Genomic DNA, 56918 nt, shown 5'->3' on the forward strand with positions numbered 1-56918 from the left:
CCGGATGCCGGTTCGGTCAAATGGACCGAAAGCGCGGAACTGGGCTACTACGCTCAGGACCATGCCCACGATTTCGAAGACGACGTCACCCTGTTCGACTGGATGGGCCAGTGGACCCAAGGCGAGCAGATGATCCGTGGCACCCTGGGCCGCATGCTGTTCTCCAACGATGAAATCCAGAAGTCGGTGAAGGTGATTTCCGGTGGTGAGCAAGGCCGCATGCTGTTCGGCAAGCTGATTCTGCAAAAGCCAAACGTACTGGTGATGGACGAACCGACCAACCACCTGGACATGGAATCCATCGAAGCGTTGAACCTGGCGCTGGAAAACTACCCGGGCACGCTGATCTTCGTCAGCCACGACCGCGAGTTCGTGTCCTCGCTGGCCACGCGCATCATCGAACTGAGCGCGAACGGTGTGACCGACTTCAGCGGCACCTATGATGACTACCTGCGTAGCCAGGGCGTGGTGTTTTAATCACGCTGTTTTTCAGTAGCTCCCCGCTTCAAAACCTGTGGGAGTGAGCTTGCTCACGATGGCGTTTTGTCAGTCACTATCAATGTGACTGCGCTTCAGCAATCGTGAGCAAGCTCACTCCCACAATGTTCCTCATGCATCAGCCGGGACGGGACCACCCATGCGTTCCTTGCCAAGTTTAAATCGTTAGCCTGCTTTCTTTTCAATTTGCCTCAGGCGATGATGACGCACTCCCACCGCTCCAGCGAAGAGTCCTCATGTCTGCCGCCCTGCCGCCCCATACGCCTGCCCAGAACGTCAGTTCGATGGCGATCACCCTGCAAATCGTCTCCATCGTTTTCTATACGTTTGTCGCCTTCCTGTGCATCGGCTTGCCGATTGCGGTCATGCCCGGCTACGTGCACAACCAGTTGGGGTTCAGCGCGGTAGTCGCGGGACTGGTGATCGGCTCGCAATACCTCGCAACGCTGATGAGCCGCCCGGTGGCGGGCCGGATCTGCGACACGATTGGCACCAAACGCGCCATCGTCTACGGGCTGCTGGGCATCGCGCTCAGTGGTGTGCTGACGATCGCGGCGGTGCTGCTGGAGCGGTCTGCGGGCGCCAGCCTGGTGATTCTGGTGATCGCGCGCCTGATCCTGGGCGGCTCTCAGGGCTTGATCGGTGTGGGCACCATCAGTTGGTGCATTGGTCAGGTGGGCGCAGAGCACACGGCACGCTCGATTTCCTGGAACGGCATTGCGTCCTACGGCGCCATCGCCATCGGCGCGCCGCTGGGGGTGTTGATGGTCAATGCACTGGGCTTCGTCAGCCTCGGACTGGTACTCACGGCGCTCGCCTGCGGCGCCTTGTTGCTGATCCGCAACAAGCCACCCGTTCCCGTGGTGAAGGGAGAGCGCATGGCCTTCTGGTCGGTGTTCGGCCGGGTTGCGCCTTACGGGCTGGGCCTGACCCTGTCGTCGATCGGCTACGGCACCCTGACCACCTTCATCACCCTGTATTACGTCAACCGCGGCTGGGAAGGCGCAGCGTGGTGCCTGACGGTGTTTGGCGTCTGCTTCATCGTGGCGCGGCTGTTCTTTATCAGCGCGATCACCCGCTTTGGCGGTTTCCGCTCGGCCATCACCTGCATGTCGGTGGAAACCGTCGGCCTGATCATGCTGTGGCTGTCGCCGAACACGACCGTGGCCTTGATCGGCGCGGGCCTGACCGGTTTCGGTCTGTCGCTGGTGTACCCGGCCATCGGCGTCGAAGCGATCAAACAGGTCCCCAACAGTAGCCGTGGCGCGGGGCTTGGGGCTTATGCGGTGTTCTTCGATCTGGCGCTGGCCATCGCAGGCCCCTTGATGGGCGCCATTGCGCTGGGCATGGGCTACGGCTGGATTTTCTTCTTCGCCGCGCTGCTGTCCGTCCTCGCCCTGGGCCTGACGTTGCTGCTGTCACGCCGTCCGGCTGTCGACACCCGGGTCTGAGCCGACGCTAGTCAGCGGCGAGCAGAAAAAGCTGAACTGCGGTCAGGCAGACCGGTCGGAACTAGCACATTCCCTCGCAACAGGAGCGAGCGCGTGACTTCCGAATCCGCTGGCGCAAGCTTTCCCCCCTCGGACATGGCCGGGGCTCGCGATGTCCACCGGCTGCGTGTACTCACGGTCAACACCCACAAGGGGTTCACGGCGCTGAACCGGCGTTTCATTCTGCCGGAACTGCGTGAAGCCGTGCGCAGTACGGGGGCGGATCTGGTGTTCTTGCAAGAAGTGCTGGGCGGCCACGACCGTCATGCCGAGCGTTACCACAACTGGCCAGTGACCTCTCAATACGAATTTCTCGCCGACAGCATGTGGAGCGATTTTGCCTATGGGCGCAACGCGGTGTACCCGGATGGCCACCATGGCAATGCCCTGCTGTCCAAGTACCCGATCTTGCAATACCGCAATCTTGACGTCTCCATCACCGGCCCCGAACGCCGTGGGCTGCTGCATTGCGTCCTGCAAGTACCCGGCCACGATGAGGTGCATGCGATTTGTGTCCATCTGAGCTTGCTGGAAAGCCACCGTCAGTTGCAGTTGGACTTGCTTTGCGCCTTGCTCGACTCGTTGCCTGAACGGGCGCCAGTGGTGATCGCGGGAGACTTCAACGACTGGCAGTTACAGGGCAACAAACGTCTGGCGCGCTGCACCTATTTGCATGAAGCGTTCGAACGTAGTCACGGACGGCTGGCCAAGACCTACCCGGCGCGGTTTCCGCTGTTGCGTCTGGACCGGGTTTATCTGCGCAATGCCACCAGTCACAACCCGAAGATTCTTGGGACTCGGCCCTGGACGCACCTGTCGGACCATTTGCCGTTGGCAGTTGAAGTGCATATGTAAAGGCGCGCTTTGTTAAACACGTACACCGTTGCAGCACCGCTCGCTGACGGTAGTATCCTGGGCACCGTTGCCAGCGGCAGGCCAAATTGCAGAAAAGGAATCTGCGTACGCCGAAAGGCGCTTTGCTACTATCTCCGTCTGTCCGGTAATGCCCGGATTGTTTAAACCAAGCGCCGCTTGATCCATCCGATTAAGGGCGAGCCACATGACTCGCTTTTCTCATAACAAGAGGTAAGTAATCATGGCTAATACCGGAAAATCGAACCCTGGCAATTTCGCCAACGATCGCCAGAAAGCCAGCGACGCAGGCAAAAAAGGCGGCCAGGCTTCGGGTGGCAGCAACGTCGCCAACGACCGGCAGAAAGCAACCGACGCCAACCGCGCAGACGCCAACAAAAAAGGAGGCTCGATGCCACAAGGCGGCGCAGGGCGTAAATCCTGATCAATGGCTGATCAGTGCAATGAGCGAGGGCGCAAGCTCTCGCTCTTTTTTATCGTCAAGAAATGAACCCGTTCACTCGTCCGGATCGATCAGCGGCACCGTAGCATCGCGGTCGAACTGAGAACCGGGGTCTTCGTTGCCGGGATCGTTGTCGACGTCCACTTCCACGTCTTCGTCGTCCAACGGCTGCGGTGGGGTGTGCAGTGGGCTGTGCATGGCAGGTTCCTTATACAGTGGGCAGATTCAGCTGCCGCTGACCGTCCAGTGGACGGCGTGTTCGTCGAACCTCAATTGCTCGACACGGTGGGCGATGCCACAGGCAATCGAGTCTTCGGCGCGAATCACTTTTTCTTCCGATGACAGGCAGCGGCCGATGTCCAGCGGCTGCGACGCCCCCTCGGTTTCACTCAGGTAAATGTTCACGTAGCGTTGCAGGTCGTTGTCCAGGCTGCGCAGGTATTCGCGGATGCGTGAGTGATCCACCGAACTCTGGTTGAAGTACCAGCTCATCGGGTGAATCAGGAATCGCGAATGCGGACAGACGATTCGCTCCTGGGCCGCCAGGTACATGACGATGCCCATGGACTCGATGTTGCCGCTGTTCAGCGCGCGAATCGGCACGTGCAACGACTTGAGAAAATTGTAGAGGGTAAAGCCCAACGCCGTGCTGCCCCCAGCCGTCGACAGGTTGAGCAAAAGACCCGTCGCGCCCTTGCCGATGGCCTCCAGGCAGCGGTCGCGAAAGTGCTCGGTACTGGTCTGATCGACCCCACAGTGGAAATGGACGATGTGCTCGCTCATCGACTTCCCTCCCTTTCCGGTTGATTGAAGCGCTCTGAAAAATTGGAAGCCACGCGTTCGGGAAAAGTTGCATCGCCCAGGTTGAGTCGAACTCCTGCTTCACTGAACGATCTCTACCCCATGCCGGACAGCTCCATTGCCGGTTTTCCATGACGCCAGACAGGACACTTTCATGAGTCTGCACGACAAGATCATTGGCCGCCTCGGCTTCGGCGCCGCGCCACTGGGCAACATGTTCCGCGACATCAGCGAAGAGGAAGCCATCGCTACCGTGCAATCGGCTTGGAATCAGGGCATTCGCTACTTCGACACCGCGCCGCTGTATGGCTCAGGCCTGTCCGAGCAACGACTGGGCAAGGCGTTGGCTCATGTACCACGGGACCAGTACACCCTCAGCACCAAGATCGGACGGCTGGTCTCCGATGAACTGGACTCCCAACCCCGCAGCGGCCCGTTCACCGATGGCCTGAAGAACAAGATCCTCACCGACTATTCCGCCGATGCAACGCTACGTTCCATCGCGGCCAGCCTTGAGCGCCTGAACACCGATCGGCTGGACCTCGTATTCGTTCATGACATCGCGCAGGACGCTCACGGTGACGAGTGGATCGAACATTTCAACGTCGCGCGCAAAGGTGCATTTCGCACCCTCACTCGTTTGCGCGAAGAAGGCGTGATCAAGGCCTGGGGCCTGGGCGTCAACCGTGTCGAGCCTTGCGAATTGACGCTGGATTTGAGTGAAGCACAACCCGACGGCTTTCTCTTGGCCGGGCGCTATTCATTGCTCGATCACGATCAGCCGTTGCAGCGTTTGTTCAACAAAGCCCGTGAGCACGATGCTGAATTCGTCGTCGGTGGGCCGTACAGCTCGGGGGTGTTGGTGGGCGGCAAGCACTTCGAATATCAGGAAGCGCCCCAGGCGATGCTGGACAAGGTCGCACACATTCAGGAAATCGCCCGGCAGTATCAGGTCGACATCAAGGCCGCTGCATTGCAATTCGTGCTGGCCAACCCGTTGGTGGCGGCGGTGATACCAGGGGCCAGCCGTCCGTCGCGAATTGCCGAAGACGTTGCAGCGCTCAATGCATCGGTACCGGTTGGCTTCTGGCAGGCCATGCGTGATCAGGGGTTCATTGCGGCGCAGGCACCGGTGCCCGTAAAAGCTTGACCTGCCTCGGCCCGGTTTCTGCCCGGAGGGCGAGCGTGGCTTGGTCTGGGCTTCATCTGTCACCCAAACATTGACTCAACTGTCATTTCCGATAGTCTTGCCGCTGCACTGTATACAAAAACAAATACAAATAGCGCCGGAGATTGTTGAACATGCCAGTTGACAACACCCTCGATCCAGACCTCGCTGTCCGTGCCTCCACCGCTGAATATCCCGCACTCAGCCCCCGTCTGTACAACGATGACCTGGCGCCAAGCAGGCGCGAAGGCCGCACTTGGGGTGGATACAGTATCTTCGCCTTATGGACCAATGATGTACACAATCTCGCCAACTACTCCTTCGCCATCGGCCTCTATGCCTTGGGCCTCGGCGGTTGGCAGATCATGTTGTCCTTGGCCATCGGCGCCGCGCTGGTGTATCTGTGCATGAACCTGACCGGCGACATGGGCCAGAAGACCGGGGTGCCATTTCCGGTGATCAGCCGGGTCAGCTTCGGGATTTTCGGCGCGCAGATTCCGGCGTTGATTCGCGCGGTGATCGCCATCGCCTGGTTCGGCATTCAAACTTACCTGGCCTCAGTCGTCCTGCGGGTGTTGCTCACCGCACTGGAACCGGCGCTGGACAATTACGACCATGATTCATGGCTGGGCCTGTCGACCTTGGGCTGGTTGTGTTTCGTCGCCATCTGGCTGGTGCAGTTCATGATTCTGGCCTATGGCATGGAGATGGTCCGCCGCTATGAAGCGTTTGCGGGTCCTGTGATTCTGGGGACCGTGGCCAGCCTTGCCGCATGGATGTTCATTCAGTCCCATGGACAGATTGCCTGGTCGATAAAGTCGCCGCTGGAGGGCGCGTCCATGTGGCGCAGCATCTTCGCGGGCAGCGCGTTGTGGCTGGCGATCTACGGCACGTTGATTCTCAATTTCTGTGATTTTTCTCGCTCGGCGCCGTGTAAAAAGACCATCCGCAAGGGCAATTTCTGGGGCCTGCCGGTCAACGTGCTGCTGTTCGCCTTCATCACCGTGGTCATCTGCGGCGCGCAGTTCTCGATCAACGGCCAGGTCATCGAAAGCCCGACCGATATCATCAAAACCATCCCCAATACCTTCTTTCTGGTGCTGGGTTGCCTGGCCTTTCTGATCGTCACGGTGGCGGTGAACATCATGGCCAACTTCGTCGCCCCAGCCTTCGTACTCAGCAGCGTGGCGCCGCGCTACCTGACCTTCCGCCGTGCCGGGATGCTCAGCGCCACCGTCGCGGTCCTGATCCTGCCGTGGAACCTCTACAACAGCCCGGTGGTGATCGTGTATTTTCTGTCAGGCCTGGGTGCCCTGCTCGGCCCGCTGTATGGCGTGATCACCGCTGACTACTGGCTGCTGCGCAAGGGCCGGGTCAACGTGCCGCAGTTGTACAGCGAAGACCCTGAAGGCGCCTATCACTACTGGCGTGGTGTGAACCCGCGGGCCGTCGGCGCGTTCATTCCGGCGGCGATGATTTCCACGGTCACGGCCCTGGCACCGGCCTTCGAGTCGGTATCGCCGTTTTCCTGGCTGATGGGTGCAGCCATCGGTGCCGCCTTGCACCTGCTGCTGGCCGACCGCCGCCAAACCTTCAAAGACGTCAGTGGCGAGGCCATTGCCGTCAACACCGTTCAGCATTGATCGCAAGCGAGAGACCGTCACCCATGCGAATTTTGATCGTCAACGTCAACACCACCCAATCGATGACCCAGACCATCGCCGAGCAGGCGCGCAGTGTCGCGTCGCCTGGCACTGAAATCGTCGGCCTGACCCCGCGTTTCGGTGCCGAGTCGGTGGAAGGCAACTTCGAAAGCTATCTGGCGGCGATTGCCGTGATGGACCGGGTGCTGTCCTACGATCAGCCCTATGACGCGGTGATTCAGGCCGGTTACGGCGAGCATGGCCGCGAAGGTTTGCAAGAGTTGCTGGACGTGCCGGTGGTGGACATCACCGAAGCGGCAGCCAGCCTGGCGATGTTGCTCGGCCACAAATATTCGGTGGTGACGACGCTGGACCGCGCCGTGCCATTGATTGAAGACCGGCTGAAGCTGGCGGGCGTGTACGAGCGTTGTGCATCGGTGCGGGCCAGCGGCATGAGCGTGCTGGAACTGGAGGAAATGCCGGACCGCGCGCTGGAGGCGATTGCCGGTCAGGCCGTCGAGGCGGTCAAGCACGACAAGGCCGAAGTGATTTGCCTGGGCTGCGGCGGCATGGCGGGGTTGGACCAGTTGATTCGTGATCGCGCCGGGGTGCCGGTGGTCGATGGCGTGACCGCGGCGGTGGCGCTGGCCGAATCGCTGGTGCGCCTGGGGTTGAAGACCTCCAAAGTGCGCACATACGCGACCCCGCGCTCTAAAAAGGTGGTGGGTTGGCCGTTCAAGCTCTGACCCACGCTGCCCCTGATCACGCGTAGCCACGCTCGGTCTGTAGCAGTCCGGCTTGCCGGCGGTGGCGTCCTTGAAATCGTCGCCGCCGGCAAGCCGGACTGCTACAGGTCATGCGGCGGGCAATGAGCACCCGGCGGCGACATAGCGATGTGCGATCTTGCGCCAATCGTTTACTATCCCCGCCGCCGGTTTCCACACGGAATTAATAGGGAATCCGAAGGCCCGTCCACCGGGCCGAAACGGAACTGTCCCCGCAACTGTAGGCGCTGAGCCCTGCTTCCCGTTTGCCACTGGGTCACCCCGGGAAGGCCGAAGCAGGACGACGATGCGCCAGTCAGGAGACCTGCCGGCAAGCGTCAATCATTCACCGGCGGGGTGTCCGGGGGAGGACTCCCGAGTGCGCCTCGCGCCGCTTTCGCTCGTCTGCCAGCGATTCGGGATGTACTTTCCACTGCCTGCGCCGGTCATCAGGTTCATTGGAGAAGCCCTCGATGTCGCTGCGCCGCCTTGCCTCATTGTTCACCGGTCTGACGCTGTCCAGCGCAGCCTTCGTGTCCACCGCCATCGCGGCGCCGACCCACTATCCCCTGACCGTCGACAACTGTGGCGTGCCGCTGACGTTCACCCACGCCCCGCAAAAAACCGTGACCATTGGCCAGGCGGCCACCGAGATGCTATATGCGCTGGGCCTGAGCCAGCAGGTGGTGGGCACCTCATTGTGGTTCAACGAGACCCTGCCACAGTTCAAGGCTGAGAATGCCACCATCGAGCGCCTGGCCGACAATACGCCCAGCTTCGAATCGGTGATCGGCAAACGCCCGGACTTCGTGCCCGTGCAATTCGAATGGATGGTCGGCCCCCAAGGCGCGGTCGGCACGCGCCAGCAGTTTCAGGACTTGAAGATTCCCACCTACATCCTGCCCTCGGACTGCGAGGGCAAGAACAACCTGGTCGGCGCCGACGGCACGCGCACCGAGGCGTTTCGCATCGACACGCTGTACAAGAGCATCGCGCAACAGGCAGAGATCTTCGACGTGCAGGATCGCGGCCAGCAGTTGATCGACGGCTATAAGGCTCGCCTGGCCCACGCCATCGATCAGGCAAAGCAGCATGACGCCCGCAACGTCTCGGCGGTGTTCTGGTTCTCAAGCCCCGACATCAACACCGACCCTTATGTGGCCGGGCGCAAAGGCATTCCCAACTTCATGCTCGACACCCTGGGCATGCGCAATATCATCACCTCTGACGAGGAATGGCCCACCGTGGGCTGGGAAACCATCGCCAAGGCCAACCCGACGATTCTGGTGATTGCACGCATGGATCGCCGCCGATTCCCGGCGGACGATCACGAGAAGAAACTGGCCTTTCTCAAATCCGATCCGGTGACCCGCAACATGGACGCGGTGAAGAACAACCGCATCGTGATCATGGACGCCAGTGCCATGGAATCCGGTATTCGCCTGTTCGACGGCATCGAGCAACTGGCCAAGGCCACTGAGACGCCATGAACACCTTGAGCGTCGCCCGATGGCTGGGCCACGGGGTATGGGTCAGTGCGTTGCTGCTGGTGGCGATTGTCGCAGGCGTGGCCATTGGCGAAACGTCCATCAGTCTGTCGGCCATCGCTCAGGTGCTGGCCAACAAGCTGTGGGCTGCAGGTTTCCCGGTGGACCCGATCGACGAGGGCATCGTCTGGAACTACCGCTTGACCCGTGCCATCGTCGCGGCGGCCTGTGGCGCCGGACTGGCGATTTCGGGTGTGGTGCTGCAATCGCTGCTGCGCAATGCCCTGGCCGATCCGTACTTGCTGGGAATTTCGGCAGGGGCATCGACCGGCGCCGTGCTGGTGGCCATCGTCGGCCTGGGTGCCGGGGCCATTTCCCTGTCCACCGGCGCGTTCGTGGGTGCTGTCGCTGCGTTCGCCATGGTCGCCCTGCTCGCCCGCTCGTCCCGCACCAGGAGCGGTCCCCATGCAACGGGCCAGATCATTCTCGCGGGTATCGCCGGGTCGCAGCTGTTCAACGCCCTGACCTCGTTTCTGATCACCAAATCGGCCAACGCCGAACAGGCCCGGGGCATTCTGTTCTGGCTGCTGGGTAATCTGAGTGGCGTGCGCTGGAACTCCGTGGTCCTGGCGGTGCCAGTGGTGCTGCTGGGGCTGGGTGTATGCCTGTGGTATCGACGCTCGCTGGATGCCTTCACCTTTGGCACCGACTCGGCGGCGTCACTGGGGATCCCCGTACGTCAGGTGCAAATCGTATTGATCGCCACCACTGCATTGGTCACGGCAGTGATGGTCTCCATCGTCGGTTCGATCGGTTTCGTCGGGCTGGTGATCCCCCACGCCGTGCGCATGATGGCCGGGGTGCGCCACTCGCGACTGCTGCCATTGAGTGCCTTGAGCGGCGCGCTGTTTCTGATCGCGGCGGACGTCGTTTCGCGCGTCCTCATCAAGGGTCAGGTCTTGCCCATCGGGGTCATTACCGCGTTGGTGGGGGCGCCGGTGTTCGCGCTGATTCTGATCCGGGGGAACCGCAGTCGATGAATGCTTGCGTGGAACAAGCCTGCAGCGCACTCGCAGGGGTCAATCTGAGTTACAGCGTCAAGGGCGCGGTACTGCTGCGGGACGTCAGTCTGGCGATTCGTCCGGGGGAAAACCTGGGGATTGTCGGCCCCAACGGTTCGGGCAAGTCGACCCTGATCCGGCTGCTCGCCGGGATTGTGATGCCGTCGGCGGGCGAGGTGTCATTGTCTGGCCAACGTCTGACGTCCCTGCGTCGACGCGACATCGCGCAGCGTCTGGCGGTGGTCGAACAGCAGGCCGAAACGGACGATGCCATCAGCCTGCTGCAAGCCGTGGAGTTGGGGCGCACGCCTTGGCTGTCGGCGTTGGCGCCGTGGAGCGAGGAAGACACGCGCATTGTCGATCAGGCAATGGCCGACGTCAGTCTGCATTCCCTGCGTCATCGGGCTTGGCATACGCTGTCCGGTGGCGAACGCCAGCGCGCGCACATCGCCCGGGCACTGGCGCAGCGACCGCAGATTCTGTTGCTGGACGAGCCGACCAATCATCTGGACATTCAGCAGCAACTGTCGATTCTCAAGCTGGTGCATCAATTACCGGTGACCACCGTGATTGCGCTGCACGATCTGAATCAGGCGCTGGCCTGTGACCGTCTGGCGGTGATGGAGCATGGACGGCTGGTGGCGTTGGGATCGCCCTTCGAGGTGCTGACGCCGGAGCGCTTGCACAGCACCTTTGGCGTTCACGGACACTGGCTGACCGATCCATTCGATGGCGCGCGGATCCTGCGCTTGCGATAGCAAAGGCAAATCCCCCATCCCCGCACACCCGTTACCCATGTCCCCGGTCCATACATCTTGGCGAATGGGTGAAACCGCTTCGCTCCTCGCTTGGCTCTGACTGACGCCAGAGTCCCTTCTCTCTGGCGCCGCTCCGTGAGCACGCAAGTCGCGGTCGGCGGTGTCTGGGCCATTGCGTTTAAAGAGCGACAGCACGAGCGCGGTTACGCTAGACCACCGCTGGCAAGGTAAATACGAACGTCGCGCCGCCATACCGCGCAGGCATTGCGTAGAGCCTGCCGCCATGGGCGTGGATGATGGTTCGACAGATCGCCAGCCCCATGCCCATGCCTTTGTCCTTGGTGGTAAAGAAGGCGTTGAACACCTTGTCCAGATGCTCCGGATCGACACCCGGCCCGGTGTCTTCAACACTGACGACCAGATACTCGCTGCCCACCGCCTCGCTGGTAATCGACAGCCTGCGCAGCACCTGATCGCCGGGACTCATGGCATCCAGCGCATTGAGAATCAGGTTCAGCACCACTTGTTGCAACTGCACGCTGGACCCATTCACCTGAAGCGGCGAACGGGTCAAGTGGGTGGTCATGAGCACACGCTGCTGCTCGACTTCAGCCAGTGTCAACGCGACCACATGCCGTATCACATCGTTGATCAACAACCGACGTCGCTGTTGAGCGCCCTGTCGCGCCAGCGATTGCAAGGCATTGACGATGTCTCCGGCGCGTTTGCCGTCCTGTACGATGTCGCGCAAACCGGACAGCGCCTCATCGACGCGCGGCACATCGCGGTTCAGCCAACGCAGGCTGGCGGCCGCATTGGACACCATGGACGCCAATGGCTGGTTGATTTCGTGAGCAATCGAGGCCGCCAACTCCCCCATGACCGTCACCTGCGAAACCTGCGCCAGCTTGGCCCGAGCCGTGTGAAGCGCAGTTTCGATGTCAAGACGCCGGGCGTTTTCTTCCATCAGTTCATGGTGCAGGCGAGCGGTTTCCAGCGACACCGCCGCCTGAGTGGCCAACAGTTCCAGCACGCTGGTGCCCCGTGCCGTGAACACGCCGGGCATGAGGTTGTTCTCCAGATACAGCACGCCGATTACCTGGCGCTGCTTGAGCATCGGCAGGCACAGCACCGAGCGCACGGGGTGGTCCTTGAGGTAGGCATCGTCTCCGAAATACGGGTCCACGCTGACGTCGTCGAAAATCAGTCGGTGCCGCGTGCGCATCACCCGGTACAGGATCGACACCGGCATCAGGCGCACACTGGGCACCTCGTCCGTCAGTTCCACGCGCAAGTCTTCGTCGTCGGCGTAGCCGAGCGCACACACCAGCGGCGCGTCATTCTTGACCAGCATCAGCAAACCACGCTGCGCCCCGGCATGCATCATGGTGGTGCTCATCAGGATCTCGATGAGGCGGTCCTGATCCGTTTCCTCGCTCAGGGCCTGGGCAGTTCTCATGATCGACGACAGGTCCAGTGTGTCCTGCCCGCCGGGAATGGCGATCGAGGTGCGGGAGGCCAGCAGCGCATCCCGTGATTCAGCCTGCGCCATCAACGCCTGGCGGTAGGCGGCATTTGGCGCTTGCGGCTGGCTCAGCGGCGGATTCGGGATGTCGTACAGGTGTTGCCACTGACACTGGCAAGAGCGCAGGTCGGCCAGCAAACTCGTCGCGGTCTGGTAGCGTTCGTCCGGGTTCTTCGCGATCAGCGTGTGAACCAGTTGCGCCAGCGCCGGGGGGATGTCGCCACGGGCCAGATTCAAGGCAGGCGGCTGCCGGGCGACGTGGCTGTAGACCCAGCCTACCGGGTCCTGGGCCTCGAACGGCAGATGACCGGCCAGCCATTCGTAGAAGGTCATGCCCAGTGAATACAGGTCGCTGCGTTGATCGGCATGCCGCTCGACCCGTCGCGCCTGCTCCGGCGCCATGTACGCCAGCGTGCCGCAGATCGTGTCGCCCACCGAGACATGCCCGCCGGGATGTGCTTCAACGCTCACCCCGAAACCGCTCAACCGCACCACGCCGTCGTCGCCCTCCAGCAGGTGACAGGGTTTGATGTCGCGGTGCAGCAAGCCGTGGGCATGGACTTGGGCCAGCGCGCCAGCAGCGCCCGTGGCCAGGTGCAGGAAACGCTCGAGGGTGAAAGGCTGATCGTCCAATTCGTGCAGCGGGTGCCCGCCGGGATCGCTCAGCACCAGCAGCGGCCCGTCGTCGGAGGACAACAGCGCCAGCGGCTGCAAGGCCCAGTTCGGCGACAGGCGCCCGGCCAGAGAAAACTCATGGGCCAGCCTGCGGGTGATGCTCTCTCCAGCCCGATGCCCGGCCCTGACCACCCGCCACTGCCCTTCACGCCCATCGGCAAAACGCACCCGGTAATGATTCAGTTCGCCGTCTGTCAGCAGCAATGTCCAGGTGAGCCGATCCAGCCACCCGGGTCCGAAAGCCGGTGCAGCGTCAGCCGATCCGTTCGATGTGTGAGAGACATTACTCATGAAGGCCCTTGCCAACGATGACCGCGAGTGTCGTCAAATCACGCTGTCGCCGTGGCGGTGAAAGCAGATTAATCCCTGCGAAAAATCAGACCACCCCAACAGCGGCGCTCCGAATCATAGGCCGAACTTTAGCGCTGTCAAAGTTGACCTTATTGACATGTCAAGCGCCATACCCAGTTCAATTTCCGCCCTATGAATAAATGTGCGGTTATTCATTCGAGCACTTCACCCAGGCGCTCGTGCATCTTCAAAAGTTCGATGACATTGCGCGCATTCATTTTTGTCATCACGTGCTTCTTGTGAACTTTTGCCGTAACTTCACTGGTGCCCAGTTCCGAGGCGATCTGTTTGTTCATCTTGCCGGTGATCAATAACGCCATCACTTCCTTTTCCCGAGGCGTCAGTTGATTGAAGCGTTCCCGGGCATCGCACACTAACCGACGCTCGCTGAGATTGAGAGCGTCGGCGGCCAGCGCTTCGCGCACCAGATCCAGCAAGTGCTCCGGCTCGAAGGGTTTGGTGAGAAATTCATGGGCACCGGCCTTGATGGCCTTCACCGACATGGCAATGGTGCCGTAACCGGTCATGAAAATGATGGGGAAATGCTGGCCGCGGGATTGCAGTTCATCCTGCAGATCGAACCCGGTGCCCTGGGCCAGATTGACGTCCAGCAACAGGCAGGTGGGCGCTTCGTCCAGCGTTTGCGCAAGAAACGCCTCTGCGCTGTCGAACGCGTTGCAGGCGATGTCTTCCGAGCTCAACAACCGTTGCAGCGCGGTGCGGATGGCAGCGTCGTCATCGACGACATACACCCTGGGGGTCACTCTCATACACTCTTCCGTCGTTCAGCGGCTGACCGCCAGTGCTCTCTGATGACGGCCATGATACCCGTCAGCACTGGCGGGCACAGCCTTGAACGCAGAAACGGGCGCCGCCGGGCTGCTGTAACGCGGGTCGAGCTTGAGGGTTTCGCCGCTGATTTCCTGGGACTGAACCAGTCGCAGGCAGGCACGGGTCGCGGCCAGCATGCGATAGAAACGGAATGGCCCCTGCGCCGTCACCGTCAGCAGGGATTTGGTGGCCAGCCTGACCATGCAGTCCATGATGCAGGCTCGCGCCAGGGTTGCGCACTGCAAGGCATGACAGGCCTGCTCCAGCGTGAACGGCCCTTCCAGATCCGCCAGCAAACGCAGCACCGCGCGTTCGTCCTGGCTCAACAGGCGATAGCTCCAGGCCAACGAGGCGTGCAACGTCTGCTGACGGGCCGGTGCCGTACGCAAGCTCGCAGCCAGCAGGTGAACGCTTTCGTCCAGGCTTTCCACCAGTTGATACAAGCCCAGCGCACAGGCGCGGGCGGCCGCCATTTCCAGCGCCAGGGGAATGCCGTCCAGACGTCGACACACCTCACCGACCAGCTCGATGCTGTAATCGTCCAGCTCGACGTCCAGGGTATTGGCCATGTGGCAATCCAGCGCCCGCCAATGACGCAAGAACAGTTGCGCTGAACCGGCCCCCAGAATCGTCTGGCGCGTCGCGTCGGCATCAGGCACCGTCAACGGCGGCACTTGCAGGCTGCGCTCCCCCACGATGCGCAACGGCTCACGGCTGGTGGCCAGAATTTTCGTGCCCGGCGCGCCTTGCACCAGTTGCTCGGCGAGTGCCGCCACGGGGTCGATCAGGTGTTCACAGTTGTCGAGAATGATCAGGCCGGGGTGTTCAGCCAGATACGCAACGAGGGAATCGACGCTGCTCCCTGCGCCCAATGCGCAGGCCAGCGCTTCGGGCAGACGATCAACGCTCTGCACATGGGCCAGCGCCACGAAATAGACCGGCGCCTGATCACGTTCCAACCACTGTTGCCCCAACGCCACCGCCAGGCTGGTTTTGCCCACACCGCCGGGGCCAATCAGGGTGATCAGGGCATGGGCATCCAGCAATGCCGAATCCACCTCGGTCAGCAGCGATTCGCGCCCCACCAGCTCGATCGCGGGCGGCAAGCGATGGCCGCCACTGCTGCGCAGCAGGTGAAGGGCACGGGCATCGTCGTGGGGCACGCCGTCAACGGCAGGTTCCTCGCTGCCCAGCAGCATGTAACCGCGCCCGGGAATCGTGCGAATCAGGTCGCGGTCGCTGCCCAATGCCTTGCGCAACGCCGAAATGTGCACTTGCAAGTTGTTTTCTTCGACGACCGTGTCTGGCCAGACACGCTGAAGGATCTGCTCCTTGCTCACCAGTTGTCCCTGATGGCGGATCAGCAGTTCGAGAATATCGAATGCACGAGTGCCGATACGCAGGGCAACGCCGTCTTTGAAAACATCCCTGAGGTCCAGGGACACGGTAGCCTGACCGAGACTTATCATCGTATTCACGCAGTCCTTAGAGTGGATTCGCACGCCCTGATGTCATCGAGCGTGCTCACAGGTATTCCCCTCGCGAGCGCGATCGATGCAGCTGACCCATTTTTAATCAGCCTTCATCTAATCACTAAAAAGCACACGTCGATATTATCTGTTGGGGTAGTTACCTGTTCGTAACTTGATGAGATGAACAGTCTTGGCGGCTATTGATCCACGTCGAAGTTAGAACTGCCATTAGTTCAATGCACGAAAAACATCGTGCCGTTCTGGCGTTTGCGCCAGACGCTGGGGGTCTCCCCGACCATTCGGGTGAACACCCGTGTGAGATGGGGCTGATCGGCGAACCCGCACTCCTGCGCAATTTGTGCCATCGGCATCAGTGGCAACGCCCGCAACAACGTCTGCGCCCGCTCCACCCGCATCTGCAACAGCCAGGCGTGAGGCGCCATCCCCGTGGCCTGCTTGAAGGCGCGAGAAAAGTGGCTGCGGGTCAGCGAACATTCCTGAGCGATACGCTCCACCGACAATTCGCCATCCAGGTGATGGGCGATGAGTTCTTTGGCAATCGCCAGTTGCGCCGGCGTCAGGCTGGCGTGGAGCTTGCCGGACGGCGGAACGATTCGGCCATAACGCTCGATCGCGTGGCTGGAGATGGCCAGCAGCAGATGATCCAGATACAGCCGATTGGCGGTCTCCGGGCGTTGCAGGGCCGGTAACAGCGCTTGAGCCAGGTGATACAGAATCGGGTCTTCGACGCCGCCCGCTGCGTAACGGAACACGCCGATGCGCTTGCTGCCCTGTTCGGACTGCAATGCGTCGAGCATCTGGCGCGACAGGGTCAGGCGCAAGTTGTCGTAACCGGAACGGTGCTGACAGCGCAACTGATCGCCCATGAACGGCAGCGACACACAGCCTTGCCGATAACCGCCCGAATAGCTGAGGCGACGGCCACGCCACAGGCGATGCGCTTCGAAATCCTGCAATTGGACAATGATCGAAAACGCATCCGCGCATGGCATCTCGATGACGGCGTCCGGATCCGGCGAGGTATGGCGGATGCGGACGGCGGAGAATGCCTCGCCGTTCAACTGGGTGATCTGGGGTGCGCTCACGGTCCGGTCCTGTGTGATGGACGATCATGGGCGCACTTTCCCCGAAGTGGGGCGACTTGCGCAATGGTCAATGATCGCCTTGCTTCACACCGTCAATGTCCCGCACGCGCCGGATGCGCCCCGCTGCCCCGTGTCAGGCGTGGTCACCGGTCGCCTGTTGACGGGCGCTGCGCCCCCACCACCAGCCGATCGCCAGCACACATACGGCGCCCACCGCACTGCCCGCCCAATGCAGCCAGCCTGCCGCAGGCAGATACCCGGAGAGCACCTGGTCTTCTACCGCCATACCGCCCGCAATCCAGCCGATCAACGCGCCACCGGCGGGGATCAGCCACGGCAGACGATGCAATGCCGCGAGCACCAACCGGCTGCCCAGCACGATGATCGGAATACTGATCAACACCCCGGCCGCCACCAGGTAGACGTTGCCATCGCCCGCCGCAGCAACGGCCAGCACGTTGTCCAGCGACATCACCACGTCAGCGATGACGATGGTGCGGATCGCGGTCCACAGGCGTGTGCCACCGTCGATGGCTTCGTCGCCGTCTTCCTGATTGGCCACCAGCTTGATGCCGATCCACAGCAGCAAGACCGCACCTACCAGTTTAAGGAATGGCAACGCCAACAGGTGCACCGCGCAGAACAGCAGGATGATGCGCAAAAGAATGGCGCCGATCATGCCGCCGTAAATCGCTTTGGTCTGCAATTCACGGGGCAGGCGGCGACAGGCCATGGCGATGACCACGGCGTTATCGCCCCCCAGCAGCAGGTCAATGGCGATGATTTGCGCCAGAGCGCTCCACAGTGAGGGGTCGTAAAGCCAGGTCATGGGGCAACCTTATCGAACAAAAAGAGGAAAGATCCCCGTCAGCAGCGACACCGCCAACAGGATGAAGCAGTTGATGACCGACCATTTCATCGTGAACCGCTGATTCTCGGCGTAATCGAGTTTCAGCATGCTCACCACCAGGTAGGTCGACGCCACCAAGGGACTCAAAATGTGCACCGGCTGGCCGATCAACGACGCCCGGGCCATTTCGATCGCCGTAATGCCATGGTGTTGCGCGGTCTCGGCGAGGATCGGGAGGATACCGAAATAAAACACATCGTTGGAGACCAACCACGTCACTGGAATGCTCAGCAAGGCCGTGATGACGGCCATGTACGGCCCGAAACTGGCCGGAATCACCTGCAACAGACCGGTTGCCACCGCATTGGCCATACCGGTGCCGGATAACACGCCCGTGAACACGCCCGCGGCGAAGATCAGACTCGACACCGCCAGAATCGGCGGCGCGTGCAAGGCCAGTTGTTCCTGTTGATCCTTCAGCGACGGGAAGTTCACCACCAGCGCCAGGCACGCGGCGATCATGAACAGGTAGCTCAGCGGGAACACTTCCAGGCACAGCCCCAGAATCAACGCCCCGGTGAGCACCCAGTTGAAGTAGAAGCGCCAGCCTTCGCCGCGATGCTCACGGTGTTCGGCAAAATCGCCATTGAGGTCGATGGTGCCACCCAGCCGCGCACGTTCACGACGGCCGAACAGCCAGGCCAGCACAAAGGTCCAGATCGCGCAGGCGATCATGGCGGGCAGCATCGGCACGAACATCTCGCCCACATCCACGTGCATCGCCGTGGCCGCTCGTGCGGTCGGTCCGCCCCATGGCACCATGTTGCCCAGCCCGGAGACCTGCAACAGCAGGCAGCAGACCATCGGCAGCGACAGGCCCAGGCGCTTGTAGATCGGCAGAAACGCCGAGAGCACGATCATGTAGATGGTCGCGCCGTCGCCATCCAGCGCAACGATGAACGCCAGGAGCACGGTGCCGACGAAAATCCTCACCGGATCGCCGCGCACGGCTTTGACGATCTTGCTCACCAGCGGGTCGAACATCCCCGCTTCGGTCATGGTCAGGAAATACAGCATGGCGAAAATCATCAGCACGCCGTTGGGCGCGACCATTTTCAGGCCATCGATCACGTATTTGCCCAAGTTGGCCTCGAAGCCGCCGATCAGGGCAAACGCGGTAGGAATCAGTATCAGCGCCGTCAGGGCCGACAGGCGCTTGCTCATCAGGAAATAGATGAAGCAGGCCAACATCAAGCAGCTCAGTAGCATCAGCATGGCGAATCCTGTTTTTTATAGTTGTACAGGCGTGCCGCGCCCAACCGAGAGGGCTGAGCGCGTCTCATCGGTCAGATCAAACCGGCAAACCTTTCGCTCGTAACAGCGCGTTAAACCGTTCCGGGTCAGCCGTCCCCTTCTCGTTGGTCTCGCGAATCCCCGCCTCGCGGTCCAGGTGCGCGAGGGTCTTGGGCAACAGCGCTTCGACGTCGGCAGCCGGAATCGCGATCACCCCGTCGGCATCGCCCAATACCAGGTCCCCCGGCAGCACGCACAGCCCGGCACAGGCGATCGGCACGTTGATTTCCCCCGGGCCGTCTTTGCTTGGCCCACGATGGGTATGGCCGGCGGCGAACACCGGGACGATGCCCTCGGCCAGTTCTTCGAGGTCGCGTACGGCGCCGTCGATGACGATGCCGCCCAGTTTCACCCGCAGGGCCGTTGTGCGCACCAGCCCGCCGATCACGGCCTGGCTGACGTCCCCACCGCCGTCGATGACCAGCACGTCACCGGGCTGAACCATCATCAGCGCCTTGTGCACCATCAAGTTGTCCCCCGGGCGGACGCGGACGGTGAATGCTGGGCCACACAGTTTCAGTGACACATCGCCGTGGTAAATCTTCAGGCCACGGGCACCAATGCTACGGCCCATACAATCCCCTGCCACCGCGACAGGAATCGCGCGGAACGCTTCGATCAATTCGGCGGACACACCTTCGACGCGCGGGTTGATGCGATAGCCCACAGGCCAGGTTTGAGTGCTGCTCATGGAGGTCTCCTGATCAGTTGTGGAAAACATGGGGATTGACGCAAGCACTGGCCGACACCGGCGTGCCATTGAGGTAGCCGAGCACGTTGCGCGCCGCGCCTGCGGCCATGCCAGCCAATGCCGCCGGGGTCGAACCGCCGACGTGGGGGGTCAGTACGACGTTGTCCAGCCCCAGCAATTCGCTGTCGGCGGGCAAGGGTTCGACGGCCATGGTGTCCAGGCCTGCGGCGTACACACGACGCTCGCGCAGGGCCTGGATCAAGGCGCGCTCATCGACCACCTCACCCCGCGCGGTGTTGATCAACAACGCGTCCTTGGGCAGCAGCGCCAGTTGCTCGGCGCCGATGAAGCCGCGGGTCTCGGCGGTCAACGGAACGTGCAGGCTCAGCACTTGGCTGCGTGGTAACAGAGCGTCCAGCGAGTCCACGCGTTCGGCGCCTTGCAGGTCGCTGTCAACGGGCAACAGCGGATCGAATACCCGCACCGACATGCCAATGGCCTGGCAAGCGACCGAAACACGCCGTGCCACCTGACCGAAACCGACCAACCCCAACGTGCGTCCGCTCAGTTCAAGGCCATCTTGTGCGCGGGACCAACGGCCACTGCGGATTTCCCGGTCCATCCAGCTCACCCGGCGGGCGGCGGCGAACATCAGGGCCAGGGTCATTTCGGTGACCGATTGCGCGTTGGCCCCCGGCGTCACGTACACCGGAATTCCCCGCGCAGTGGCGGCCTCGACATCGATGTTGCTGACACCGACGCCGTGCTTGGAGATGACTTTCAGTGTCGGGCAGGAGGCGATGGCCTTGGCTGTCAGGTCCAGCGTGCGTGAGATCACCGCATCAACCGGCTCACTGGCCAGAATCCGTTCGATGTCTTCGGCCCCCCGCTCCGCCGCGATGAACAGCACGCGACAGTCTTCGGCGTTGAGCAGGTCCAGGCCTGCGCTCGCAAGCTTCGGCGCAGTGACGAGAATGGTGTGGGGCATGGGTCAAGCCTTCAGCTGTGGGGTGATGACGAAGCACAGCAGCGCCGCAACGGCGGTCGCTGCGAAGGCTTCGAGTCAGGTAACAGAATTCAAAAAAGCGTCGGTCACGCCGCTGTGTTCACAGGGTGGGGGGACAGTTTCAGAGGGGTGCGCGGCAGCAGGGAACATGACGTGATCTCCGGCTTTTTATTGTGATGCCTCCCGGTTTCGGGAGTGCGCCGTCAGTATCACTACAGGGATTGTTTGAATCTAATGGTGAAAATTCAACGAATGATTCCTGCAAGGAAAGAGTCAGACACCCTGCGCTTGCAGGATTTCGATGAAACGCCGGGTGGCCGGAGACAGGTAAGCGTCGGCGCGATGCACGATGCCAAAGCGTCGGGGCATGGTGGTGGCGGCGTTGCGCACTTCCACAAGGCCGGTGCCGCTGGCCAGGTTGCGTCGGGACATGAAGCTCAGCAACCCGGTTTCGTTGATCAGGTTGCGCATCGACGCCAGCGAACTGGAGACAATCGCCACGTTCGGCGCAGGCAGGCCCTGATTTCTGAACGCGGACTCCAGCCATTGCCGCGTGGCCACCGAGGGCGGCGACAGAATCCAGCGCTGTTCACACAGTGCCTGCATCGACACCTCACGCCCGGCCAACGGATGATCGGCACTGGCCGCGACCACCACTTCGTCGTCCATGATCGGCAGTTCGGTCAACTCCTCATCCCGCGTCCCCAACGGGCCGACCACGATGTCCAGCGTGCCTTTGCGCAGGGAGTCGTGAAGCACGTCGTTCATGCCGATCTGCATGTCCAGCAACACGGCGGGCGCCTGCTCCTGCAACACGCGGCAGGCTGCGGGCAACATGAACTCTGCCGTGGTAGCCGCCGCGCCGATGCGGATGATCCCGGCCAGGCCCTTGCCCATGGACGAGGTCTGGCGCATCGTTTCATCCAGCACCCGTTCCACCTGCTGCGAGCGTTCACAGAGCAATTGCCCGGCGCTGGTCAGGCGAATGCCGCGCCCTGCCCGTTCGAACAGCTCGGCGCCGTAAGCCTCTTCCAGACGGTCGATGCACTTGGACAGGGCGGACTGCGAGATGTGCAGCGCTTCCGATGCCCGCCCCAAGTGGCCGAGTTCAGCGATTTTCATGAAGTAGGCAAGGTCGCGAATCTGCAGATTGATACTCATGAACACAGGCTCCGTTGCCCTTGCGAAAAAAAGTGCGGCACAGGGTAGCAATCGGGCTTGTGAAGCACCATCTGAGAGACATTGCGCGCGGTGCGAGAGCCGGCGCCCTCACTCAACCAGAGGAAACACTGAACCATGACCACTCGAACCGAAACCGCGCTGCTGGCTGGCGGCTGCTTCTGGGGCATGCAAGACCTGCTGCGCCGCTACCCCGGTGTGATCTCTACCCGCGTCGGGTACTCCGGCGGTGACGTGGAAAATGCCACCTATCGCAATCACGGTACTCATGCCGAGGCGATCGAAATCGTGTTTGATCCTGAGCTGATCACCTACCGCAAGATTCTGGAGTTTTTCTTCCAGATCCACGACCCGTCCACGGCCAATCGTCAGGGCAACGATATCGGCCTGAGTTATCGGTCTGCGATTTTCTATCTGAGCGAGGAGCAGAAAGCGATTGCCGAAGACACGGTGAAAGATGTCGATGCGTCAGGGCTGTGGCCTGGCAAGGTGGTGACCGAGATCAGCCCGGCGGGCGCGTTCTGGGAAGCCGAGCCGGAGCACCAGGACTACCTGGAACGCATTCCGAATGGCTACACCTGTCATTTCATTCGCAAGGATTGGGTATTGCCGAAGCGGTAGCGTCGGTCTGCACTTCGCAGTTTTGCCACTGCCGTTGATCTTGATCTTGGGACGCGCCCTCACAGACACCGCCAATCGCGACTTGGGTGCAGGCCGCGTGCAGGCGACGCGGAGTGGGTTCAGCCGCAGGATGCGGCGATAGCGCCGAGACAGGGACGTCCCTGTCCCGGCTTTCTACGTGGGAATGAATCGGATGATCAGTGACACACCAACCCGTCGCTGATCTTCATGCTGTCCACCAGAAACGCATTGCTGTGCAGGTCCCAGGCCTTGGTCTGCCCGCCTTCGGCCTGCCATTCCCGCAACCCGGCTTGCAGCAGGCGCAGGCTCTGTGGATCAGGCTGAGCCAGGTAAACCCGCACGCCGCTGTCCGCCTCAAGGGTCTGCGGCAGCAGACGATAGAAACGCCAGTCAGGCGTCTGCAACAGGCTGGTGAGCACAGTACGTTCGTCGGCCAGCAACTGACAGTCACCCGCCATGAAGGCTGTCGCGGCGCGGATACCGGACACATAGGTCTGAAGCTGCGCACCCTGAAGCTGCAACGTATGAATCCAGGGACTGCCATTGGCCACGCAGACGGTCTGGCCTTTGATCGGCCCCTGCGCAGCGTTGCGCAAACTCAGTAACGCGCCCTGATCATAGGCTCGCGGTACGTCACTGAGTGCAGCCCGCTGGCGCTCCAGACCAGGAAGGTCCAGACTGCCCGCAATCACCACGTCCACCTCGTCCTTGCGCAAAAAGCCCCCAACGTCCTGTGCGGGGATGGCCGTCAGTTCCACCTTGACGCCCAGGTAGCGGCCCAAGGCAGTGGCCAGCTCGCTGTCCATTTCATCCGGCTCCGAGACCAGCGCCTCGGTGCTGTATGTGGGCCGTGGATAGCTGCGAATCCCCACTCGCAACACCTGCCGGGCCTGCACCTTCGCCAATACCGGCCCCGGCACCGGCTCGGCGCCGTCGATCATCGGCATCAACCACAGCGCACACACCGCGGTCGCGCCAATCACCCCGGCCAGACTCCAACGAATCCAGCCGCCTGTGAACGCTGCCGCCAATTCATGCCTCATGCCGAACCTGCATGTTTCAATCCACGCCGCCAGCGGGTGAAGCGTCGCTCCAGCAAGGCAAGCAGGAAGTTCAGCAACAATCCCACCACCGCCAGCAACAGGATCCCCGCGTACATGCTCGGGATCTGAAACACTTCTTGCGAGTTGAGGGTCAGGAAGCCCAGCCCCGAATGGGCGCCGATCATTTCCGCCGCCACCAGCGCGGTGATGCAGTACGCCCCCGCCAGCCGTACGCCGGTAAAGATCGACGGCGAGGCCGACGGCAGCACGATCTTGAGAAACAGGAAGCGTCGATTCGCCCCCATGGACAGCGCCGAGTTGATCAACAGGGTGTCCACCTGCTTCACCCCGCTGATGGTGCTCAGCAGGATCGGCCAGAACGATGCCCAGAAAATGATCGCGATTTTCGAGCCTTCACCAATGCCCAGGAACAGGATGAACACCGGAAACAGCGCCAGTGCGGAGGTCTGGCGGAACAGCTGCAACAACGGGTCGAGAATCCGCTCCAGTCGCGCGAACCAGCCCATCAACAGGCCCAGCGAGATACCCAGAACAATAGCCAGCGCAAGACCCGCCAGAGAGCGAATCAGGCTGGCCTGCAAATGTTTGACCAGCGCGCCATTGCCCGCCATGTCGGCGATGGCGGCCAGTACCGCCGAAGGGGGACTCAAGTAGCCCGGGTTGACGATGCCCAGTCGCGGCAGCGCTTCCCACAACAGTAAAAACCCGACGATACCCAGTGTGCTGTCCAGCACCCGACGCGAGGCTTTGGCCCAACGCACGGTCAGGGTCTGACGCCATAGCGCAGTCGACGTCATGCTCATACCCCCACCCGAAGGCCGCTGCGGCGCGTGATCTGTTGCCAGCTTTCGTGGCGAGTGAGTTCTTCGATTTCCGCCGGGCTTTGCACGTCGCCACCCATGCCTTCACGCAACGACGCCCACGCCCGCTGTCGCAAATGGACGAACGCGTGGCTGTTGCGCAGTTGAGGCAATCGAGGCCGTGGCAGATCGATGTCGATGATCTCCTTGATGCGGCCCGGACGCGGTGTCATCACCGCCACACGGTCCGACAGGAAAATGGCTTCGTCGAGGCTGTGGGTGATGAACACGATGGTCTTCTTGTGCAGATCCCAGATGCGCAGCAGTTCGTCCTGCAAGGTCTCGCGGGTTTGCGCATCGAGGGCGGCGAAGGGTTCGTCCATCAGCAGCACATCAGGCTCGTACACCAGCGAACGGGCGATGGCCACGCGCTGACGCATGCCGCCGGAGAGTTCATGGGGGTAGCGCGAGCCGAACCCGGTCAGGCCCACCAGGTCCAGGTATTCCCGCGCCCGCTCCCGCCGCTCGTGCTTGCCGACGCCACGAATTTCAAGGCCTACGGCGATGTTGTCGAGCACGGTGCGCCACGGCAGCAACGCATACCCTTGAAACACCACGCCTTGATTGCGGTTGATGCCCTGCAGCGGCTGGCCGTCGATGTTCAGCGTGCCGCCGGTTTTCTGCGCCAGGCCTGCGAGGATGTTCAGGTAGGTGGATTTACCGCAACCCGAGGGGCCGAGGATCGACAGGAATTCGCCTTGACGCACCTGCAGGTTGAAATCCTTGAGTACCTCGACCCGCTCGCGCTGGCCATCTTCGTTCTGCGCTTCGTATTCCATGTGCAGGCCGGATGTAGAGATTTTGTGCACGGGTGCCTCTGTTGGTCTTCAAGTAAACGCCAATTCGTCTGCATCAGCCTGAGCTGTGGGAGTGAGCTTGCTCACGAATAGCCGGTACATCCGCATCGGTGGCGGCGTCCGGTCACTTTTCTTCGTGAGCAAGCTCACTCCCACAAGGGGAAGCATCGTCTATGAGCTGCTGCGGTTACGCCTGCCCCTTGGCCCGCGCATTGAACTGGTTGGTGTACACATCCTTCACGGCTACGGCACCCGGCTTGATCTTCTTCTCGCTCTCCAGGATGTCGATGTAGTACTGAATCGGCGGTTCGGTGATGACCAGGTCGTCGACATAGGCGTAACGCTCCACGAGTTCCAGCGGCGTGCCGATGCGTTGGGAGACGATTTTGCGTGCATCGTCAGGGTTGGCGTTGACCCAGTTCGCGGCCTTGACGATAGCCGCGACGAAATCCTCGGTGGCCTCGGGGTTCTCGCGAATGAACTTGCCATAGCCGCTGTACGGCGCCATGCCACCCAGCCCTTTGTCGAGGTCGTAATCGCTCCAGAGTTTGCGCAGTGCGGGGTTGTGCTCGGCGCCGCCCGAAGCGGGCGGGTGGATGATCGCGATGTCGACGTTGCGACTGAGCACGGTCTGTTCGCCCTGATTGTCCGGCACCACCACCCAGTTGATCGAATCGACGTTCACCTGATGTTCACGCAGGTATTTTTTGGTCACGAACTCGGCACAGGCGCCAAAGCTGTTGAAGCCCACGGTTTTGCCTTCCATGTCCTTGGGCGTGAAGATGCCCGAATCGGCGCGCACGAAATACTTCATGTGCGGCGCTTCCTGAAGCGTCTTGCCACCGGCGGCCACCACTTTCAGGTCCAGCCCGCTGGCGATCGCCGAAATCACCAGTGGCACCATGCGCGTGCCAAAGTCGATTTCGCCAGTCCCTACCAGGGGAATGATCTGTGGCGAGGCAATCTTGCCGATGTAATTGGGTCGCGTACGGGAACCATCGAAATAGCCCAGCGAGTCGGCCAGGTAGACCAGATCGAATGACGGGTTGTCCGGGTATTTGAAACTCACCACCTGATCGGCGCGTTTCTTGATCACGGCGGGCGCGGCATTGGCGGTTTTTTCCTTCTTGTCGCAGCCTGGCAGCATCAACCCGGCGGCGGCGGCCGTGCCCAATAACGCGACCTGTTTGAGGAAGGCCCTGCGGCTGTGATGGTCTTGCATGGTGAGCGCCCTTAGTGACCCGGAAAGATAAATGATTCCATGCGTAAACTTGGCAAATTAATAGGGCCATGTCTTTTCGCAATAAAAGTGCGGGGACAATAATCACCTGCTTCAAGACCCGTCAATCATTCAACTCGTTATCGCTATAACGTTTTCAACTATTCATAGAGCACTTTTAAATCAACTAACTTTCAAGTGTTGCCCCAGCAACACCGCTTCAGCAGAACAGCCCTTTTTACGCGAAAAACCCTCATGTTACGGGCCTTGGAAGGCACGCCACCTCAATGTTGAATGCATTAACAACGCGACTCACCCACCACGCGGCATACCCTTTGCAGTCACGAGTAATCGTTCTTTCGCGACAAACCATTCATTCAACGCTCTTGCATTTTAGTGCCCCATCGTCACGTTCAACTTTCCACTTCCTCAACTAAGGACATCACTTTTCATGACGCAGCGTAATGAAGTTCTCAAACTCGGCCTGTTCCTGCGCGCCACCGGGCACCACATCGCTGCCTGGCGCGACAGCGGCTCGCAGGCCGACGCCGGTATCCGCCTCGATCACTTCATCGATCTGGCACGCAAGGCCGAAGCCGCCGGGTTCGACACACTGTTTCTGGCCGACAGCGTCTCGGTGCGTGGCATCGACGCGCCGACCTTCGACCGAGTGATCGCGCCAAGCCTCAGTTTCGAGCCCCTGACCCTGCTCTCGGCCTTGGCCACCGTGACCTCGCGCATTGGTCTGGTGGCGACCGCAAGCACAAGCTACAGCGAGCCGTTCAATCTGGCCCGCCAGTTCGCCTCGCTGGACCAGATCAGCGGCGGTCGAGTCGGCTGGAACCTGGTGACCAGCAGCGACCCGGATGCCGCCAAAAACTTCGGCGGCGCCTCCGAGCGCGACCAACCGGCCCACGCCGACCGCTACAGCCGTGCGCGAGAATTCCATGAGGTGGTCAACAAACTCTGGGACAGCTGGGAAGACGATGCCCTCTTGCTGGACAAGGAGAAGGGCCTGTTTCTGGACCGTGAAAAACTGCACCTGGCCGACCATCACGGCGAGCATTTCCATGTGCGCGGGCCGCTGAACGTGCTGCGCTCGCCACAGGGCAGACCGGTGCTGGTGCAGGCCGGAGCGTCGGAGGATGGTCGCGCACTGGCCGCAGCCACTGCCGAGGCGATCTTCGCCGCGCATCAAAGTCTGGCCGACGCGCAGGCGTTCTACAGCGACATCAAAACCCGCGCGGCCGTCCTTGGCCGCAAACCCGAGCACATCAAGATCCTGCCGGGCGTGACCATCTTCACCGCACCGACCTCGGCGCAAGCCCACGCCAAACATCAGCGACTGCAAAACCTGGTGCACCCGAAGGTCGGCCTGAGCCTGCTGTCGGGTCTGTTGGGCGGCGTCGACCTGTCTCACCTGCCGCTGGACGGCCCTTTGCCTCAGGACCTGCCCGCCACCAATGCCTCGAAAAGCCGTCAACAGTTGATTCTGCAACTGGCCGCCGAGGGCCTGAGCATTCGTGAGCTGTACCTGCGTCTGGCGGGGGCACGCGGGCACTGGACGCTGGTCGGCTCGCCTGAAGAAGTGGTCGACCAACTGCAAGCCTGGTTCGAAGGCTACGGCGCCGATGGCTTCAACATCCTGCCGCCGACCTACCCGGAAGGGCTGGACGATTTCATCACCCTGATCCTGCCGGAACTGAAACGTCGGGGCCTGGTGCCGCAGGACGGTCCGACCGGCAACACCCTGCGCGAACGCCTTGGCCTGCCGCGTCCCGCGCACCCGGCCACGCTGCTGCGCGACCAGCCCCTGACCGTCTGAACATCCCTGTTTCCATTGGCGACTTGAAAAGAGAGCTTGAGCATGACCCATCAAATCAACGCGGCCTGGGGCGCAGGCCCCTGCGCAGGTTACGAGCAACTGGCCGAACGCTTTCGCCCGTTGTTCGCCCACTTGCGCGAAGGTGCCATCAGCCGCGAGCTGGAGCGCCGCCTGCCGTTCGAGGAACTGCAGTTGCTCAAGGCCTCCGGCTTCACCGCACTGCGGGTCCCCAAGGCACACGGTGGCGGTGGCATCACCCTGCCGGAACTGACCAACCTGCTGATCGAACTGGGCGAGGCCGACTCCAATCTGGTGCAGGCCCTGCGCGGCCACATCGGCTTCACCGAAAACCTGCTCAACAGCCGCGACGAAGCACGGCGCACCGTCTGGTTCGAGCGTCTGGTGCGCGGTGAAACCGTAGGCCCGGCCACTGGCGAGGTGGGCGCTACGCTGCAATCGCACCTCAGCTCGAAGCTGTATCTGGACGGCGAGCAATGGCGCATCGACGGCAACAAGTTCTACACCACCGGCTGCCTGTACAGCGACTGGATCGACGTGGCGGTCAGCGACCACGATGACAAGCGCGTGTTCGTGACTGTGCGGCGCGACGCCGAGGGTGTGGAGGTGGTGGATGACTGGAATGGCTTCGGCCAGCGACTGACCGCCAGCGGTACGACTCATGTACGCGGCGTGGCGGTGGACGCCCGCAACATCGTCAGCGTCGAGGACAAGTTCCAGTATTCCCCGGCGCTGTATCAGATTGTCCACTTGGCCAACCTGGCGGGCATCGGCCGGGCGCTCAGCGGTGAAGTCGCGGCGGCGGTCGCCGGCCGCACCCGCAGTTTCAGCAACGGCAACGCGCCGCGGGTGGCGCAAGACCCGCAAATCCTGCAAGTGGTCGGCAGCCTGCGGGCCGCGGCGTACAGCGCAGGAGCCATCGTGCTGAAAACCGCCGAGGCGCTGGAACGGGCGTATCAGGCCAGGTTGAACGGCGATGCCGAACAATTGAAACGAGCGGTCGATATTGCCGAACTGGAGATTGCCCAGTCCCAGACCGTGGTCAGCGACCTGATTCTGGACGCCAGCACCCGCATGTTCGATGCCCTGAGCGCGTCGGCCACGCTGCGCCCACTGGGACTGGACCGCTTCTGGCGCAACGCCCGCACACTGACCTCGCACAACCCGCGCATCTACAAGGACCGGATCGTCGGCGATTACGCGGTCAACGGCACGCCGCCTCCGGCGCAATGGAAAATCGGCGTTGTCTGACGCCGGCCCTTTGACATGATGAACGGTTTCAGCAACCCCTGTGAACCGTCACAGGGGTCTGTGACGGCCATCCGGGTGCCCGATTCTGCCAAAGCGCCCCGCTGCCGATGACCGCTGTGCATCCCTGCGTATACTCAGCGCCAACGACACGAGACGCTTTGATCACGGAGGGGGTGATGCCAGACGAACGTCCATCCAGGCGCTCTCCGGGAACCGGCGGCGCTGCAGACCAGCCTTGGTGTGAGTACCACGACATGTCCCCGTTACCCCGGGCAGACGTGCCGAGCTGGCACTTGTCACCCGATCCTCACAGCGGCATCGCCATCGTCCCGCTGTTGTCCCCCGGCGCCCCCCAGCGGCTGGGCGTGCTGGAACTTCGATCTAACCGCCTCACGGCGCCCGCCCCAACACCGCTGCCCTGCACGCAAGCCGAAACTGCACGCAATGCCCATTTGAAAGTCATGGGTGAACTGACGGTGTCCATCGCCCATGAGATCTGCCAGCCGCTGCTGGCCATCGCGTCCAACGCCGCAGCATGTGTGCGCTGGTTGCAGCGGGACACCCCCAACCTCGATGAAGCGATCGATGGCCTGAGTGACATCCGCAAGGACTGCGAGCGCGCGGCCGGGATCGTCGCTGCGCTGCGGGCGCTGGCCAAACAGTCCACCTCCGCGCCGCAAGCGGTCGATGTGAACGAGGTAATCCTTGAGGCTGCCCGGCTGCATACCCCGTCGCTGTCGCATCACAACATCACCCTCGACATCGAGCTGCACGCCGAGCACCCGGTCATCGCCGACCCGGTACAGATCCAGCAGTTGGTGTTCAACCTGATCGCCAATGCCATGGAAGCGGTGGGCGCCCACCGTTCGACGGGCGGGGTTCTGCGGGTGTCTTCAAAATCCCTGCGCGACGGCGTGCAAGTGTCCGTCGAAGACAATGGCCCCGGCATTCCGGTCGAGGCCCGGCAACAGATCTTCGACGCCTTCTACACCACCAAGACCAGCGGCCTGGGCATGGGCCTGACCATTTGCCGCTCGGTGATCGAGGCCCACAAAGGCAACCTCTACGCCGAGGCGTCCGAACTGGGCGGCGCGATGATCCGGTTCCAATTGCCGATGGGGTGTGCGGCGAGCGACACGCGCACCCCATTATAGGAACCGGCTTGCCAGCGGTGGCGTCTGCACAATCATCGTTCACCGTGTCGCAGTCCGACTTGGTGGCGTCCGCAAGATCGCTGCCGCAGGCAAGCCATGCGGCTAAGGGATGTGCTTCACCTTCCGCTCATCTGCACCGTAAATTCCTTCCCAATCTGTACCGAAACGACACTCACTTGCCCTAAACTGCCGCCTTGTAAACGGTGTGGGCCCGCTCGGGCCAGACAGAAGGCGATTGAGGCATGCAAGGTCCCAAGGCTCATAAAACAGTGGTGATGGTGCTGTTCAACGACGTGCTGATGCTCGACGTGACCGGCCCCATGGACGTGTTCTCCATCACCAATCGCTTGCTCCCCAGGGAAAAGCACTACCACTTGCTCACCGTTTCGGAACGGCCGGGGCTGGTGCGCAGTTCATCCGGGTTGAAGGTGCAGGCCGATTTCCGGCTTGAAGACTGCCCCTGCGACATCGACCTGCTGCTGGTGCCCGGCGGTCCTGGCGCGTACGGCGTCGGGCATCCGGCCCTGAACGCGTGGCTGCCCGACGCCGCCCGCCGCGCGAATCGTTTCGGGGCGATCTGCACCGGGATTTTTCTGCTGGCCGAGGCCGGGCTAATCGACGGATATCGCTGCACCACGCACTGGAACTACGTCGAGCGGCTGTCGCAGCGTTTTCCCGAAGCACGGGTGGAGACCGAACAGATTTATGTGGTGGACCGCAACCTGATCACTTCGGGTGGCATTACCGCCGGGATCGACATGGCGCTGGCGGTGGTCGCCGAAGACCACGGCAAGGACATCGCGCTGGAAGTGGCCAAGGTGCTGCTGGTGGTGATGAAGCGCCAAGGCGGCCAGACGCCCTATAGCCCGCTGCTGGCGGCGGTGCCGCGCGACGGCAGTGCCGTTGCGAAAGTACAGGCCCACATCGTCGACCACATCGAGCAGACTTACACCATTTCACGCATGGCCGAGATTGCCGCCATGAGTCCGCGTAACTTCGCCCGCGCCTTCCAGCGCGAAGTCAGCATGACGCCGATGCAATACGTGCAGAACGCCCGTATCGACCACGCCCGCAAGTTGCTCGAAACCTGTGACGTGCCGCTCAAGGTCCTTGCCTCCCGCTGCGGTTTTGGCAGCGCACGGCACATGCGCAAAGTGTTCAGCGAACGCATCGGGTTGTCGCCCAATCAGTATCGACAGCAGTTCGGCGGGGAATAACGCGCCCGAGGGGTCGCTCCGTACCCGGTAGCCTGAGGCGAAACGGATCAGCGCAACACCCGACCAGATTTTGTATCCCTGTGTATCCGGGCCTGCTCCGGATACGCAGCGTTGCAACTTCAGGCCTGCGAGACACACCACAGATACGTGATCGCGTTGAAATGCACGCAAGGTTCGAGGGGGATCAGCCTGATCCCTCGCCCATTGACATGCACGGAGACGCCACCATGAAACTGCCTGGACACCCTCATAGCCCCCGTCTTCAGCCACGCCGGATTGTCAGCGCCTCGCTACTCGCATTGGGTCTGTTGGGCGCGGTGGAAGTGGCCCACGCGCAGGACACGGCGGCGCCAGCCGTCAGCCATGCAGCGCCCTCGCCCTTTGGCCCGTTGAAACACATCAATGCCGGGCTGCTGGACGTGGCCTACGCCGAAACCGGCCCTGCCGACGGCCCGGTGGTGATCCTCCTGCACGGCTGGCCTTACGACATTCACAGCTACGACGACGTCGCGCCTCTGCTCGCCGCCAAGGGCTATCGCGTGCTGATGCCTTACGCCCGCGGCTACGGCGACACCCGTTTTCTCTCCGACAAAACCCTGCGCAATGGCCAGCCTGCGGCGCTGGCGAGCGATGTCATCGACTTCATGGACGCCTTGAAGATCAAGACCGCCGTGCTCGGTGGCTACGACTGGGGCGCACGCTCGGCGGACATCGTCTCGGCACTGTGGCCAGAGCGGGTCAAGGCACTGGTCTCGGTCAGCGGTTACCTGATCGGTAATCAGGCTGCCGGGAAAAACCCGCTGCCACCCAAGGCCGAACTGCAATGGTGGTATCAGTTCTACTTCGCCACCGATCGTGGCCGCGCAGGGTACGAAAAGAACACCCACGACTTCGCCAAGCTGATCTGGCAGACCGCATCACCGAAGTGGGCATTCGACGACGCGACCTATGACCGCAGCGCCAAGGCGCTGGAAAACCCCGATCACGTCGACATCACCGTGTTCAACTACCGCTGGCGTCTGGGCCTGGTGCAGGGCGAATCCCGCTACGACGCACTGGAACAGAAACTGGCCACCGCGCCGTCCATCAGCGTGCCGACCATCACCCTGGAGGGCGACGCCAACGGCGCACCGCACCCGGCGCCGGAGGACTACGCCAAACGCTTCACCGGCAGATACGAGTTCCGCCTGATCAACGGCGGCGTCGGCCACAACCTGCCGCAAGAGGCCCCGCAAGCGTTCGCCCAGGCGGTGATCGACGCGGATCATCTTTAACCCGTGACACGGGGCAGCGGATCCTGCCCCGGCACCCCATACCCGAGAATCCGCTCGACATTCTCCAGCACCAGCCAGTGGCCATTACCCAGTTGCCAGTCGAAGAAGTCGGAGAAATCCTGGCGAATCAGCGCGCGCACGGTCTTGGACACAAAGCCATGCCCGACCAGTAACACGTCCTGCCCCGAGGCCCGCTGCACCAGGCCCTGCAACCCCTGATGCACACGTACCACGGTCTCGGCGATGGACTCGCCCTGGGGCGGGCCGACGTGCCATTGGCGGGTGATGTTCCGTTGCCAGAGGTCGGGGTACAGCGCCCGCGCTTCGGATTGATTCAATCCTTCGAACACCCCGACATTGCGCTCCCGAAAGGCCTCGTTCACCTGCAAGGGCAGGTTCAACCGGTAATTGATGATTTGCGCCGTCTGTCGCGCTCGGCGCAGCGGTGACACCACGATGCCGTCGATGGCATCCGGCAGTTCAAGGCGCAACGCGGCCGCCTGTTCGCGGCCGGTGGAGGTCAGTTCCGGGTCGAGCGAACCCAGGTAACGGTGCTCGGCATTGGCTTGGGTCTGGCCGTGGCGGACGAGGTACAAGCGCATGTGAGGTCTCCTGACAAACGGGTCCTGTGGCGCAAGCCTGCCACATCGGCAGGCCCGTCAACGGGTCAGAACCGGAATGAAACGCCCGTGGTCACGTTGATCGGGTCCCCCGGGTAGAAATTCGCCGAATCCTGCCCCTTCGCGTCGTACGCCGTGTTGGTGGCGGTGGCGTAGCGTTCGTTGGTGAGGTTGCGTGCATCGACGAACACTTCCCACTTCTTGCTCGGCGCTTCATAGCCGAATTTCGCACCCCACAAGGTGTAGGACGACGCGGACAGGGAGTTGGCGAAGTCCACGTAGTAACTGGATGCCGCCCGGGCGTTGAGTTGCGCGTAGAAACCGCTGGCCTGACGGTACTCCAGTTCAGCCTGATAGACCTGGCGCGGCAGGCCGGGCAGTTCGTTGTCGCCAAAGGTGGCGTCGTGGCGGTAGTGGAAGTCGTTGTAGGTGTAGGCCTGACGCAGCGTCACGGTGTCGCCGCCCTGTCCTTCCCACAGCAAGGCATTCAGACCCGCTTCGATGCCCTGATGAATCGTCGGGCTGCCGTTGGAGGTGGCCACCAGTTGGTCCTGAGTGGCCGTGGCCTGGCGCACGACCACCGACAGCAGCTCCTTCTGCACCCACGAGCGGTACAGCGTCAGGCTGCCATCGAAAATGCCGTGCCCGCCGCGGATACCGAATTCCACGGTGTTGGCCTTTTGCGGGCGAACGTCACGAATGTAAGGCGTGCCGGTGCTGCCCAGTTGCCAGGTCACCGGCGGGTCGATGGAGCGGCTGACGTTGCCGAACAGTTCGAACTCGGGGTTCAGCTTGTAACGCAGACCGATGCGCGGTGCGAGGTCGTGCTCTTCGTACTCGACGCCATTGGGGAACGCGGTGGTGTTGGTCCCGGTGGTGTATTCGATGTTGGCCTTACGCTTGATGTCGATGAACGACAGCCCTGAGGACAGCCAGAGGTTGTCGGTCAATTGCAACTCGTTGCCCAGCGAGAAGACCGTGTCGCGAGAGCCGGTGTAGTCGGTTTCCTGCTGCTTGATGTGGGTCGCCTTGCTGTGGGATTTCACATCCGCGAGGTAAGCGCGGGTGGTGCTGAAGGTGACCGTGCTGTCGCTGTTCAGCCCCAGAAAGGTGTCGCCGGTGCGCAGGTAGCGCAGGGTCAGGTTGATGTCCTTGGAGCGCCAGTCCTGAGGGGTCGCCGAGTAACGCCAGCCGTTGTACAACGGGTAGTCGTTGTAGCCCAGTCCCACTTCCAGTTTGGCGTTGTCATCGAAGGTGTAGGTGGTCTTGCTGCCCAGCAGCGTGGTGCCGTCCTTCTTGCGGCCAAAGGGTACCGCGTTGCTGGTGGGGTCGTGTTTGATCTGATACTTGGTCAGCGTGTTGCCCTGGCTCAGAGTTTCTTCGCGATAACGCAAGAAGAACCGGGTTTCCAGTTTCGGGTTGAACACGTAACCGAAGTTGGCCACGATGCCCTGCCCTTTGTTTTCGGTGTCGTCCTGATAACCGTCGCGCTCGTTGTGTTGCACGCTGACGTAGTAATCGGCATTGCCCTCCACGCCCCCGGTACTCAGCACCTGTTTGCGATAGCCGTAACTGCCGGCCTCGAACCGCGCATAGTTGCCAGGGTCGGTGCGGCCGGTCTTGCTGACGAAGTTGATCGCGCCACCCAGGGACAGCGCCGAATAGTTGAACGCGTTGGCGCCGTACAGCACTTCAGTGTGATCGACCCCGGCCATGTCCAGCATGTCTTCCTGCGTACCGCCGGGGCCGGTCAGCGGCAGGCCGTCGAAGAGGAATTTGATGCCCAGCACATAGCCTTGATAGAAGGTGTTCAGCCCCGATCCGCGAATCGAGATCTTGTTCGCCGCCGAGCCACTGGTGGCCTGCGCGAACACGCCGGGCTGCAGGGCCAGTACGTCTTCGGCGTTGGATGCACGACCCCGTTCGATCTCATGGTTGTCGATCACGGCAGTCTTGCCCGGCACCTTGGCCAATTGCTTTTCGGCCTTTTGCGCTTCGCTGGCCTGTGCACCGGTCACCGTGACGGTGGCCAGACGTGGGTCCTGTGCGGTCGAATCATCGGCGGCCAGCGCCACTCCATGAACCAGCATCAACAAAATGCCAAGGCTGGAAGCGGTGGTCAGTGATTCAAAACGGCGAGCACGTAATTCAAACTTTTGCAGCATCGACTTTCCTGCTCCTGCGTTAATCAATAAGTGGGAGCATCTATTCGTATAGTCGCGCTCTGAACCCACTTAGCAGGGTTCGTGCCACGCGTTATTGGCCGGTTTTCGGAGAACACCGCCTCAATAACGTCGTATCGCAACGACACTTTGCTTGCCCACTGTTCAGATATCAACACTGCACACGCGCTCTTCGCAGACCGTTGAAATACCTGTGCCAGACACACCGCCCGCCTGTTATAGCCAGATCAAAGAGGGTCATAACAGCCACTGTTTATCGAACAACAGTTGAGAAACAAAAAGTACCTCTCTCACAATTAAAACCATTGAAACTCGTGGTATTAAGCCAGTTTTACAGGCGTTCATTAGTTGGTATGGCTCTTGCTCCCCTTCCTGATGTCACCTGTCGGCGCTGATTCAATTGCTCATGCGCCTCATTGATAACGTTCACGGAACAAGTGTTCCGGTTTTGTATAACAGCAGGAGTCAATCAATGGCCAATGCCCAAACAGCGAGCGCACTGGATGTGCTCTGGCGCCAGGCGCCGGGCGGCGAGTTGCTCGATCTGGGTCGGGTCTACCGAGGCCCGCTGGCGCTGTCGCGGCTGCACACCACGCCCCGGCGCATTCTGAGTCGTCGCGAAGGCGTTCTACTGGGGGTGTTCGCCCTGGTCTTGCACGGGGCAGTGATCTACTGGGTCAACAGCAGTTCGACGCCGCCGTTGCCCGTGGTGCCACCGGAAATCCCGCCGATGACCATCGAGTTTTCCCAACCCGCGCCCCCGGTGGTGGAGCCACCGCCGCCCGAGCCTGTGGTGCAGCCCGAGGAACCGCCACCGCCCGTCGAGGACGAACTGGCCGCCAAACCACCGCCCAAGCCGCTGCCCAAACCCAAGCCGAAAGTGGCAAAACCGGTGCCTAAACCTGCGCCCAAACCGGTCGAGCAACCGCCAGCACCACCACAGCCGGTGGCCGCCCCGGCGCCGCCTGCACCGCCAGCCCCTGCCCCGGTCACTCCGGCCTCGGCCAATGCCGGTTATCTGCATAACCCGGCACCGGAGTACCCGGCACTGGCCATGCGTCGCAACTGGGAAGGTACCGTGCTGTTGCGGGTCCACGTGCTCGCCAGCGGCAAGCCGGGTGAGGTGCAGATCCAGAAAAGCAGCGGTCGCGATCAACTCGACGATGCCGCACTGGCCGCCGTGAAGCGCTGGAGTTTCGCCCCCGCGAAACAGGGCGACACCCCGGTCGATGGCTGGGTCAGCGTGCCGATCGACTTCAAATTGCAGTAACCCCTGACACCGATTCATCACATCGCGGGCTACCTGACCAAAGGCGCATCGCTACAACGATTTTCATGCCTTGTTGGAGTGCCTCACATGAACCTTATCGCTTCGCCTTTTGAATCTATTGAGCACGCGGTCATCTGGTTGTTGATCGTCTTTTCCGTCGCCACTTGGGGCCTGGCCCTGCTCAAAGGCGTACAGTTCGCCCGCCTCAAAGGGCAGGACAAGAAATTCCACAAGCATTTCTGGGCCGCTTCCAGCCTGGACTCGGCCGCTGAACTGGCGCAGACCCAACCGGGCGCCGCTGCCCGTGTAGCCCTGGCCGGCTATGCCGCCATTCAGGTGCCTGAGGGCACTCAAGCCACCGACCTGGCGCATTCGATCAATCATCAGGACCGTCTTGAGCGGGCGCTGCGTCAGCAAATCGTGCGTGAGCGCCGTTCACTGGAAACGGGCCTGGCGATCCTCGCCAGTATCGGCAGCACCTCGCCCTTCATCGGCCTGTTCGGCACGGTCTGGGGCATTATGTCGGCGCTCAAGGGCATCAGCGCTGCGGGTTCGGCGAGCCTGGAAACCGTGGCCGGTCCCATTGGTGCAGCCCTGGTGGCCACGGGCGTCGGGATCGCCGTAGCGGTGCCTGCGGTGCTGGTGTACAACTATTACCTGCGCCGTCTGAAACTGACCGCCGCCGATCTGGACGATTTCGCCCACGACTTCTACAGCCTGGCGCAGAAAAACGCCTTCCGTGTGCTGCTGCACCCGGTGCTCAAATCCGGCGCGACCGCCTCGGGTCAGAAAGTGAAGGAGGCGTCCTGATATGGCCTTCTCGACCCAAGACAGCGATGAAGTGCTGAGCGAAATCAACGTCACGCCGTTGGTGGACGTGATGCTGGTGCTGCTGGTGGTGTTCATCGTCACCGCCCCGCTTTTGACCAACTCGATCCCGATCAACCTGCCCAAGACCGAATCGGTCGCCCCGGTGGAGCAAAAAGACCCGCTGGTAGTGAGCATCGACGATCAGGGCAAACTGTTCATCAACAAGGACGAAATCCAGCCGGATCTGCTGGAAACCAACCTCAAGGCCGCCAAGGAAAAGAACGCTGACGTGCGCGTGCAATTGCAGGCCGACAACGGCGTGAATTACGGCGAAGTGGCCCGGGCCATGGCCTCCATCGAGAAGGCCGGGATTACCAAGCTGTCGGTGATTACTGCGAAGTAGAGAGCAACACCAACCTGTTGCCTCCCACAATGACCGTGCCGGACCTAAGCCTTTTGTTCGACGCCGAACCTGTGGGAGCCGACTTGCTGGCGAAGGCTTAGGGTCAGCGACGAATGTGTCGCCTGACAGAATGCCTTCGCCAGCAAGCCGGCTCCCACAGGTTAGCGGCGAGCGGCCGGGCTGTGTCCACCCCAAGGAAGAGGTATCCCCCGTGACTGTCACCTATCTCAACGCCCGCAAGGCGCCACTGGACATCGCTCGAGAGCTGGCGAGCGAGTTTGCCCGCACTGCCGTCGACCGCGACGCCTTGGGCGGTACACCCAAGATAGAGAGAGACCGGCTGCGCCATAGCGGCCTGCTGGCCCTGAGCATTCCCGGCCCGTTCGGCGGGTTGGGCGCCAACTGGTCGGAAACGTTCGAGGTCATCCGCGAGTTCGCCCGGGTCGACAGCTCCATCGCGCACGTTTTCGGCTTTCACCACCTGATGCTGGCCACCGTTCGCCTGTTCGCCAAACCCTCGCAGTGGCAGACCTGGTTCAAGCTCACCGCCAGCCACAACTGGTTCTGGGGCAACACGCTCAACCCGCTGGACACCCGTACCGTGGTCAAGGGGCGCAACGGCTGGCGCGAATTTTCCGGGCAAAAGAGCTTCTGCTCCGGCGCCAACGATTCGGAAATGCTCATCGCCTCAGCGGTGGATGAAGCGGCGGGCGGCAAGCTGCTGATCGCCGCAATCCCCAGTGCACGCAGCGGCATTACCCTGCACAACGACTGGTACAACATGGGCCAGCGCCAGACCGACAGTGGCAGCGTGACCTTCAAACGGGTGCGCGTCGAAGAGTCTGAACTGTTGCTGGACCCCGGCCCGCTGAGCACACCGTTCGCGTGCCTGCGCCCACTGATCGCGCAACTGCACTTCGCCAACATCTTCCTTGGCATCGCCGAAGGCGCATTTGAGGAAGCGCGAAAGTACACCCGGGAAGAAACGCGCCCGTGGTTTCGCTCCGGGGTCTCGGACAACACGCAGGACCCGTATGTGCTCAGTCATTACGGGGAGTTCTGGGTCGCGCTGGAAAGCACACGGCTGCTGATCGAACGCGCCGGACGCCTGCTTGACGACGCCTGGGCCAAGGAATCGGCACTGACTTCGGAAGAACGCGGCGAAGTCGCCATTGCCATCGCCACCGCCAAAGTCGCGGCCAGCCGTCATGGCCTGGAACTTTGTAGCAAGATCTTCGAGGTCACCGGCGCCCGCGCCACCCACGCTTCCGTGGCCCTCGACAGGCACTGGCGCAACCTGCGCACCCAGAGCCTGCATGACCCGCTCGATTACAAACTCCATGAACTGGGGGACTGGGCGCTGAACCGCACCTCGCCCATCCCGACCTTTTATTCATAGGGATCATCATGCAACTGCTGACCTTACCGCCCTCGCCCGCGCTGGCCACCTCGATCCGCGCCACCGCGCAAGTTTTCGAAGACCCCAAATCCCAGGCCCTGCTGCGCCACTTGCAACAGATCGCCCCAAGCGAGGCCAGCGTCCTGATCATCGGCGAAACCGGCACCGGCAAAGAACTGGTAGCACGCCACGTTCACAACCTCAGCGCACGCAAGGCCCAACCCTTCGTGGCCGTCAACTGCGGCGCGTTTTCCGAATCGCTGGTCGAGGCGGAACTGTTTGGCCATGAGAAAGGCGCCTTCACCGGCGCTTTGAGTGCCAAGGCAGGCTGGTTTGAGGAAGCCAATGGCGGCACCCTGTTCCTCGATGAAATCGGCGACCTGCCGATGTCGATCCAAGTCAAGCTGCTGCGCGTACTGCAAGAACGCGAAGTGGTCAGACTGGGCTCGCGCAAGAGCATTCCAATCAACGTCCGCGTGCTGGCCGCGACCAACGTGCAACTGGAAAAGGCGATCAATGCCGGACACTTCCGTGAAGACCTGTTCTATCGCCTCAACGTGGTCAATCTGGAACTCAGCCCGCTGAGGGACCGGCCCGGCGACATCCTTCCACTGGTGCGGCACTTCATCGCCAGCTACAGCAAACGACTGAACTACGGCGAGATCCGCCTGAACCCGGACGCTGCGCACAAGCTGGAAACCTACACTTGGCCAGGCAACATCCGGGAACTGGAAAACGTGATTCATCACACCCTGCTGATCTGCCGTGACGGGGTGATTCACAGCGATGACTTGCGCTTGTCTAACCTGCGCCTGGAGCGTCACGAAGACACGCTGCCCGCCGATCAGTCGGGACTGGGCCTTCTCGAGACCGCCCTGCAACAATTGTTCGAAGAACAGATCGAGCATTTGCACGAACACGTCGAACGCACGCTGCTCAGCGCGGCCTACAAGTTCTGTCATCACAATCAGGTGCACACCGCCGAGCTGCTGGGCCTGAGCCGCAATGTGACGCGCACGCTGCTGATCAACCTGGGTGAACTCAAGGTCAACAAGCGCCGCCCCCATCAGACGACCGCCGACGAGCGCGTGCTGCACCTGTCGATCTGACCCTCAAACGCGGTGTGACGGGCACACCGCGCCTTTCCCTCCGACCTCAGACCGCCTCACCCAGCTCATCGCTGAATTGCTGATTCCACAGCCGCGCATACTGACCACCCAGACGCAACAACTGCTCGTGCGTGCCGTCCTCGACCACCCGGCCTTTGTCGAACACCAGAATCCGGTCCAGATGCGCCACCGTCGACAACCGGTGCGCGACCACCAGCACCGTTTTGTCTTCCATGATTTCGTCCAGTTTGTCCTGAATGAAGCGCTCGGTGATCGAATCCAGACTCGACGTTGCCTCGTCCATCACCAGAATCGGTGCGTTCTTCAGCAACACCCGGGCAATGGCGATGCGCTGCCGCTGGCCACCCGACAGCTTGACGCCGCGCTCCCCAACCAGCGACTCATCACCCTGCTCCATGCTGTCGATGAACTCACTGGCCCCTGCTCGATGGATGGCTTCGGCGACTTCGTCCAGAGACGCGTCGAGACGTCCGTAGTGAATGTTTTCCCGAATGCTGCGATGGAAGAGGCCCGGCTCCTGCGGAATAAGGCCAATCTGCTGGTGCAGTGAATGCTGGGTGACGTTGCGCACGTCGACACCATCGATCAACACCTCGCCTTTTTGCACGTCGTACAGGCGCAGCAACAGGCTAAGCAGGGTCGACTTGCCTGACCCAGACGCGCCCACCAGACCGACCTTCTGCCCGGCCGGGATCACGATGTTCAAGTGCTGAAAAATCGTCTGATCAGCGCCGTAACCGAAACCCACATCGCGAAACTCGATATCGCCACGCTTGACCTGCAACGCCCTGGCGCCCGGCCGGTCCACCACTTCGTGTGGGCGAATCAGCGTGCGCACCCCGTTGGCAATATTGCCGGTGGCCTCGAAGAATTCCAGAAAACGCCGGGACAGGTTACCCACATCGCTGATGATCAGCAGCGAGAGGCTGGTAGACATTACAAAACCGGCGATGTCGATCTGCTGCGTGCGCCACAACTGCAACGCCAGCAACAGCAGACCAAGCTTGAGCAGAACGCCGCAGCCGGTCTGAAACCATCGAATCTTCTCCATGTAGCCCAACGAGCGATAGGCCGCCGCCACCTCTTTGTCGAGGAAGCTGCCCAGGTAAGTGTGTTCATAAGCATGCCGAGCGAACAGGCGAATGTTGGCCAGGTTCGACACCGCGTCCACCACCTTGCCGGAACTGGTGCTGCGGGCCGCTGAATACTGCTGCGCCAGCGGATGACTGCGCCGTGCGAGCAAGTAACAGACGACAATGAACAGCACCGACCAGCCCGCCATGAACACCGCCATCAGCGGCGATGCGGTCCACAACAACGCGGTGGCCAGCGACAGCGTCACCAGCAACGGAATCAGGTCGAACAGCAGAATGCTCAGGGTCTGGTTGACCCCTAGCGCCACCTCCGAGACCCGGTGCGCCAGCGCGCCCGCGAATTCGTTGCTGATGAAGCGGTGGGAATGTTGTTGCAGGTAGGCATAGACCACATGGGTCACGGTGCGCCGTTGCAACGGCAATACGTGGATATGGCATCCGGCAGCCGCGCGGGTGAACAGCACCTCGGAGACCAGCACCGCCGCAAACAGCGTGAGCGGCCATTGCAGCACGACAAACGCCTGCCCGGCATCGAGGCCGTTAGTGACCGTGCGGGTGATCTGCCCCAAGCCCCAGGGCACCAGCAGCGTGCAAATCACCGCCGCGATCTGGAGCAACAGAATGGCAACGTACCACCCTTTGAAATTACCGATGAAAAAACCCACGAATGCCACCGGCTTCGTCGGCAGGTGCTGGACATTCCAGCTGCGCAATCGACGATCACGGGGAGCGAAAGAGGAAAAGGACGAACTCATGGCAGATACGGTTCCTGAATGACGCCTGTGGCCGCGCAGCTTTCAGGCAGGAGGGGCCAGCAACCGGATGCTGGCCCCTATGAAATACGACGCCCCTTCCAGGGGCGCCACGAACGCGTCCCTCGGGCGTCTGCACGGCTCAATCAGGATTCATGCCAGCGATGCAGCCCTCTGTCTCTGCGGCTTTAGCCCGTCAGCAGCACAAGAAAAGTGGTGTTGACGACACCGTCTGTGCATTGCCTGTCGCAAACCCAACAGCGATGACTCCAGCGACGTTCACGTAGGAAAGCTCCTCATATCAATCAGGAACCGTCCTCTTCACTGTCATTGCTCTGGAAAAACAGGCGGATTCCATTCATTTTTGCTCAGCCCTCACTGACGTGTGAGGCGTGAAACTTTGCAAAAAAAAGCGCTCGGATGCGCTGGATCAACTATCAAGGATGAGCAACATGTTTATGCCCCCCATTTCGGCGTTCAACAAACGCCATGACACGCCTTTACCCCTGCCCGATTTGTCGCTCGATCACACCTCGTGGGAAGAAGAAGAGGAAGAGGAAGAGGAAGAAGAGCTGAGAACTCCGGGTATCATTCTGCGCCTGGGCCTGTTTTTCGATGGCACCGGAAACAATCGGGACAACGTCGCTGCCACGGCGCAGTGCCGACGGCTGGACCTGAAGTCATGCAGCGCAAGCGAGCTGGCAAATATCAAAACAACGTGCTCGAAATACGGTTTCGGTGATTTTGACGGCACCCGCTTCAACTCGGTACCCGGCACCAGCTACGGCGGCGCGCCGACCAACGTGGTTCATTTGTACGAGCTGTACCCGGACCATTCGAAAAGCCCGATCGACACCAGAACGCCCGTCGCCTATCTCAAGGCCTATGTCGACGGCATCGGCACACGCAGCGGCGGCCAGGACTCCGCCGTCAATGGGCAACTACTGGGGCAAGGCGAAACCGGTGTACTGGCCAAGGTCAAGCGGGCACCTGATCTGATTGCCCGGCAGGTTGAGACCTTCAGAAAACACCACCCTGGCACCGTCATCAAAGGCGTTGAGTTCGATATTTTTGGCTTCAGCCGAGGCGCCGCCGCTGCCAGACACTGCGCCAACGAATTGCTCAAACCAGGGCACGGAGCGTTCAGACCGATGCTTCAAGCTGGCCGCTTCGGTCCAGCAGCGATGACCGACGTGAGCATGAACCTGATTGCGCTGTTCGACACGGTCGCCGCCATCTCGGACCCGGCACACGGGGATTTCGGCCCCGGCAACGACATCAATCGCGGGATCAACCTGTACCTGCCACCGGGCTGCGCGCGTAAAGTCATTCATCTTCACGCGCGTGACGAGTACCGCTTGAATTTCCCGCTGAATAAAGTGCACGCCAGCCATCAGTCCATCGTGTTGCCCGGCGCCCACGCGGACATTGGCGGTGGTTACCTCCCGCAGACCCGTGAGCAGCTGTGGATGACCCAACCCGTACGCGCCACCGTCCGGGATGATGAGACGGTACAGGCCAGCCAGGCATGGGCCACGGCACAGGCGCAAGCCAAGCGGCTCCGGAACTCCGGAATCGCCCAGACAGGCAGCGTAACGGTTCAGTCCTGGCGCGCAGCCGGGGGCGCAGGTGGCGCGTCGGGCTCGGTCAGTCAGGACTATTGGATTTGCGTGCGAATGGAAAGACAGGTGCGCCACGAACTGGCCTTGATCCCTCTGCGCGTCATGCGCGAACTGGGGGTACGCCATGGCGTCCCGTTTGCCGCCATCGCCGAAACGGACCCGCGTTTTGCGCTGCCTGCGGATCTGAAACCCATCGCTGCACACGTGCTGCAACAGGTCACTGCGGGAAAACCCGTGACCCTGAGTGCCTCCCAGGAAACACTGCTGCGCAGCCAGTACATCCATCAATCGGCGCATTGGGCGGACACCGGGCCTTATTATTTCAGCAAACCGGCACCCAACAACCGCCGAGTCACTTTTGAGGATCGGCCACAAAAAGGCTATCCGGAATAGTCTTTAGCACCTCATGCCATAGCGTGGGCGGCGGCCACCCCATCGATGTGTCCGCTTGCCCGGCGTGAACGCCTCATTCTCATCGCTCCCCCGACGCGTAAACCGCCGATCCGGCGGTGACGGAAAGCCTGCGGTACACCAGCGCCGACGCCACGCACAAGACGCCCGCCAATCCCATGACCAGTGCGATGTCACTCTCCGTGAGGACGGCGTGTTCACGCCACACCATGATCAGGCTGAGCAGCGCCGCGGCCACGCCCACTGAGAGGCTCATGGTCAGTTGAATGCTCATGGCCGAGAGGCTGCTCGCGGCACTGGACTGCGGCGCAGGCACGTCGGCGTAAGTCAGCGCGCCCAGGGTGCTGAATTGCAACGAGCGAATCACCCCACTGATGAACAGGACCACGATCACCACCCAGTACGGCGTGGTGATGTCGAACAGACCTGTGGCCGCCAGCGTCAGACCGGTCAACACGGCGTTGCCGATCAGGGTCCGTCTGAACCCGAAACGGCTGACGATGCGCACCGCCAGCAGCTTCATCAGAAACGCCCCCGCCCCGCCGACGAAACTGAGCAGCCCGGCCTGCAAAGGATTGAGACCAAAACAGAGTTGGAACAGCAGCACCAGCAGAAACGGTTGCGACGCGCTGCCGATGCGCATCAGGTTACCGCCCCAGAAACTCACGCTGAACGTGGGGATGCGCAACAACGACAGATCAATCAACGGATGCGTTGCGCGTCGGGCATGATGCACGTACAGCACCGCGCTGAGCAGTCCCAACCCCACCAGCGCCAACGACCCGTAGCGCGGCAACAGGCCATGACCAATGGCCTCGAAACCGAAGACCAGCCCACCCAGCCCGATCGCACTGAGCAGTAGCCCGCGAACATCCAGCGGTCGATGACGCGCGCCGGGATAGTCGGGGATGTAGCGCACCACCAGACCGATCCCGAGCACGCCGATGGGCACGTTGATCAGAAAGATCCATGGCCAGGACAACAGCGTCACCAGCAACCCGCCTAATGGCGGACCGAGAATCGGCCCTATCAGCGCCGGGATGGTCAGGTAGGACATCGCTCGCAGCAGGTTTTCCCGCGCGGACCAGCGCAGCAGGATCACCTGCCCCACCGGCACCATCATCGCGCCCGCGGCCCCTTGGGCCAGACGCGCCAGCGAGAGTTGCAGCAACGAGGTCGAACAGGCACAGGCCACCGATGCCAACGTGAACAGCACGATGGCACTGACGAATACGCGCCGGGGCCCGAAGCGATCCGCCGCCCAACCACTGACCGGCACGAACAGCGCCACTGCCAGCAGGTAAAGCGACACCACCAGATTCATTCGCACACTGGGCTCACCGAATTCCCGTGCCATTTGCGGCAATGCAGTGAGCACAGCGGTAGCGTCGATCAACTCCATGAACAACGCGCAACCGATGATCATCGGAATGCGGCACTGGAGGGGGGTGGGCAATGGTTGCGCAGGGCTGGTGACAACGTCTTGATAAGTACCCATGGGTGCATGAAATCTACGCAGAAATCGAACAGATGCGGACGCTGCCGCTCCAGGTGAAGCCGTCCTGCCAGGGCGCACCACCTGTCAGCCGCCCCATGTGTTGCAGATATCACGCATTCGCCAGCAAGCCGGCTCCCACAGTGATGTGTGTCGAACCATGGATGTTTGATCGGCGCCGATTCTGTGGGAGCCGCCTTGGTGGCGAAAGCGGCTGGACAACCAACATAGAATCTCCCACAGGTTAAGCGTCGAACAAGAGGCCAGGCTCCGACGCAGCCATTGTGGGAGCTGGCTTGCTGGCGAACGCGATCTATCTGTCGCCGTTTGGCCTCAGAACAACCCGGACGTCGGCGGTGGCGTGCCCTTCAACTGCCAGGCGCCGACCGCTGCGGCCTTCCAGTGGCGAGGGTTGTGATTGGAGACTGTGCGTGCATTGCGCCAGTGCCGGTCAAGGTTGTGAGCGCGCCCCGTGGTCGAGGCACCGCCGACATCGAACACTAACTCCGCCGCCTTGAGCGCCGACTCGGCCGCCACGTATTGCGCCTGCGCCACATCGACCGCCGCCTGATCCACTGCCACCGAATCCAGCCCCGCGACCCAAGCCCGGTCGATGGATTCTGCCGCGCGCAAGACCACCGCTTCGGCCGTAAACGCCCGAGCAGAAACGTCGCCCACGCTCAATTCCACATAGGGGTCGTCCACCGAGCGCGTGGCTGTACTGTGCTTGATCGGCCGCGCATGGGTCGTGGCAAAACTCACGGCATCGTTCAGCGCATTGCGGGCGATACCGGCATTGACCGCAGCGAGGAACACTTGCAGAAACGGCGTGACGATGGTCCGCTTGCCCTCTTCCACCGTGCGCGTGCGAATCTCGTCGGCCTTGACCAGCACGTCGCGCAAGTGCGTCGTGCCGCTGGCGGTCAGACGCTGGCCCATGGCATCGAAATCGTCGAGCAATACAAGCCCCTGACGGTCGCGAGGCAGGATGAACGACACCGGCTGCTCGTTCTCATCCAGCGCCACCGCACTGACCCAGTCGGCGTACAGCGAACCGGTGCTGTAATACTTGCTGCCGGAGGCCCGATAGTGATCACCCTCGCGCACGATGCGTGCGCTGACCGAACCGTTCGCCCCGCCGATTTCCCACCCGGCATTACCCACCACCGCGCCGTGCAGATAGCGCGCAAACCAGCGCTCGCGCTCGGCTTCTGCGCCTTCGGCCTTAGACGCCAACAACCCCTCGACAAAGCCGAAGCCGGGACGCAGGGCCTGTGCCACGTTGGAGTCCGCCGAGGCAATGCGGATCAGCAGTGCGATCACGTCCCTGACCGAACCGCCCGCACCGCCAAAGCGAGTGGGAATACGGGCCGTGAACACCCCGGCCTTGGCCAGTTGCGCCACGGCTTCATAGGGCAGTTGGCGTTCGCGCTCACGCTGCGCAGCGCCTGCGGCGATCTCCGGCAGCAGACGGTCCAGGCGTGCGTTGAGTTCATCCACCGTGATCACAGCGGGTTGGGCGACAGCAGACAGCGTACTCATGGGCAGTTCCTTGTTCCAAGGAGAAGTTCTGAAAAAAAAGTTCTGAAGGCGACGTTCCGAAAGCGAACCTAAATGGCGATCTTCCACAGCCGAGATTCGTCGAAGAGCAGCACCTCGCTCTCCGGTTCCAGCGGCGGGACGACCAAAGGGGTCGCCGCACCTGGCAGGCGCGGCACGGCGCCCAGCAGACGACGGGTGTATTCGTGTTGCGGATGGTCGAACAGCGCTTCGACGGCGGCGCTTTCCACCACCTTGCCGTGGCGCATGACCAGCACCTCGTCGCTGACGTGGCGAATCACCCCCAGATCGTGGGAGATGAACAGGTAGGCCAGCCCCAGTGACGCCTGCAAGTCGGCGAGCAGGTCCAGCACCTGCGCCTGCACGGACACGTCCAGCGCCGAGACCGGCTCGTCGCAAATGATCACTTTCGGGTTGCTGGCAATCGCCCGGGCAATGGCCACGCGCTGTCGTTGACCACCGGACAGTTGCAGCGGACGACGGGTCGAGAGTTCGACGGGCAAGCGCACTTGATGCAGCAGTTGCGCGATGCGTGGGCGTTGTTGCACGAAGGGCACGCCCGCCACGTCCAGTGCGTCCGCCAGAATCTGCCCTACGCTCCAGCGCGGGTCGAACGAACTGAGCGGGTCCTGATAGATCACGCTGATGTCGCGACGGTGCAGGCGCCGAGTCCGCTCTTCGACGCGCCCCTTGCCCGCCACCGACCACGGGATGTCGAGAAACTGTACGGCACCGGCATCAGGCTCCAGCAAGCCCAGGGCGATACGCGCCACAGTGGTTTTGCCGGAACCGGACTCTCCGACGATGCCCAACGTGCGTCCCGCGCGCAGTTCAAAGCCGACGCCGTCGACCACCTGCCGAACTTGTTGGTCCGGGCCGACGTAGCGCTTGCCCAGACCTTCGGCCTTGAGCAGCACGGGCGCATCGGATGCCGAACGCCGCGCGACTGGCTGTTGCCCGCCATCTGGCGACAACCGGGTGCCTCGCGCATGTTCGGCGGGCACAGCATCGAGCAACGAACGGGTGTACGCGTGACGTGGATTGCGCAGCACCTGATCCGTCGGCCCCTGCTCGACCACATCCCCGTGGCGCAACACCAGCACCTCATCGGCCAGTTGCGCCACCACCGCCAGGTCATGACTGATGATCAGCAGCGAATCGCCTCGCGCCTTGATCTGTTGCAGCACTTCAAGAATCTGCGCCTGCACCGTGGCATCCAGTGCCGTGGTCGGCTCGTCGGCGATGACCAACCCCGGGTTCAAGGCCAACGCGCTGGCGATCAAAGCGCGCTGACGCAAGCCGCCGGAAAGCTGATCAGGGCGCTGACGGGCACGCAAGCGCGGTTCGGGCACGCCCACGGTTTCCAGCAGTTCAATGACCCGTTCTGCGCGGCTGGCGCGATCTCCCCAGCGGTGGGTTTCCAGCACTTCCAGGATTTCTTTGCCCACGGGACGCAGCGGGTCCAGCGACACCAGCGCATCCTGCAACACAAAGCCGATGTCTTTGCCGCGCAGGTCGCGCCAGCCACGCTCCGACAGGTTCAGCAGGTCCTGCCCGGCGTAACTCAGCCTGCGCACAGTGATACGGGCGCCCTCACCCGCCAATCCGATCAGGCTGCGGGCGGTGACGCTTTTGCCCGAACCGGATTCGCCCACCAGCGCCAGGGTTTGGCCCGGCTCAAGGGTGAAGGACAGGTTGCGCACCACCGACTGCCCGGCGAACTCGATGGACAGCCCTTCGACGATCAAACGTTTCTGCTCGCTCATGACAGGCGGCCCTCCAGACGTTGTTGCAGATAGCGACCGGCGACCGTGGTCGACAACGTGGTCAGCACGATGAACAGGCCGGGGAAGAACGTCAGCCACCAAGCGTTGGCGATGAAGTCACGGCCCATGGACAGCATGGTTCCCCATTCCGGCGCCGGGGGACGAGCGCCCAGCCCCAGAAAGCTCAAGGCCGACGCCCAGACGATGGCCTGACCGACGCCCATGGTCAGGGTCACGATCAAAGGCCGCATGGCGTTGGGCAGCAGTTGCCGGGCGATGATGCGCCCTGTCGGGTGCCCCAGCGCCTTGGCCGACTCGATGTAACCGGCGTTACGCACAGCGAGGACCTGACCACGCACCATCCGCGCATACCCCGGCGCACCGCCCAATCCCGTGGCAACGATCAGCGGGCCGATGCCACTGCCGAAAATCGCCACGAACAGCAGCGCCAGAATCAGGCTCGGAAAGGCAAACAGCACCTCCAGCAACCAGCCTACGCCCCGGTCGAGGCGCGCCCCGCCGAGACCGCCGAGCAGGCCGAGAACGATGGCGATGCTCATCGCAATCGCCGTGGCCGCCAGACCGATGAACAGCGACTGGCGAGTACCATGAATAACCCGAGAAAAGATGTCGCGCCCGGATTGATCGGTGCCGAACCAGTGCGCCCGGCTCGGTGGGTGGAACGCGTCGCGAGGCACGATGGCCAGCGGGTCGCTGTGGGCGAATAGCTGCGGCACGATGGCCGCGACAATCACCAGCAGCAGAAAGGAAATGGCCAGCAATGGCCCCGGCCGCAGCTTACGCGCGGTACGTTGCACACGAACGGCGGGCAGCGGCGTATTCAATGTCAGTTCACTCATCACGCTTGTCCCTGTTGGCGTGGGTCGACCCAGAGGTACAGCAGGTCGACGAGGATGTTGGCCAGCACGTAACCGGCGGCGACCACCAGGCTGATGCCGATGGTCAATGGCAAGTCCTGGGCCTGTACGGCCTGATACAACTGACGCCCGAGGCCCTTGCGGGAAAAGATCACTTCGATCACCACCGCCCCGCTGATCAGCGCACCGATGGCCCAGCCCGACAGCGAAATGCCGGGCAGTACCGCGTGGCGCAACGCGTGCTTGAAGCGCACCTTGATGTCGCTCATGCCCCGGGTTCTGGCCGTGAGCACGAAGGGTTGATCGAGGGTCAGGTCCAGCGACTCGCGGGTGACCTGAGCGATGAAGCCCGCCAGCGGAATCGCCAGCGCGAAGGACGGCAGCACCAGCGTGCGCCAGCCGTCGCTGCCCGCCGGAGGAAACCAGCGCAAGCCAAAGGCAAACACCGCCAGCAGCAGAATGCCAAGCCAGAAATGCGGCAATGCGGCGGACAGGGTTTCCGCCAGCGACGCCAGGCTGCCCACCCAGCGACGACGCCCGGCGGTCAGCACCGTCAATGCCAGTACCAGCAACCACGCCAGCGCCAACGAGCTGAACGTCAGTTCCAGGGTCGGCCAGGATTGCTCGGCCAGCACGCGTGTCACCGGCAAATGCTGGGAATAGGACACGCCGAGATCGCCCTGCACCAAGCGACCCAAGTACAGGCCGTATTGCACCGCCAGCGGCTTGTCGAGGCCGTATTCACGGGTGGCTTCAGCAATGGCCTCCGGGGTCGGGTTGCCGCTGGGGCCACCCAGAATGGCCAGCACCGGATCACCCGGCATCAGGCGCAAGGCGAAGAAGGTCAGCGTTGCCACGGCCCACAACACCAGAATGCCCCCCGCCAGGCGCCATAACGCCCGCCGTCCCAGTTTGTGCAGCCGCTCGCGCCGGGGGCTGCTCAGTTCATTGCTCAAGACTGCGTGTGTCATTTGTTCACCCAGGCGTCGTAGAGGTAAGTCACCGCCAGCGAGGTCTCCAGACGCACACCTTGCGTGGTCTTGTAGATGCCCAGCCGTGTGCTTTGCGGGTAGGTGGTCAGTTGCAGGTATTGGCTCGACGCGATCTGCTGGGCCTTGTAGTACAACGCCCGACGCTGATCCGGGTCCTGGGTGGCCAGGGCCTGCTGAATCAACGCATCGAAGGCCGGATCGCTGAAACCGGCGGTGTTCTGGTGATAGCCACCCACGCCTGCCGGACGAATGAATTCGCTGCCGAAGATGATCCGCAGCACGTCAGCGGTGTTGGTGTTCCAGTAGCCCAGACGAATGTCGTAATCCCAGTCCGCCTGGCGTTTGGTGGCTTGCACGTCACTCATCTGTTCGACGATCAGCTCGAAACCGGCTTGTCGAGTGGTGGCCTGGACCTGCTCCCACAGGGTGAATTCCGAAGGGGGTGTGCGGTTGCCCATCACCACATGGACTTGCAGGCGCTTGCCGTCCTTGGTCCGATAGCCGTCGCTGTCCCGGCCGGTCCAACCCGCCTGATCCAGCAACTGCGCGGCCTTGGCCGGGTCGTAATCCTGCGCATGCTGGAAGTCCGGGCTATAGAAACGCGTCGCCGGGCTCAGCGGACCGCCCGCCCTTGGAAACTCGTTGAAGTACACGCTCTTCAGCGCGCCTTCGATGTCGGCGCTGCGCACGAATGCTTCACGCACCCGCAGATCATCGAACGGCGCGCGGGTGATGTTCAGCGTGCCGTTGGTAGGGTTGCCGGGGCGCTGAGCGATGATCAGTTGCAGGTCCGGATTGCGTCGGGCCGCTTCGTGGGATTCCGGCGGCAGCGCCTCGATCACGTCCACCTCGCCCGCCTGCAACGAGGCAAAGCGTACCGACGGCTCCTGAATGAACTTCCAGACGATGCGATCCAGCCACGCCGGTCCCTGATGTTTGGCCGTCGGCGGCGCCCAGTTGTAATCCGGGTTGCGCACCAGTTCGACCTGGCTCTGCCGATCCCAGCGCACCACCTTGAACGGGCCACTGCCGACCGGGCTTTCACAGTTCACGTCCCGCGGGCGCTGCAACGCTGTGGGCGATTCAATGCCGAGAAATCCTTGCGCCAACACCTCCAGAAACGCCGCGTAAGGCGTGGCCAGATGAACCACAGCGGTCTGATCATCGATCACATCGGTGCTGCGGTACTGGCGGATGTAACCGCCCGCCGTGCTCGACTGGGTTTTCGGGTTGGCCATGTGATCGAGGTTGGCCTTGACCGCCGCCGCGTTGAACGGCGTGCCGTCGGTGAAATGCACGTCATTGCGTAAATGGAAGGTGTAAGTCAGGCCGTCGTCCGAAACCTCCCACGATGTGGCCAGCCACGGGCCGATGCGCCCGTCGGCGTCCATCGATACCAACGAATCCAGATACTGCTGCCCGATGAACACCTGCGGCATGTCGCCCGCCACATGAGGATCGAGGCAGGTGGGTTCGCGATCAGTGGCGTACACCAGCGTGCCGCCACTGACGGGCTTGTCACTGCGCGCCACGGTGGACGTGCCTTGGCCGCAACCGATCAACAGGCCACACAACGCAGCGATGCCCACAATGGGCGGGGTCTTGAGCAGCGACCGTGATCGGCTGCCGGGGAGTCGCAAATACGGGGCGGGTTCTCGCATGGGTCCTGATGCCTCTAGTCCGGGAACAGGGCCATTGCACGAGGCATGCCGGGTTTGAACGCCCGTAAATACGGGGCTCAGGGACGAAACAGAGCCTCGGGGGCGACAATCTGTGTGTCGGGTGTTGGCTGAGCAACAGCCCGGGCGAGTGGCTAGCGGGGCGGCATCGAATCGGCAGCCGTAATTGACTACCGCCCTTCGCCATGCTCTCCTACACGCCTTGTTACGGGTGCCCTTCACAGGGTGAAACGGGAAACCGGTGCGTGCAGACCTTGAATCTGCGCAAGTCCGGCGCTGCCCCCGCAACGGTAAGCGAGCGAAGAGTCAGATCCACTGTGTCGGTCAGCGATATGGGAAGGCGATTCTTGCAGGCATGTTCAATGCCCCTCGCAAGCCCGGAGACCGGCCCGACAATTGACACCTAACAAACCCGCGGTGGGCGGGCGCTGTTGAGTTCGCGACCGACGTTCGTCAGTGGCCTGCTTGCGCCTTCCCCACGCCTCGATATCAAGGGAAGCGCCATGTCGATCAGCACAACCAGCCATACCGCCAGCACCACCCAGACTCAGACCCAGCGCCTGACCGCCGCGATCAGCGCGATGATTCTCGGCGCGTGTCTGGTCTACTTCGCCGGTTTCTCGCACATTGCCGCCGTGCACAACGCCGCGCACGACACCCGTCACAGCGCCGCTTTCCCTTGCCACTGAGGCCTGCCGTCATGTTCAAGCGCATCGCTCAAACGGCCGGATTCACCGGATTGCTCGCCGCCCTCCTGCTGACCCTGCTGCAAAGCTTCTGGGTCGCGCCGCTGATTCTTCAGGCCGAGACCTATGAAAAGGCCCCGGCGGCCGAAATGCACGAACACGCCGACGGAGCCATGGTCGGCCACGTCCACGACGAAGAAGCCTGGGAGCCAGAAGATGGCTGGCAGCGCGTGCTGTCTACCACGGGTGGCAACCTGGTGGTCGCGGTTGGTTTCTCGCTGATGCTGGCGGCCCTCTATACCTTGCGCGCGCCGGGCAGCGTGCGTCAGGGCGCATTGTGGGGGCTGGCCGGTTATGCGGTGTTCGTGCTGGCGCCCACCCTGGGTCTGCCGCCAGAGCTGCCGGGCACTGCGGCTGCCGACCTGACGCTTCGACAGACCTGGTGGATTGGCACCGCCGCCTCGACCGCCGTGGGGCTGGCGCTGATCGTGTTCGCTCACAACGCGCTGCTGAAAGTGTTGGGGGCAGCGATTCTGGTGGTGCCCCATCTGATCGGTGCGCCACAACCCGCGGTGCATTCGGCTTTGGCGCCTGAAGCACTGGAAGCGCAGTTCAAGATCGCTTCTCAACTCACCAACGCTGTGTTCTGGATCGCCATGGGCCTGATCAGCGCCTGGTTGTTCCGTCGTTACGATGCACGCCAAACCCAAGCCGGCCTCAATCACGCCGTATGAGTGCAGGCCGTCAGCGGCCGATCCTCGTGATCGGCCTGGGTTGCCAAAGCGGCTGTCCGGTTTCGGTGCTGATGGGACTGATCGAGGTGACGCTGCTGGAGCATCGACTGGCCCTGTCCGACATCACCGCCCTGGCCTCCATTGACAGCAAGTCGAATGAGGCCGGGTTGCTGGAGCTGGCTGAACAACTGGCGTTGCCACTGACTTTTTTCAGCGCTGAGCAGTTGGCAGTGTTCGAGCCTCGGTTGAGTCATCGCTCGCAGATCGCTTTCGATAACACGGGGTGTTACGGCGTCGCGGAAAGCGCGGCGCTGGCGCTGGCGGCTCAGTTGGGTGACGGCGCTGCCACATTGATGATTGAACGGCGCAACAGTTCGCGCGCCACATTCGCCCTGGCCGGTAGCTTGCGCACCCTTTGATGGTTTGGTTATCCCTTTTTAAACGCACTCCCACAGGCCATCACCCGTTCTGAACTCCGGAGTTCTAATGACTGTCTTCTTCATCGGCGCAGGTCCCGGCGACCCTGACCTGATCACCGTCAAAGGTCAGCGTCTGATTCGCAATTGTCCGGTGATCATCTATGCAGGATCGCTGGTTCCGGAAGCCGTGCTTGAGGGGCATCACGCGCTGCAAGTGGTCAACAGCGCCGAATTGCACTTGGAACAGATCATCGCCTTGATGAAATCCGCTCATGCAAAAGGCCAGGATGTCGCTCGTGTGCACTCGGGCGATCCGAGCCTGTATGGCGCCATCGGTGAACAAATTCGCTGCCTGCGTGAGCTGAGCATCCCGTTCGAGATCATCCCCGGCGTCACTGCGACGGCAGCGTGCGCAGCCCTGCTCGGCACTGAACTGACCCTGCCGGATATCTCTCAGAGTGTGATCCTGACCCGCTACGCCGATAAGACGGCCATGCCCGAAGGCGAAGAACTGCACGAACTGGCGCGGCATAAAGCGACCATGGCGATTCACCTGGGGGTCAACCATCTGGGTAAGATCGTCGCCGAACTGACCCCACACTACGGCGTGGATTGCCCGATTGCGGTGATCCATCGCGCCAGTTGGCCGGATCAGGACTGGGCGCTGGGGACGTTGGCTGATATTGAGGAGAAGGTGCGGAACAAAGGCTTTCGTCGCACGGCATTGATTCTGGTCGGACGCGTGCTGGGGAATGATGTGTTTGGGGAGTCGTCGTTGTATCGGGCGGGTCATGCCCACATATTCCGCCCTTGAGCATGACGTACACCCTGTGGGAGCCGGCTTGCTGGCGAAAGCGGAGTGTCAGCCACCTCCAAGTCACTGATACACCGCATTCGCCAGCAAGCCGGCTCCCACAATTAACGCGCGCCGGATCCTGGGCCTCACAAAAAAGCCCCGAAAATTCGGGGCTTTTTGCTGAAACAGAAGCGCTTAGTAGTAAGCGTTCTCTTTCTGCGTGTGGTCGGTCACGTCACGCACGCCCGACAGCTCCGGGATGCGCTCAAGCAGAGTACGCTCGATGCCTTCCTTGAGGGTCACGTCGGCCTGACCGCAGCCTTGGCAACCACCACCGAATTGCAGCACGGCGATGTTCTGGTCGTCTTCCTCGACCACGTCGATCAGCGTGACCTGCCCGCCGTGGCTTGCCAGACCGGGGTTGATCTCGGTCTGCAGGTAGTAATTGATGCGCTCGTTGATCGGGCTGTCGGCGCTGACCATGGGCACTTTGGCGTTCGGTGCCTTGATCGTCAGTTGACCGCCCATGCGGTCCGTGGCGTAATCCACCACCGCGTCTTCCAGGAAGGCTTCGCTGAACGAGTCGATCCAGGCGGTGAAGCTCTTCAGGCCGATGGCCTTGTCTTCCGGTTTTTCTTCGCCCGGCTTGCAGTAAGCAATACAGGTTTCAGCGTATTGGGTGCCAGGTTGGGTAATAAACACGCGGATGCCGATGCCGGGGGTGTTCTGCTTTTGCAGCAGATCGGCCAGGTAATCGTGGGCGGCATCGGTAATAGTAATAGCGGTCATGAAAATTCCTCGCAGACGTGGGGCGGAGTTTACGCCATTCCATGGCAACTGACAAAGTCCTAGTAATTCACTCGGGTAATAACCC

The 56918-nt window shown here is 62.0% G+C and carries 51 protein-coding genes and 2 riboswitches; of the genes, 26 read left to right on the forward strand and 25 right to left on the reverse strand.

Annotated elements, in window-relative coordinates; all coding sequences use genetic code 11:
• From ACI2KB_RS22450 to ACI2KB_RS22465, 4 genes are all read left to right on the forward strand, one after another.
• The coding region (locus tag ACI2KB_RS22450; protein WP_404638077.1) for an ATP-binding cassette domain-containing protein at positions 1 to 477 on the forward strand (477 nt) is incomplete at its 5' end.
• A 257-nt stretch (positions 478 to 734) separates the two neighbouring features.
• Entirely contained in the window at positions 735 to 1949 is a 1215-nt protein-coding gene (locus ACI2KB_RS22455) for an MFS transporter (RefSeq protein ID WP_404638079.1), read from the forward strand.
• A 135-nt stretch (positions 1950 to 2084) separates the two neighbouring features.
• Entirely contained in the window at positions 2085 to 2843 is a 759-nt protein-coding gene (locus tag ACI2KB_RS22460) for an endonuclease/exonuclease/phosphatase family protein (RefSeq protein ID WP_404638375.1), read from the forward strand.
• Between the two features lie 241 nt (positions 2844 to 3084).
• Positions 3085 to 3285 carry a general stress protein gene (locus ACI2KB_RS22465; RefSeq protein ID WP_404638081.1) on the forward strand — a complete coding sequence of 67 codons (201 nt, stop codon included), beginning with the start codon at positions 3085 to 3087 and terminating at the stop codon, positions 3283 to 3285.
• A 72-nt stretch (positions 3286 to 3357) separates the two neighbouring features.
• Here the strand turns inward: ACI2KB_RS22465 and ACI2KB_RS22470 are convergent, their stop codons facing one another.
• Complete coding sequence (locus tag ACI2KB_RS22470) at positions 3358 to 3501, reverse strand: hypothetical protein (RefSeq protein WP_404638083.1); 144 nt, start codon at positions 3499 to 3501, stop codon at positions 3358 to 3360.
• Between the two features lie 27 nt (positions 3502 to 3528).
• Positions 3529 to 4086, reverse strand: a complete 558-nt coding sequence (locus ACI2KB_RS22475; protein WP_404638085.1) for an ATP-dependent Clp protease proteolytic subunit — start codon at positions 4084 to 4086, stop codon at positions 3529 to 3531.
• A 172-nt stretch (positions 4087 to 4258) separates the two neighbouring features.
• Between ACI2KB_RS22475 and ACI2KB_RS22480 the strand changes: the two genes are divergently transcribed.
• The 6 genes from ACI2KB_RS22480 (at position 4259) to ACI2KB_RS22505 (ending at position 10985) form a co-directional block, all read left to right on the forward strand.
• Positions 4259 to 5254, forward strand: coding sequence for an aldo/keto reductase (locus tag ACI2KB_RS22480; RefSeq protein ID WP_404638087.1), 996 nt, complete (start codon positions 4259 to 4261; stop codon positions 5252 to 5254).
• Between the two features lie 152 nt (positions 5255 to 5406).
• A complete protein-coding gene (locus tag ACI2KB_RS22485) occupies positions 5407 to 6915 on the forward strand; it encodes an NCS1 family nucleobase:cation symporter-1 (RefSeq protein ID WP_404638089.1) in 1509 nt (502 codons plus the stop codon).
• Between the two features lie 23 nt (positions 6916 to 6938).
• The gene (locus ACI2KB_RS22490; protein WP_404638091.1) at positions 6939 to 7661 is read left to right on the forward strand and encodes an aspartate/glutamate racemase family protein; all 723 of its coding nucleotides are present in this window, start codon (positions 6939 to 6941) and stop codon (positions 7659 to 7661) included.
• 169 nt (positions 7662 to 7830) lie between these two features.
• Positions 7831 to 8027, forward strand: a riboswitch (cobalamin riboswitch).
• Positions 8028 to 8152: 125 nt separating this feature from the next.
• Positions 8153 to 9169: an ABC transporter substrate-binding protein gene (locus ACI2KB_RS22495; RefSeq protein WP_404638093.1), complete on the forward strand. Its 1017-nt coding sequence runs from the start codon at positions 8153 to 8155 to the stop codon at positions 9167 to 9169.
• Positions 9166 to 10206, forward strand: coding sequence for a FecCD family ABC transporter permease (locus ACI2KB_RS22500; protein WP_404638095.1), 1041 nt, complete (start codon positions 9166 to 9168; stop codon positions 10204 to 10206). The genes ACI2KB_RS22495 and ACI2KB_RS22500 overlap by 4 nt, the downstream gene beginning before the upstream one ends.
• Positions 10203 to 10985, forward strand: coding sequence for an ABC transporter ATP-binding protein (locus tag ACI2KB_RS22505; protein WP_404638097.1), 783 nt, complete (start codon positions 10203 to 10205; stop codon positions 10983 to 10985). The genes ACI2KB_RS22500 and ACI2KB_RS22505 overlap by 4 nt, the downstream gene beginning before the upstream one ends.
• A gap of 208 nt (positions 10986 to 11193) precedes the next feature.
• On the opposite strand, the gene ACI2KB_RS22510 is transcribed toward ACI2KB_RS22505, so the two are convergent.
• From ACI2KB_RS22510 to ACI2KB_RS22550, 9 genes are all read right to left on the reverse strand, one after another.
• Positions 11194 to 13476: an ATP-binding protein gene (locus ACI2KB_RS22510; protein WP_404638099.1), complete on the reverse strand. Its 2283-nt coding sequence runs from the start codon at positions 13474 to 13476 to the stop codon at positions 11194 to 11196.
• Between the two features lie 212 nt (positions 13477 to 13688).
• Positions 13689 to 14306: a response regulator transcription factor gene (locus ACI2KB_RS22515; protein WP_404638100.1), complete on the reverse strand. Its 618-nt coding sequence runs from the start codon at positions 14304 to 14306 to the stop codon at positions 13689 to 13691.
• 15 nt (positions 14307 to 14321) lie between these two features.
• Entirely contained in the window at positions 14322 to 15836 is a 1515-nt protein-coding gene (locus ACI2KB_RS22520; protein WP_404638377.1) for an ATP-binding protein, read from the reverse strand.
• Between the two features lie 236 nt (positions 15837 to 16072).
• Positions 16073 to 16945 carry a helix-turn-helix domain-containing protein gene (locus tag ACI2KB_RS22525; protein ID WP_404638102.1) on the reverse strand — a complete coding sequence of 291 codons (873 nt, stop codon included), beginning with the start codon at positions 16943 to 16945 and terminating at the stop codon, positions 16073 to 16075.
• A 133-nt stretch (positions 16946 to 17078) separates the two neighbouring features.
• The gene (locus ACI2KB_RS22530) at positions 17079 to 17774 is read right to left on the reverse strand and encodes a TerC family protein (protein WP_404638104.1); all 696 of its coding nucleotides are present in this window, start codon (positions 17772 to 17774) and stop codon (positions 17079 to 17081) included.
• 9 nt (positions 17775 to 17783) lie between these two features.
• Positions 17784 to 19070 (reverse strand): CitMHS family transporter, encoded by a 1287-nt coding sequence (locus ACI2KB_RS22535; RefSeq protein ID WP_404638106.1) that lies wholly within the window; start codon positions 19068 to 19070, stop codon positions 17784 to 17786.
• A 76-nt stretch (positions 19071 to 19146) separates the two neighbouring features.
• Positions 19147 to 19839 (reverse strand): RraA family protein, encoded by a 693-nt coding sequence (locus ACI2KB_RS22540; protein WP_404638108.1) that lies wholly within the window; start codon positions 19837 to 19839, stop codon positions 19147 to 19149.
• A 13-nt stretch (positions 19840 to 19852) separates the two neighbouring features.
• Positions 19853 to 20827, reverse strand: coding sequence for a hydroxyacid dehydrogenase (locus tag ACI2KB_RS22545; RefSeq protein WP_404638110.1), 975 nt, complete (start codon positions 20825 to 20827; stop codon positions 19853 to 19855).
• A gap of 291 nt (positions 20828 to 21118) precedes the next feature.
• Positions 21119 to 22006 carry a LysR family transcriptional regulator gene (locus ACI2KB_RS22550; RefSeq protein WP_404638112.1) on the reverse strand — a complete coding sequence of 296 codons (888 nt, stop codon included), beginning with the start codon at positions 22004 to 22006 and terminating at the stop codon, positions 21119 to 21121.
• A 135-nt stretch (positions 22007 to 22141) separates the two neighbouring features.
• On the opposite strand from ACI2KB_RS22550, the gene msrA reads away from it, so the two are divergent.
• On the forward strand, positions 22142 to 22645 hold the full coding sequence (msrA, locus tag ACI2KB_RS22555; protein ID WP_404638114.1) for a peptide-methionine (S)-S-oxide reductase MsrA: 504 nt from the start codon (positions 22142 to 22144) through the stop codon (positions 22643 to 22645).
• A 197-nt stretch (positions 22646 to 22842) separates the two neighbouring features.
• On the opposite strand, the gene ACI2KB_RS22560 is transcribed toward msrA, so the two are convergent.
• From ACI2KB_RS22560 to ACI2KB_RS22575, 4 genes are all read right to left on the reverse strand, one after another.
• Positions 22843 to 23709 (reverse strand): ABC transporter substrate-binding protein, encoded by an 867-nt coding sequence (locus ACI2KB_RS22560; protein ID WP_404638116.1) that lies wholly within the window; start codon positions 23707 to 23709, stop codon positions 22843 to 22845.
• Positions 23706 to 24533, reverse strand: coding sequence for an ABC transporter permease (locus tag ACI2KB_RS22565; protein ID WP_404638118.1), 828 nt, complete (start codon positions 24531 to 24533; stop codon positions 23706 to 23708). The genes ACI2KB_RS22560 and ACI2KB_RS22565 overlap by 4 nt, the downstream gene beginning before the upstream one ends.
• Positions 24530 to 25399 (reverse strand): ABC transporter ATP-binding protein, encoded by an 870-nt coding sequence (locus ACI2KB_RS22570; RefSeq protein WP_404638120.1) that lies wholly within the window; start codon positions 25397 to 25399, stop codon positions 24530 to 24532. Before ACI2KB_RS22570 ends, ACI2KB_RS22565 begins: the two co-directional genes overlap by 4 nt.
• Before the next feature lie 175 nt (positions 25400 to 25574).
• On the reverse strand, positions 25575 to 26609 hold the full coding sequence (locus ACI2KB_RS22575) for an ABC transporter substrate-binding protein (protein ID WP_404638122.1): 1035 nt from the start codon (positions 26607 to 26609) through the stop codon (positions 25575 to 25577).
• A 448-nt stretch (positions 26610 to 27057) separates the two neighbouring features.
• On the opposite strand from ACI2KB_RS22575, the gene ACI2KB_RS22580 reads away from it, so the two are divergent.
• The 5 genes from ACI2KB_RS22580 to ACI2KB_RS22600 all read left to right on the forward strand — a co-directional run bounded on the left by ACI2KB_RS22580 (position 27058) and on the right by ACI2KB_RS22600 (position 33345).
• On the forward strand, positions 27058 to 28431 hold the full coding sequence (locus ACI2KB_RS22580; protein WP_404638124.1) for an LLM class flavin-dependent oxidoreductase: 1374 nt from the start codon (positions 27058 to 27060) through the stop codon (positions 28429 to 28431).
• A 42-nt stretch (positions 28432 to 28473) separates the two neighbouring features.
• Complete coding sequence (locus ACI2KB_RS22585) at positions 28474 to 29700, forward strand: acyl-CoA dehydrogenase family protein (RefSeq protein ID WP_404638126.1); 1227 nt, start codon at positions 28474 to 28476, stop codon at positions 29698 to 29700.
• Positions 29701 to 29954: 254 nt separating this feature from the next.
• The gene (locus ACI2KB_RS22590) at positions 29955 to 30854 is read left to right on the forward strand and encodes a sensor histidine kinase (RefSeq protein WP_404638128.1); all 900 of its coding nucleotides are present in this window, start codon (positions 29955 to 29957) and stop codon (positions 30852 to 30854) included.
• 242 nt (positions 30855 to 31096) lie between these two features.
• Complete coding sequence (locus ACI2KB_RS22595; RefSeq protein WP_404638130.1) at positions 31097 to 32071, forward strand: GlxA family transcriptional regulator; 975 nt, start codon at positions 31097 to 31099, stop codon at positions 32069 to 32071.
• Between the two features lie 227 nt (positions 32072 to 32298).
• Positions 32299 to 33345, forward strand: a complete 1047-nt coding sequence (locus ACI2KB_RS22600) for an alpha/beta fold hydrolase (protein WP_404638132.1) — start codon at positions 32299 to 32301, stop codon at positions 33343 to 33345.
• Here the strand turns inward: ACI2KB_RS22600 and ACI2KB_RS22605 are convergent.
• Both ACI2KB_RS22605 and ACI2KB_RS22610 read right to left on the reverse strand, forming a co-directional pair.
• Positions 33342 to 33947: a histidine phosphatase family protein gene (locus tag ACI2KB_RS22605; protein ID WP_404638134.1), complete on the reverse strand. Its 606-nt coding sequence runs from the start codon at positions 33945 to 33947 to the stop codon at positions 33342 to 33344. The genes ACI2KB_RS22600 and ACI2KB_RS22605 overlap by 4 nt on opposite strands.
• Positions 33948 to 34012: 65 nt before the next feature.
• The gene (locus ACI2KB_RS22610; protein ID WP_404638136.1) at positions 34013 to 36130 is read right to left on the reverse strand and encodes a TonB-dependent receptor family protein; all 2118 of its coding nucleotides are present in this window, start codon (positions 36128 to 36130) and stop codon (positions 34013 to 34015) included.
• A 490-nt stretch (positions 36131 to 36620) separates the two neighbouring features.
• Here ACI2KB_RS22610 and ACI2KB_RS22615 point away from each other — a divergent pair, with 490 nt between their 5' ends.
• The 5 genes from ACI2KB_RS22615 to ACI2KB_RS22635 all read left to right on the forward strand — a co-directional run bounded on the left by ACI2KB_RS22615 (position 36621) and on the right by ACI2KB_RS22635 (position 41139).
• Positions 36621 to 37418, forward strand: a complete 798-nt coding sequence (locus ACI2KB_RS22615) for an energy transducer TonB (RefSeq protein ID WP_404638138.1) — start codon at positions 36621 to 36623, stop codon at positions 37416 to 37418.
• Positions 37419 to 37505: 87 nt separating this feature from the next.
• On the forward strand, positions 37506 to 38228 hold the full coding sequence (locus ACI2KB_RS22620; RefSeq protein ID WP_404638140.1) for a MotA/TolQ/ExbB proton channel family protein: 723 nt from the start codon (positions 37506 to 37508) through the stop codon (positions 38226 to 38228).
• A 1-nt stretch (position 38229) separates the two neighbouring features.
• Complete coding sequence (locus ACI2KB_RS22625; RefSeq protein ID WP_404638142.1) at positions 38230 to 38631, forward strand: ExbD/TolR family protein; 402 nt, start codon at positions 38230 to 38232, stop codon at positions 38629 to 38631.
• A 211-nt stretch (positions 38632 to 38842) separates the two neighbouring features.
• Positions 38843 to 40030 carry an acyl-CoA dehydrogenase family protein gene (locus ACI2KB_RS22630; RefSeq protein WP_404638144.1) on the forward strand — a complete coding sequence of 396 codons (1188 nt, stop codon included), beginning with the start codon at positions 38843 to 38845 and terminating at the stop codon, positions 40028 to 40030.
• 8 nt (positions 40031 to 40038) lie between these two features.
• Positions 40039 to 41139 (forward strand): sigma-54 interaction domain-containing protein, encoded by a 1101-nt coding sequence (locus tag ACI2KB_RS22635; protein WP_404638146.1) that lies wholly within the window; start codon positions 40039 to 40041, stop codon positions 41137 to 41139.
• A gap of 46 nt (positions 41140 to 41185) precedes the next feature.
• Here the strand turns inward: ACI2KB_RS22635 and ACI2KB_RS22640 are convergent, their stop codons facing one another.
• Positions 41186 to 43009, reverse strand: a complete 1824-nt coding sequence (locus ACI2KB_RS22640; RefSeq protein ID WP_404638148.1) for an ABC transporter ATP-binding protein — start codon at positions 43007 to 43009, stop codon at positions 41186 to 41188.
• A 449-nt stretch (positions 43010 to 43458) separates the two neighbouring features.
• Here ACI2KB_RS22640 and ACI2KB_RS22645 point away from each other — a divergent pair, with 449 nt between their 5' ends.
• The gene (locus tag ACI2KB_RS22645) at positions 43459 to 45021 is read left to right on the forward strand and encodes a DUF2235 domain-containing protein (RefSeq protein WP_404638150.1); all 1563 of its coding nucleotides are present in this window, start codon (positions 43459 to 43461) and stop codon (positions 45019 to 45021) included.
• Positions 45022 to 45100: 79 nt separating this feature from the next.
• Here ACI2KB_RS22645 and ACI2KB_RS22650 read toward each other — a convergent pair whose 3' ends face one another.
• The 6 genes from ACI2KB_RS22650 to ACI2KB_RS22675 all read right to left on the reverse strand — a co-directional run bounded on the left by ACI2KB_RS22650 (position 45101) and on the right by ACI2KB_RS22675 (position 53391).
• Positions 45101 to 46465 (reverse strand): MFS transporter, encoded by a 1365-nt coding sequence (locus ACI2KB_RS22650; protein ID WP_404638379.1) that lies wholly within the window; start codon positions 46463 to 46465, stop codon positions 45101 to 45103.
• Positions 46466 to 46867: 402 nt separating this feature from the next.
• The gene (locus ACI2KB_RS22655) at positions 46868 to 48076 is read right to left on the reverse strand and encodes an acyl-CoA dehydrogenase family protein (RefSeq protein WP_404638152.1); all 1209 of its coding nucleotides are present in this window, start codon (positions 48074 to 48076) and stop codon (positions 46868 to 46870) included.
• Between the two features lie 68 nt (positions 48077 to 48144).
• On the reverse strand, positions 48145 to 49860 hold the full coding sequence (locus tag ACI2KB_RS22660; protein ID WP_404638154.1) for a dipeptide ABC transporter ATP-binding protein: 1716 nt from the start codon (positions 49858 to 49860) through the stop codon (positions 48145 to 48147).
• Positions 49857 to 50720 (reverse strand): ABC transporter permease, encoded by an 864-nt coding sequence (locus ACI2KB_RS22665; protein WP_404638156.1) that lies wholly within the window; start codon positions 50718 to 50720, stop codon positions 49857 to 49859. Before ACI2KB_RS22665 ends, ACI2KB_RS22660 begins: the two co-directional genes overlap by 4 nt.
• A complete protein-coding gene (locus ACI2KB_RS22670) occupies positions 50720 to 51709 on the reverse strand; it encodes an ABC transporter permease (protein WP_404638158.1) in 990 nt (329 codons plus the stop codon). The genes ACI2KB_RS22665 and ACI2KB_RS22670 overlap by 1 nt, the downstream gene beginning before the upstream one ends.
• Complete coding sequence (locus ACI2KB_RS22675) at positions 51706 to 53391, reverse strand: ABC transporter substrate-binding protein (RefSeq protein WP_404638160.1); 1686 nt, start codon at positions 53389 to 53391, stop codon at positions 51706 to 51708. The genes ACI2KB_RS22670 and ACI2KB_RS22675 overlap by 4 nt, the downstream gene beginning before the upstream one ends.
• A 210-nt stretch (positions 53392 to 53601) precedes the next feature.
• A riboswitch (cobalamin riboswitch) is annotated at positions 53602 to 53817 on the forward strand.
• Positions 53818 to 53912: 95 nt separating this feature from the next.
• Between ACI2KB_RS22675 and ACI2KB_RS22680 the strand changes: the two genes are divergently transcribed.
• The 4 genes from ACI2KB_RS22680 (at position 53913) to cobM (ending at position 56062) form a co-directional block, all read left to right on the forward strand.
• Positions 53913 to 54098, forward strand: coding sequence for a CbtB-domain containing protein (locus ACI2KB_RS22680; RefSeq protein WP_404638162.1), 186 nt, complete (start codon positions 53913 to 53915; stop codon positions 54096 to 54098).
• Between the two features lie 11 nt (positions 54099 to 54109).
• The gene (locus tag ACI2KB_RS22685) at positions 54110 to 54829 is read left to right on the forward strand and encodes a CbtA family protein (RefSeq protein WP_404638164.1); all 720 of its coding nucleotides are present in this window, start codon (positions 54110 to 54112) and stop codon (positions 54827 to 54829) included.
• Complete coding sequence (locus tag ACI2KB_RS22690) at positions 54826 to 55248, forward strand: cobalamin biosynthesis protein (protein WP_404638166.1); 423 nt, start codon at positions 54826 to 54828, stop codon at positions 55246 to 55248. Before ACI2KB_RS22685 ends, ACI2KB_RS22690 begins: the two co-directional genes overlap by 4 nt.
• 67 nt (positions 55249 to 55315) lie before the next feature.
• The gene (gene cobM / locus ACI2KB_RS22695; RefSeq protein ID WP_404638168.1) at positions 55316 to 56062 is read left to right on the forward strand and encodes a precorrin-4 C(11)-methyltransferase; all 747 of its coding nucleotides are present in this window, start codon (positions 55316 to 55318) and stop codon (positions 56060 to 56062) included.
• A 177-nt stretch (positions 56063 to 56239) separates the two neighbouring features.
• On the opposite strand, the gene nfuA is transcribed toward cobM, so the two are convergent.
• Entirely contained in the window at positions 56240 to 56833 is a 594-nt protein-coding gene (nfuA, locus tag ACI2KB_RS22700; protein WP_404638170.1) for a Fe-S biogenesis protein NfuA, read from the reverse strand.
• Between the last annotated feature and the right edge of the window lie 85 nt (positions 56834 to 56918).

Source organism: Pseudomonas sp. NPDC088444 (assembly GCF_044900175.1).
Classification (GTDB): domain Bacteria; phylum Pseudomonadota; class Gammaproteobacteria; order Pseudomonadales; family Pseudomonadaceae; genus Aquipseudomonas.

What these genes read in the sequence shown, in the direction of transcription:
- ACI2KB_RS22655 (WP_404638152.1), bottom strand. Translation starts at nt 48,076, where the DNA reads ATGAGTACGCTGTCTGCTGTCGCCCAACCCGCTGTGATCACGGTGGAT.
- ACI2KB_RS22565 (WP_404638118.1), bottom strand. Translation starts at nt 24,533, where the DNA reads ATGAGCATGACGTCGACTGCGCTATGGCGTCAGACCCTGACCGTGCGT.
- ACI2KB_RS22645 (WP_404638150.1), top strand. Translation starts at nt 43,459, where the DNA reads ATGTTTATGCCCCCCATTTCGGCGTTCAACAAACGCCATGACACGCCT.
- ACI2KB_RS22680 (WP_404638162.1), top strand. Translation starts at nt 53,913, where the DNA reads ATGTCGATCAGCACAACCAGCCATACCGCCAGCACCACCCAGACTCAG.
- ACI2KB_RS22475 (WP_404638085.1), bottom strand. Translation starts at nt 4,086, where the DNA reads ATGAGCGAGCACATCGTCCATTTCCACTGTGGGGTCGATCAGACCAGT.
- ACI2KB_RS22660 (WP_404638154.1), bottom strand. Translation starts at nt 49,860, where the DNA reads ATGAGCGAGCAGAAACGTTTGATCGTCGAAGGGCTGTCCATCGAGTTC.
- nfuA (WP_404638170.1), bottom strand. Translation starts at nt 56,833, where the DNA reads ATGACCGCTATTACTATTACCGATGCCGCCCACGATTACCTGGCCGAT.
- ACI2KB_RS22610 (WP_404638136.1), bottom strand. Translation starts at nt 36,130, where the DNA reads ATGCTGCAAAAGTTTGAATTACGTGCTCGCCGTTTTGAATCACTGACC.
- ACI2KB_RS22530 (WP_404638104.1), bottom strand. Translation starts at nt 17,774, where the DNA reads ATGACCTGGCTTTACGACCCCTCACTGTGGAGCGCTCTGGCGCAAATC.
- ACI2KB_RS22650 (WP_404638379.1), bottom strand. Translation starts at nt 46,465, where the DNA reads ATGATCATCGGTTGCGCGTTGTTCATGGAGTTGATCGACGCTACCGCT.
- ACI2KB_RS22675 (WP_404638160.1), bottom strand. Translation starts at nt 53,391, where the DNA reads ATGCGAGAACCCGCCCCGTATTTGCGACTCCCCGGCAGCCGATCACGG.
- ACI2KB_RS22460 (WP_404638375.1), top strand. Translation starts at nt 2,085, where the DNA reads ATGGCCGGGGCTCGCGATGTCCACCGGCTGCGTGTACTCACGGTCAAC.
- ACI2KB_RS22585 (WP_404638126.1), top strand. Translation starts at nt 28,474, where the DNA reads ATGACCCATCAAATCAACGCGGCCTGGGGCGCAGGCCCCTGCGCAGGT.
- ACI2KB_RS22500 (WP_404638095.1), top strand. Translation starts at nt 9,166, where the DNA reads ATGAACACCTTGAGCGTCGCCCGATGGCTGGGCCACGGGGTATGGGTC.
- cobM (WP_404638168.1), top strand. Translation starts at nt 55,316, where the DNA reads ATGACTGTCTTCTTCATCGGCGCAGGTCCCGGCGACCCTGACCTGATC.
- ACI2KB_RS22580 (WP_404638124.1), top strand. Translation starts at nt 27,058, where the DNA reads ATGACGCAGCGTAATGAAGTTCTCAAACTCGGCCTGTTCCTGCGCGCC.
- ACI2KB_RS22545 (WP_404638110.1), bottom strand. Translation starts at nt 20,827, where the DNA reads ATGCCCCACACCATTCTCGTCACTGCGCCGAAGCTTGCGAGCGCAGGC.
- ACI2KB_RS22685 (WP_404638164.1), top strand. Translation starts at nt 54,110, where the DNA reads ATGTTCAAGCGCATCGCTCAAACGGCCGGATTCACCGGATTGCTCGCC.
- ACI2KB_RS22520 (WP_404638377.1), bottom strand. Translation starts at nt 15,836, where the DNA reads ATGATAAGTCTCGGTCAGGCTACCGTGTCCCTGGACCTCAGGGATGTT.
- ACI2KB_RS22595 (WP_404638130.1), top strand. Translation starts at nt 31,097, where the DNA reads ATGCAAGGTCCCAAGGCTCATAAAACAGTGGTGATGGTGCTGTTCAAC.
- ACI2KB_RS22540 (WP_404638108.1), bottom strand. Translation starts at nt 19,839, where the DNA reads ATGAGCAGCACTCAAACCTGGCCTGTGGGCTATCGCATCAACCCGCGC.
- ACI2KB_RS22620 (WP_404638140.1), top strand. Translation starts at nt 37,506, where the DNA reads ATGAACCTTATCGCTTCGCCTTTTGAATCTATTGAGCACGCGGTCATC.
- ACI2KB_RS22470 (WP_404638083.1), bottom strand. Translation starts at nt 3,501, where the DNA reads ATGCACAGCCCACTGCACACCCCACCGCAGCCGTTGGACGACGAAGAC.
- ACI2KB_RS22600 (WP_404638132.1), top strand. Translation starts at nt 32,299, where the DNA reads ATGAAACTGCCTGGACACCCTCATAGCCCCCGTCTTCAGCCACGCCGG.
- ACI2KB_RS22455 (WP_404638079.1), top strand. Translation starts at nt 735, where the DNA reads ATGTCTGCCGCCCTGCCGCCCCATACGCCTGCCCAGAACGTCAGTTCG.
- ACI2KB_RS22625 (WP_404638142.1), top strand. Translation starts at nt 38,230, where the DNA reads ATGGCCTTCTCGACCCAAGACAGCGATGAAGTGCTGAGCGAAATCAAC.
- ACI2KB_RS22575 (WP_404638122.1), bottom strand. Translation starts at nt 26,609, where the DNA reads ATGCAAGACCATCACAGCCGCAGGGCCTTCCTCAAACAGGTCGCGTTA.
- ACI2KB_RS22465 (WP_404638081.1), top strand. Translation starts at nt 3,085, where the DNA reads ATGGCTAATACCGGAAAATCGAACCCTGGCAATTTCGCCAACGATCGC.
- ACI2KB_RS22615 (WP_404638138.1), top strand. Translation starts at nt 36,621, where the DNA reads ATGGCCAATGCCCAAACAGCGAGCGCACTGGATGTGCTCTGGCGCCAG.
- msrA (WP_404638114.1), top strand. Translation starts at nt 22,142, where the DNA reads ATGACCACTCGAACCGAAACCGCGCTGCTGGCTGGCGGCTGCTTCTGG.
- ACI2KB_RS22560 (WP_404638116.1), bottom strand. Translation starts at nt 23,709, where the DNA reads ATGAGGCATGAATTGGCGGCAGCGTTCACAGGCGGCTGGATTCGTTGG.
- ACI2KB_RS22605 (WP_404638134.1), bottom strand. Translation starts at nt 33,947, where the DNA reads ATGCGCTTGTACCTCGTCCGCCACGGCCAGACCCAAGCCAATGCCGAG.
- ACI2KB_RS22485 (WP_404638089.1), top strand. Translation starts at nt 5,407, where the DNA reads ATGCCAGTTGACAACACCCTCGATCCAGACCTCGCTGTCCGTGCCTCC.
- ACI2KB_RS22515 (WP_404638100.1), bottom strand. Translation starts at nt 14,306, where the DNA reads ATGAGAGTGACCCCCAGGGTGTATGTCGTCGATGACGACGCTGCCATC.
- ACI2KB_RS22495 (WP_404638093.1), top strand. Translation starts at nt 8,153, where the DNA reads ATGTCGCTGCGCCGCCTTGCCTCATTGTTCACCGGTCTGACGCTGTCC.
- ACI2KB_RS22635 (WP_404638146.1), top strand. Translation starts at nt 40,039, where the DNA reads ATGCAACTGCTGACCTTACCGCCCTCGCCCGCGCTGGCCACCTCGATC.
- ACI2KB_RS22690 (WP_404638166.1), top strand. Translation starts at nt 54,826, where the DNA reads ATGAGTGCAGGCCGTCAGCGGCCGATCCTCGTGATCGGCCTGGGTTGC.
- ACI2KB_RS22550 (WP_404638112.1), bottom strand. Translation starts at nt 22,006, where the DNA reads ATGAGTATCAATCTGCAGATTCGCGACCTTGCCTACTTCATGAAAATC.
- ACI2KB_RS22480 (WP_404638087.1), top strand. Translation starts at nt 4,259, where the DNA reads ATGAGTCTGCACGACAAGATCATTGGCCGCCTCGGCTTCGGCGCCGCG.
- ACI2KB_RS22490 (WP_404638091.1), top strand. Translation starts at nt 6,939, where the DNA reads ATGCGAATTTTGATCGTCAACGTCAACACCACCCAATCGATGACCCAG.
- ACI2KB_RS22535 (WP_404638106.1), bottom strand. Translation starts at nt 19,070, where the DNA reads ATGCTGATGCTACTGAGCTGCTTGATGTTGGCCTGCTTCATCTATTTC.
- ACI2KB_RS22590 (WP_404638128.1), top strand. Translation starts at nt 29,955, where the DNA reads ATGTCCCCGTTACCCCGGGCAGACGTGCCGAGCTGGCACTTGTCACCC.
- ACI2KB_RS22665 (WP_404638156.1), bottom strand. Translation starts at nt 50,720, where the DNA reads ATGAGTGAACTGACATTGAATACGCCGCTGCCCGCCGTTCGTGTGCAA.
- ACI2KB_RS22510 (WP_404638099.1), bottom strand. Translation starts at nt 13,476, where the DNA reads ATGAGTAATGTCTCTCACACATCGAACGGATCGGCTGACGCTGCACCG.
- ACI2KB_RS22670 (WP_404638158.1), bottom strand. Translation starts at nt 51,709, where the DNA reads ATGACACACGCAGTCTTGAGCAATGAACTGAGCAGCCCCCGGCGCGAG.
- ACI2KB_RS22640 (WP_404638148.1), bottom strand. Translation starts at nt 43,009, where the DNA reads ATGAGTTCGTCCTTTTCCTCTTTCGCTCCCCGTGATCGTCGATTGCGC.
- ACI2KB_RS22505 (WP_404638097.1), top strand. Translation starts at nt 10,203, where the DNA reads ATGAATGCTTGCGTGGAACAAGCCTGCAGCGCACTCGCAGGGGTCAAT.